At 67.3% G+C, this 55,343-nt stretch carries 52 protein-coding genes and 1 tRNA gene (1 of these 53 running past the window's edge); 30 read left to right on the top strand and 23 right to left on the bottom strand.

What is annotated here, in order from left to right; translation table 11 throughout:
• Positions 1-811, bottom strand: the 5' portion of a protein-coding gene (lgt, locus tag ACMGDH_RS00265; protein WP_436825918.1) for a prolipoprotein diacylglyceryl transferase. The gene continues 68 nt to the left of window position 1, outside the view; 811 of the gene's 879 nt are visible here — the first part of the coding sequence; its start codon is at positions 809-811; the stop codon falls past the left edge of the window.
• A 134-nt stretch (positions 812-945) separates the two neighbouring features.
• Between lgt and ACMGDH_RS00260 the strand changes: the two genes are divergently transcribed.
• The 4 genes from ACMGDH_RS00260 (at position 946) to ACMGDH_RS00245 (ending at position 6,155) form a co-directional block, all read left to right on the top strand.
• On the top strand, positions 946-3,183 hold the full coding sequence (locus tag ACMGDH_RS00260) for a xanthine dehydrogenase family protein molybdopterin-binding subunit (RefSeq protein WP_436825917.1): 2,238 nt from the start codon (positions 946-948) through the stop codon (positions 3,181-3,183).
• Entirely contained in the window at positions 3,180-4,178 is a 999-nt protein-coding gene (gene hemH, locus ACMGDH_RS00255; RefSeq protein ID WP_436825916.1) for a ferrochelatase, read from the top strand. Before ACMGDH_RS00260 ends, hemH begins: the two co-directional genes overlap by 4 nt.
• A gap of 66 nt (positions 4,179-4,244) precedes the next feature.
• A complete protein-coding gene (gene phbB, locus ACMGDH_RS00250) occupies positions 4,245-4,967 on the top strand; it encodes an acetoacetyl-CoA reductase (protein ID WP_436825915.1) in 723 nt (240 codons plus the stop codon).
• Positions 4,968-5,156: 189 nt separating this feature from the next.
• Positions 5,157-6,155 carry an esterase-like activity of phytase family protein gene (locus ACMGDH_RS00245; protein WP_436825914.1) on the top strand — a complete coding sequence of 333 codons (999 nt, stop codon included), beginning with the start codon at positions 5,157-5,159 and terminating at the stop codon, positions 6,153-6,155.
• Here ACMGDH_RS00245 and rpmB read toward each other — a convergent pair.
• Positions 6,152-6,451: a 50S ribosomal protein L28 gene (gene rpmB / locus ACMGDH_RS00240; RefSeq protein WP_436825913.1), complete on the bottom strand. Its 300-nt coding sequence runs from the start codon at positions 6,449-6,451 to the stop codon at positions 6,152-6,154. The two genes, ACMGDH_RS00245 and rpmB, sit on opposite strands and share 4 nt — an antisense overlap.
• Before the next feature lie 175 nt (positions 6,452-6,626).
• On the opposite strand from rpmB, the gene ACMGDH_RS00235 reads away from it, so the two are divergent.
• The 3 genes from ACMGDH_RS00235 to ACMGDH_RS00225 are packed head-to-tail and all read left to right on the top strand — an operon-like array spanning position 6,627 to position 7,590.
• On the top strand, positions 6,627-6,911 hold the full coding sequence (locus ACMGDH_RS00235; RefSeq protein WP_436825912.1) for a hypothetical protein: 285 nt from the start codon (positions 6,627-6,629) through the stop codon (positions 6,909-6,911).
• Positions 6,908-7,099: a YqaE/Pmp3 family membrane protein gene (locus tag ACMGDH_RS00230; protein WP_436825911.1), complete on the top strand. Its 192-nt coding sequence runs from the start codon at positions 6,908-6,910 to the stop codon at positions 7,097-7,099. The genes ACMGDH_RS00235 and ACMGDH_RS00230 overlap by 4 nt, the downstream gene beginning before the upstream one ends.
• Positions 7,100-7,158: 59 nt before the next feature.
• Positions 7,159-7,590, top strand: a complete 432-nt coding sequence (locus ACMGDH_RS00225) for a nucleoside deaminase (RefSeq protein ID WP_436827190.1) — start codon at positions 7,159-7,161, stop codon at positions 7,588-7,590.
• Between the two features lie 185 nt (positions 7,591-7,775).
• Here ACMGDH_RS00225 and ACMGDH_RS00220 read toward each other — a convergent pair whose 3' ends face one another.
• Entirely contained in the window at positions 7,776-8,450 is a 675-nt protein-coding gene (locus ACMGDH_RS00220) for a YiaD family glycine zipper/OmpA-like lipoprotein (protein ID WP_436825910.1), read from the bottom strand.
• Between the two features lie 162 nt (positions 8,451-8,612).
• Here ACMGDH_RS00220 and ACMGDH_RS00215 point away from each other — a divergent pair, with 162 nt between their 5' ends.
• The gene (locus tag ACMGDH_RS00215) at positions 8,613-9,911 is read left to right on the top strand and encodes a hemolysin family protein (protein ID WP_436825909.1); all 1,299 of its coding nucleotides are present in this window, start codon (positions 8,613-8,615) and stop codon (positions 9,909-9,911) included.
• A 4-nt stretch (positions 9,912-9,915) separates the two neighbouring features.
• Here ACMGDH_RS00215 and ACMGDH_RS00210 read toward each other — a convergent pair whose 3' ends face one another.
• Positions 9,916-10,803, bottom strand: a complete 888-nt coding sequence (locus tag ACMGDH_RS00210; RefSeq protein ID WP_436825908.1) for an MliC family protein — start codon at positions 10,801-10,803, stop codon at positions 9,916-9,918.
• Positions 10,804-10,979: 176 nt separating this feature from the next.
• Here ACMGDH_RS00210 and ACMGDH_RS00205 point away from each other — a divergent pair.
• Positions 10,980-11,053, top strand: a tRNA-Gly gene (locus ACMGDH_RS00205).
• 20 nt (positions 11,054-11,073) lie between these two features.
• Positions 11,074-12,216, top strand: coding sequence for a radical SAM family heme chaperone HemW (gene hemW, locus ACMGDH_RS00200; RefSeq protein WP_436825907.1), 1,143 nt, complete (start codon positions 11,074-11,076; stop codon positions 12,214-12,216).
• Between the two features lie 127 nt (positions 12,217-12,343).
• On the opposite strand, the gene ACMGDH_RS00195 is transcribed toward hemW, so the two are convergent.
• On the bottom strand, positions 12,344-13,507 hold the full coding sequence (locus tag ACMGDH_RS00195; protein WP_436825906.1) for a penicillin-binding protein activator: 1,164 nt from the start codon (positions 13,505-13,507) through the stop codon (positions 12,344-12,346).
• 53 nt (positions 13,508-13,560) lie between these two features.
• On the opposite strand from ACMGDH_RS00195, the gene rsmI reads away from it, so the two are divergent.
• The 4 genes from rsmI to ACMGDH_RS00175 all read left to right on the top strand — a co-directional run bounded on the left by rsmI (position 13,561) and on the right by ACMGDH_RS00175 (position 16,433).
• Positions 13,561-14,394 (top strand): 16S rRNA (cytidine(1402)-2'-O)-methyltransferase, encoded by an 834-nt coding sequence (rsmI, locus tag ACMGDH_RS00190; RefSeq protein ID WP_436825905.1) that lies wholly within the window; start codon positions 13,561-13,563, stop codon positions 14,392-14,394.
• Positions 14,391-14,744, top strand: coding sequence for a YraN family protein (locus tag ACMGDH_RS00185; RefSeq protein WP_436825904.1), 354 nt, complete (start codon positions 14,391-14,393; stop codon positions 14,742-14,744). Before rsmI ends, ACMGDH_RS00185 begins: the two co-directional genes overlap by 4 nt.
• A 128-nt stretch (positions 14,745-14,872) precedes the next feature.
• A complete protein-coding gene (gshB, locus tag ACMGDH_RS00180) occupies positions 14,873-15,832 on the top strand; it encodes a glutathione synthase (RefSeq protein ID WP_436825903.1) in 960 nt (319 codons plus the stop codon).
• 10 nt (positions 15,833-15,842) lie between these two features.
• The gene (locus tag ACMGDH_RS00175; protein ID WP_436825902.1) at positions 15,843-16,433 is read left to right on the top strand and encodes a DedA family protein; all 591 of its coding nucleotides are present in this window, start codon (positions 15,843-15,845) and stop codon (positions 16,431-16,433) included.
• A 126-nt stretch (positions 16,434-16,559) separates the two neighbouring features.
• Here ACMGDH_RS00175 and ACMGDH_RS00170 read toward each other — a convergent pair whose 3' ends face one another.
• The 7 genes from ACMGDH_RS00170 to ACMGDH_RS00140 all read right to left on the bottom strand — a co-directional run bounded on the left by ACMGDH_RS00170 (position 16,560) and on the right by ACMGDH_RS00140 (position 21,351).
• Complete coding sequence (locus ACMGDH_RS00170) at positions 16,560-17,453, bottom strand: tyrosine recombinase XerC (protein ID WP_436825901.1); 894 nt, start codon at positions 17,451-17,453, stop codon at positions 16,560-16,562.
• Positions 17,454-17,621: 168 nt separating this feature from the next.
• The gene (fsa, locus tag ACMGDH_RS00165; RefSeq protein WP_436825900.1) at positions 17,622-18,278 is read right to left on the bottom strand and encodes a fructose-6-phosphate aldolase; all 657 of its coding nucleotides are present in this window, start codon (positions 18,276-18,278) and stop codon (positions 17,622-17,624) included.
• An 18-nt stretch (positions 18,279-18,296) separates the two neighbouring features.
• Positions 18,297-18,563: a hypothetical protein gene (locus ACMGDH_RS00160; protein ID WP_436825899.1), complete on the bottom strand. Its 267-nt coding sequence runs from the start codon at positions 18,561-18,563 to the stop codon at positions 18,297-18,299.
• Positions 18,560-18,685 carry a hypothetical protein gene (locus tag ACMGDH_RS00155; RefSeq protein WP_436825898.1) on the bottom strand — a complete coding sequence of 42 codons (126 nt, stop codon included), beginning with the start codon at positions 18,683-18,685 and terminating at the stop codon, positions 18,560-18,562. The genes ACMGDH_RS00160 and ACMGDH_RS00155 overlap by 4 nt, the downstream gene beginning before the upstream one ends.
• 84 nt (positions 18,686-18,769) lie before the next feature.
• Entirely contained in the window at positions 18,770-20,167 is a 1,398-nt protein-coding gene (pgmG, locus tag ACMGDH_RS00150; protein ID WP_436825897.1) for a phosphoglucomutase/phosphomannomutase PgmG, read from the bottom strand.
• A 121-nt stretch (positions 20,168-20,288) separates the two neighbouring features.
• Positions 20,289-20,549, bottom strand: coding sequence for a J domain-containing protein (locus tag ACMGDH_RS00145; RefSeq protein ID WP_436825896.1), 261 nt, complete (start codon positions 20,547-20,549; stop codon positions 20,289-20,291).
• Between the two features lie 7 nt (positions 20,550-20,556).
• Positions 20,557-21,351 (bottom strand): division plane positioning ATPase MipZ, encoded by a 795-nt coding sequence (locus tag ACMGDH_RS00140; RefSeq protein ID WP_436825895.1) that lies wholly within the window; start codon positions 21,349-21,351, stop codon positions 20,557-20,559.
• An 80-nt stretch (positions 21,352-21,431) separates the two neighbouring features.
• On the opposite strand from ACMGDH_RS00140, the gene panC reads away from it, so the two are divergent.
• The 3 genes from panC to ACMGDH_RS00125 all read left to right on the top strand — a co-directional run bounded on the left by panC (position 21,432) and on the right by ACMGDH_RS00125 (position 23,194).
• Positions 21,432-22,280, top strand: coding sequence for a pantoate--beta-alanine ligase (gene panC, locus ACMGDH_RS00135; RefSeq protein WP_436825894.1), 849 nt, complete (start codon positions 21,432-21,434; stop codon positions 22,278-22,280).
• Between the two features lie 72 nt (positions 22,281-22,352).
• A complete protein-coding gene (locus tag ACMGDH_RS00130) occupies positions 22,353-22,649 on the top strand; it encodes an SEL1-like repeat protein (protein WP_436825893.1) in 297 nt (98 codons plus the stop codon).
• A 146-nt stretch (positions 22,650-22,795) separates the two neighbouring features.
• A complete protein-coding gene (locus ACMGDH_RS00125; RefSeq protein ID WP_436825892.1) occupies positions 22,796-23,194 on the top strand; it encodes an acyl-CoA thioesterase in 399 nt (132 codons plus the stop codon).
• A gap of 242 nt (positions 23,195-23,436) precedes the next feature.
• Here the strand turns inward: ACMGDH_RS00125 and ACMGDH_RS00120 are convergent, their stop codons facing one another.
• The 4 genes from ACMGDH_RS00120 to ACMGDH_RS00105 all read right to left on the bottom strand — a co-directional run bounded on the left by ACMGDH_RS00120 (position 23,437) and on the right by ACMGDH_RS00105 (position 29,168).
• Positions 23,437-25,311, bottom strand: coding sequence for a CocE/NonD family hydrolase (locus ACMGDH_RS00120; protein ID WP_436825891.1), 1,875 nt, complete (start codon positions 25,309-25,311; stop codon positions 23,437-23,439).
• Between the two features lie 223 nt (positions 25,312-25,534).
• Positions 25,535-26,500: a class II fructose-bisphosphatase gene (gene glpX / locus ACMGDH_RS00115; protein ID WP_436827189.1), complete on the bottom strand. Its 966-nt coding sequence runs from the start codon at positions 26,498-26,500 to the stop codon at positions 25,535-25,537.
• Positions 26,501-26,775: 275 nt separating this feature from the next.
• Complete coding sequence (locus ACMGDH_RS00110) at positions 26,776-28,068, bottom strand: homoserine dehydrogenase (RefSeq protein WP_436825890.1); 1,293 nt, start codon at positions 28,066-28,068, stop codon at positions 26,776-26,778.
• Between the two features lie 152 nt (positions 28,069-28,220).
• The gene (locus tag ACMGDH_RS00105; RefSeq protein ID WP_436825889.1) at positions 28,221-29,168 is read right to left on the bottom strand and encodes an isopenicillin N synthase family dioxygenase; all 948 of its coding nucleotides are present in this window, start codon (positions 29,166-29,168) and stop codon (positions 28,221-28,223) included.
• Positions 29,169-29,878: 710 nt separating this feature from the next.
• On the opposite strand from ACMGDH_RS00105, the gene ACMGDH_RS00100 reads away from it, so the two are divergent.
• Positions 29,879-30,394 (top strand): hypothetical protein, encoded by a 516-nt coding sequence (locus tag ACMGDH_RS00100; protein WP_436825888.1) that lies wholly within the window; start codon positions 29,879-29,881, stop codon positions 30,392-30,394.
• Positions 30,395-30,807: 413 nt separating this feature from the next.
• Here ACMGDH_RS00100 and ACMGDH_RS00095 read toward each other — a convergent pair whose 3' ends face one another.
• Complete coding sequence (locus ACMGDH_RS00095) at positions 30,808-31,305, bottom strand: immunoglobulin domain-containing protein (RefSeq protein WP_436825887.1); 498 nt, start codon at positions 31,303-31,305, stop codon at positions 30,808-30,810.
• Between the two features lie 118 nt (positions 31,306-31,423).
• On the opposite strand from ACMGDH_RS00095, the gene ACMGDH_RS00090 reads away from it, so the two are divergent.
• Together ACMGDH_RS00090 and ACMGDH_RS00085 are read left to right on the top strand one after the other, a co-directional pair.
• Entirely contained in the window at positions 31,424-32,665 is a 1,242-nt protein-coding gene (locus ACMGDH_RS00090; RefSeq protein WP_436825886.1) for a multidrug effflux MFS transporter, read from the top strand.
• Between the two features lie 80 nt (positions 32,666-32,745).
• Positions 32,746-33,093 (top strand): DNA primase, encoded by a 348-nt coding sequence (locus tag ACMGDH_RS00085; protein WP_436825885.1) that lies wholly within the window; start codon positions 32,746-32,748, stop codon positions 33,091-33,093.
• Between the two features lie 70 nt (positions 33,094-33,163).
• Here the strand turns inward: ACMGDH_RS00085 and ACMGDH_RS00080 are convergent, their stop codons facing one another.
• On the bottom strand, positions 33,164-36,028 hold the full coding sequence (locus tag ACMGDH_RS00080) for a TonB-dependent receptor (protein ID WP_436825884.1): 2,865 nt from the start codon (positions 36,026-36,028) through the stop codon (positions 33,164-33,166).
• Positions 36,029-36,372: 344 nt separating this feature from the next.
• Between ACMGDH_RS00080 and ACMGDH_RS00075 the strand changes: the two genes are divergently transcribed.
• A complete protein-coding gene (locus tag ACMGDH_RS00075; protein WP_436825883.1) occupies positions 36,373-37,881 on the top strand; it encodes a tryptophan halogenase family protein in 1,509 nt (502 codons plus the stop codon).
• A complete protein-coding gene (locus tag ACMGDH_RS00070) occupies positions 37,878-39,341 on the top strand; it encodes an FAD-dependent oxidoreductase (RefSeq protein WP_436825882.1) in 1,464 nt (487 codons plus the stop codon). The genes ACMGDH_RS00075 and ACMGDH_RS00070 overlap by 4 nt, the downstream gene beginning before the upstream one ends.
• A gap of 17 nt (positions 39,342-39,358) precedes the next feature.
• On the opposite strand, the gene ACMGDH_RS00065 is transcribed toward ACMGDH_RS00070, so the two are convergent.
• On the bottom strand, positions 39,359-40,099 hold the full coding sequence (locus ACMGDH_RS00065; RefSeq protein ID WP_436825881.1) for a FadR/GntR family transcriptional regulator: 741 nt from the start codon (positions 40,097-40,099) through the stop codon (positions 39,359-39,361).
• 184 nt (positions 40,100-40,283) lie between these two features.
• On the opposite strand from ACMGDH_RS00065, the gene ACMGDH_RS00060 reads away from it, so the two are divergent.
• Genes ACMGDH_RS00060 through ACMGDH_RS00050 form a run of 3 tightly spaced genes read left to right on the top strand, consistent with a single transcriptional unit; the run spans position 40,284 to position 43,404 of the window.
• Positions 40,284-41,915 (top strand): sodium:solute symporter family transporter, encoded by a 1,632-nt coding sequence (locus ACMGDH_RS00060; protein WP_436825880.1) that lies wholly within the window; start codon positions 40,284-40,286, stop codon positions 41,913-41,915.
• Positions 41,909-42,781: a 2-dehydro-3-deoxygalactonokinase gene (locus ACMGDH_RS00055; RefSeq protein ID WP_436825879.1), complete on the top strand. Its 873-nt coding sequence runs from the start codon at positions 41,909-41,911 to the stop codon at positions 42,779-42,781. The genes ACMGDH_RS00060 and ACMGDH_RS00055 overlap by 7 nt, the downstream gene beginning before the upstream one ends.
• The gene (locus ACMGDH_RS00050; RefSeq protein ID WP_436825878.1) at positions 42,778-43,404 is read left to right on the top strand and encodes a 2-dehydro-3-deoxy-6-phosphogalactonate aldolase; all 627 of its coding nucleotides are present in this window, start codon (positions 42,778-42,780) and stop codon (positions 43,402-43,404) included. Before ACMGDH_RS00055 ends, ACMGDH_RS00050 begins: the two co-directional genes overlap by 4 nt.
• Before the next feature lie 33 nt (positions 43,405-43,437).
• Here the strand turns inward: ACMGDH_RS00050 and ACMGDH_RS00045 are convergent, their stop codons facing one another.
• From ACMGDH_RS00045 to ACMGDH_RS00035, 3 genes are read right to left on the bottom strand one after another with little or no spacing between them, the layout of a single operon-like run.
• Positions 43,438-44,886: an efflux transporter outer membrane subunit gene (locus ACMGDH_RS00045; protein ID WP_436825877.1), complete on the bottom strand. Its 1,449-nt coding sequence runs from the start codon at positions 44,884-44,886 to the stop codon at positions 43,438-43,440.
• A complete protein-coding gene (locus ACMGDH_RS00040; protein ID WP_436825876.1) occupies positions 44,883-48,071 on the bottom strand; it encodes an efflux RND transporter permease subunit in 3,189 nt (1,062 codons plus the stop codon). Before ACMGDH_RS00040 ends, ACMGDH_RS00045 begins: the two co-directional genes overlap by 4 nt.
• Positions 48,072-48,077: 6 nt before the next feature.
• The gene (locus ACMGDH_RS00035) at positions 48,078-49,289 is read right to left on the bottom strand and encodes an efflux RND transporter periplasmic adaptor subunit (protein WP_436825875.1); all 1,212 of its coding nucleotides are present in this window, start codon (positions 49,287-49,289) and stop codon (positions 48,078-48,080) included.
• A 368-nt stretch (positions 49,290-49,657) separates the two neighbouring features.
• Here ACMGDH_RS00035 and hisS point away from each other — a divergent pair, with 368 nt between their 5' ends.
• From hisS to ACMGDH_RS00015, 4 genes are all read left to right on the top strand, one after another.
• On the top strand, positions 49,658-50,902 hold the full coding sequence (gene hisS / locus ACMGDH_RS00030; protein WP_436825874.1) for a histidine--tRNA ligase: 1,245 nt from the start codon (positions 49,658-49,660) through the stop codon (positions 50,900-50,902).
• A gap of 113 nt (positions 50,903-51,015) precedes the next feature.
• Positions 51,016-52,089: a peptide chain release factor 1 gene (prfA, locus tag ACMGDH_RS00025; RefSeq protein WP_436825873.1), complete on the top strand. Its 1,074-nt coding sequence runs from the start codon at positions 51,016-51,018 to the stop codon at positions 52,087-52,089.
• 69 nt (positions 52,090-52,158) lie between these two features.
• Positions 52,159-53,016 carry a peptide chain release factor N(5)-glutamine methyltransferase gene (gene prmC / locus ACMGDH_RS00020; protein ID WP_436827188.1) on the top strand — a complete coding sequence of 286 codons (858 nt, stop codon included), beginning with the start codon at positions 52,159-52,161 and terminating at the stop codon, positions 53,014-53,016.
• Between the two features lie 257 nt (positions 53,017-53,273).
• A complete protein-coding gene (locus tag ACMGDH_RS00015; protein ID WP_436825872.1) occupies positions 53,274-54,041 on the top strand; it encodes a DUF4167 domain-containing protein in 768 nt (255 codons plus the stop codon).
• 105 nt (positions 54,042-54,146) lie between these two features.
• On the opposite strand, the gene ACMGDH_RS00010 is transcribed toward ACMGDH_RS00015, so the two are convergent.
• Positions 54,147-54,446, bottom strand: a complete 300-nt coding sequence (locus tag ACMGDH_RS00010; RefSeq protein WP_436825871.1) for a hypothetical protein — start codon at positions 54,444-54,446, stop codon at positions 54,147-54,149.
• Positions 54,447-54,511: 65 nt separating this feature from the next.
• On the opposite strand from ACMGDH_RS00010, the gene ACMGDH_RS00005 reads away from it, so the two are divergent.
• The gene (locus ACMGDH_RS00005; protein ID WP_436825870.1) at positions 54,512-54,940 is read left to right on the top strand and encodes a CBS domain-containing protein; all 429 of its coding nucleotides are present in this window, start codon (positions 54,512-54,514) and stop codon (positions 54,938-54,940) included.
• Positions 54,941-55,343: the final 403 nt, after the last annotated feature.

Genomic DNA, 55,343 nt, shown 5'->3' with positions numbered 1-55,343 from the left:
GGTAGATGCCGCCCGCGATCATCGGCAGGCAGAGGATCTGCCCCATGTGGATCGTGCTTTCGAGGAAGGTGCCCGCGAACTGCTGGTCGGGCTCGCGGAAGAACTCGACGAAGAAGCGGAAGGCGCCATAGCCGAGCAGGAAGATGCCGACGAGCTTGCCGGGCTGGTAGCGCGAGTCGGTCTTCCAGAAGAAGAACCAGAGGATCGCGAAGAGCACGATACCCTCGAGCCCCGCTTCGTAGAGCTGGCTCGGGTGGCGCGCCGGCTCGGGGCCTGCCGCGACGGTGCCGCGGAAGACGATCGCCCAGGGAACATCGGCCGGCTTGCCCCACAGCTCGCCATTCACGAAATTGGCGAGGCGGCCGAAGAACAGGCCGAAGGGCACGCAGCAGGCGACATAATCGTGGATACGCAGCCAGTTGAGCCCCTGGCGCCGCGCGAGCAGGATGATCGCGAGCGTGACGCCGATCACCCCGCCGTGGAACGACATGCCGCCTTCCCACAGCTGGATCAGCCGGAGCGGCTTGAGCAGCATGTCGGGCGCGTAGAAGATCACATAGCCCAGACGGCCGCCGAGGATGATGCCGAGCGTCGCGTAGAAGACGAGGTCGTCGGCGTGGCGGCGGCTCATCGGCGCGCCTGGACGGGCGAGCAGCTTGAGCAGATACCACCAGCCGATCAGGATGCCGGCGATATAGGCCAGCGAATACCATTTTATGTCGAAGAAGCCGAGCGACAGCGCGACCGGGTTCAGCCCCAGGTCCTGAAAGCGGATATGGTCGCTGGCTGCAGCGAGGAAATGGGTAAGCACGTCGGTTCGGTCCTCGTCGGTGTATCGCCGCGATAGAGCAGGTCCGGGACAAACCCAAGACGAAAGCTGGCCCAAGACGAAAGCTGGATTTCTGGCCGCTGGCGTGCGCGGGCGGTGCGCGATAGAGCGAGGCGATGGCGCTGCACCCGAGAACGAAGATCGACCGGCGGACGTTGCTGATCGGCGGCGGGGCCGGGCTGGGGCTGCTGGTGGCGTGGGCGACGTGGCCGCGCACCTATCCGCCCAATCTCACCGCCGATCCGGGCGAGAGCCTGTTCGGTGCGTGGATCAAGATCGGGACCGACGGACATGTCACCGTCGCGGTGCCGCAGTGCGAGGAGGGGCAGGGCGTGTACACCGCCATGCCGCAGATCGTGGCCGACGAGCTCGGCGCCGACTGGAAGCTGGTGGGAGTCGAGCCGGCGCCGCTCAACCCGCTCTATGCCAATACGCTGGCTGCCGAGACTCTGTTCGCGGCCGCGTTCGGTCAGCTGCCCAAGGGAATGCGCGCCGGCCATGCGCGGCGCACGGGGCTGATGCTCACCGGCGGCTCGACTTCGATCCGCAATTTCGAGGTCGAGCTCAAGCGCGCGGGTGCCGCGGCGCGGGTGCTGTTGTGTAGGGCTGCGGCGCGGCGCTGGAACGTCGACTGGGAGGCGTGCGCGGCCGCCGGCGGCGTGGTGACGCATGGCAGCCAGCGGCTGGGCTTCGGTGAACTCGCGGCGGAGGCGGCCGACGAGAGCCTGCCCGACGAGGTGCCGCTGCGCAGCGGGGAGGGTGCCCGGCTCTACGGCAAGCCGCTGCCGCGGCTCGATGCGCCGGCGAAGGTGGACGGCACCGCGGTTTTCGCCGGCGACGTGCGGCTGCCCGACATGGTCTATGCCTCGATCCGCCAGGGCCCGTCCGGCGAGACCCAGCTGGCCCGGATCGACCGTGCCGAGGCCGACAAGGTGCCCGGCATGCTCGCGGTGGTTACCACCGACCAATGGGTCGCGACGGTGGCGCGCAACTGGTGGGCGGCCGACCGCGCGCTCGACGCGATGCGCCCGCGCTTCCGCACGCCTGAGAATGTGATCAACAGCGATTCGATCGAGGCAGCGCTGAGCGCGGCCTTTGAATCGGAAGGTGCGCGGATCGAGCAGGCAGGCAATCTGGCCGCCGATTTCCGCGGCGCGCGCGTGGTGGCGGCCGAATATCGCGTCGGGCTCGCGCTCCACGCTCCGCTCGAGCCGATGACCTGCACCGCGCAATTTTCGGACGGGCGGCTGCGGCTGTGGCTCCCCACGCAGGCGCCGGGGCTTGCGCGCGCTGCGGCGGCGCGCGCGGCGGGGCTCGGCGAAAGCGACGTGATCGTGAACCCGACGCTTGCGGGCGGATCGTTCGGCGCGCGGCTCGAGCAGGATGCAGCGGGGCAGGCGGCGCTGCTCGCCAGGCGAATCGGCCGCCCGGTGCAGCTGGTGTGGCCGCGCGGCGAGGAGTTCCGGCACGACCGCTATCGCCCCGCGGCGGCGGGACGGCTCACCGCGAAGCTCAACGAACAGGGCCGGATCACCGGCTGGCTCGCCAAGATCGCCGCGCCCGCGACGGGGCATGAGCTCGCCGAACGGCTGCTCGGCGGCGACGCGCTTGCCGGGGCTGCGGTGGCCGTTGCGGGAAGCGGCGATGCTTCGGCGGTGGAGGGGGCGCTGCCGCCTTACGCGATTCCGAACCTGGCGATCGATCACCATCCCGCCGACATCGGCATTCCGACCGGCTATTGGCGATCGGGCGCACACAGCTATACTTGCTTCTTCACCGAAAGCTTCATCGACGAGCTCGCGCATGTCGCGCAGCAGGAGGCGGTGTCGTTCCGAATGGCGATGCTGGGACAGCAGCCGCGGCTGGCGCGCTGCCTGCAGATGGCGGCGCAGCTCGGCGGCTGGCAGGGGGGCGTGCCGGGAAGCGGGCAGGGGATCGCGTGCCACAGCTTCCGCGGATCGCACATCGCGGTGCTCGCAGAGGCGAGCCTGACGGGGGACCGTCGCGTCAAGGTCGAGCGGCTGGTCGCCGCTGTCGATTGCGGGCGCGTGGTGAACCCCGATCTGGTGCGCCAGCAGATCGAGGGCGGGCTGATCTTCGGCATGGCCGCGGCGACGGGCTGTTCGACGGAATTCACGGAAAATGTCGCCGACGTGCGCCAATTGGGCGAGCTGATGCTGCCGACGCTTGCCGACTGCCCGGACATTACGGTGGAGATCATCGCCAGCACCGCCGAGCCCGGCGGCGCGAGCGAACTGGCGGTGCCGGCGGTGGCGCCTGCGGTCGCCAATGCACTTCAGGCGGCAACCGGCATTCGTTTCCGCCGGTTGCCGCTGCTATCCGACGCCGAATGATTCGCCCTTCCGACCATCCGCCGATCCCGAGCCCGCGCATCGGCGTGCTGCTGATCAACCTCGGCACCCCCGACGCGCCCGAGCCGCGCGCGGTGAAGCGCTATCTCGCGGAGTTCCTCTCCGATCCGCGCGTGATCGAGATTCCGGCGATCGCCTGGCAGCCGATCCTGCGCGGAGTGATCCTGCGCACGCGGCCGGCCAAATCGGCGCACGCCTATAAGCAGGTGTGGCGCGAGGACGGGTCCCCGCTCGCGGCGATCACGCGCGAGCAGGCGCAGGCGCTTCAGGGTGCGTTCGGCGAGAATGTCGTCGTCGATTATGCGATGCGCTACGGCCGGCCTGCGATCACGGACTGGGTGCGTGCGCTCAAGGCAGCGGGGTGCGAGCGCATTCTGATCGCGCCGCTCTATCCGCAATATTGCGCGGCGACGACCGCGACCGCCAACGACCGTGCCTTCGCTGCGCTCACCGCGATGCGCTGGCAGCCGGCGGTGCGCACGCTGCCGCCCTATCACGATGATCCGGCCTATATCGACGCGCTCAGGACGAGCGTGGAGGCGTCGCTCGCCGCGCTCGATTTCGTGCCCGACACGATCCTGGCAAGTTTCCACGGCATGCCCGAGCGGACGCTGCACCTGGGCGATCCCTATCACTGCCACTGCCAGAAGACCGCGCGGTTGCTGGCCGAGGCGCTTGGGCGTGAGCTCACCATCACCTTCCAGTCGCGCTTCGGCCGCGCGAAGTGGCTCGAACCTGCGACCGATGCGGTGCTCGGCGATCTGCCCGGGCGCGGCGTGAAGAAGGTGGCGATCGTCGCACCGGGCTTCTCGGCCGACTGCGTCGAGACGCTCGAGGAGCTGACTATCCGCGGACGCGAGACCTTCGTCGCGGCGGGCGGCACGCATTTCGCCTATCTGCCGTGCCTCAATGCAAGCGAGCCCGGCATCGCCATGCTCAAGACAATCTTGGGACGCGAACTGGCGGGTTGGCTCTAGGGGCTATTGAGTATTTATCCCGGTCTGCCCTAGCGTCAGACGAAATGAGCAAGGAGAGGAAACGGCATGGCACGCGTGGCGATCGTGACGGGCGGAACCCGCGGCATCGGCGAGGCGATCAGCCTTGCGCTCAAGGATGCCGGGATGACGGTCGCGGCGAATTATGCCGGCAATGAGGAGAAGGCGCGCGCCTTCACCGAGCGCACCGGAATCCGCGCGTTCAAATGGGATGTCGGCGATCACGCGGCCTGTGCCGAGGGCGTTGCCCAGGTGGAGGCCGAACTCGGCCCGGTCGACGTGCTCGTCAACAACGCGGGCATCACACGCGACGGCACGATCCTGAAGATGACCCCTGCGATGTGGGAGGAAGTGATCCGCGTCAACCTGGGCGGCTGCTTCAACATGGCGCATGCGGTGTTTCCCGGCATGCGCAGCCGCAAATGGGGCCGCATCGTCAACATCGGCTCGATCAATGGCCAGGCCGGGCAATATGGCCAGGTCAACTATGCGGCCGCCAAATCGGGCATCCACGGCTTCACCAAGGCGCTGGCGCAGGAGGGCGCACGCGCAGGCGTGACCGTCAATGCGATCGCGCCGGGCTATATCGATACCGACATGGTCGCCGCGGTGCCCACCGACGTGCTGGAGAAGATCGTCGCCAAGATACCCGTCGGCCGGCTGGGTCAGGCGAGCGAGATCGCGCGCGGCGTGGCGTTCCTGTGCTCGGAGGATGCGGGCTTCGTCACGGGATCGACGCTGTCGATCAACGGCGGCCAGCATATGTATTGAAATGCGAAGGGCCGGCTCCCGTCAGGGAACCGGCCCTGGCCCTCGATACACGACAGGAGGGCGGGGGGTACGCAAACTAGGCGTTAACGAATAGTTTACATTTCTTGATCTCTCGCTGAACGAACCCGTCATCTGGCGTTCATCTTTCCGCCATGGCCGAAGCTCCGCTACCCGCTATTAGGAGCGGCGATGCGCTTCCCGTTCCTGCTTTCCGCGATTGCCCTTCTGCCGCTGTCGAGTTCCGACGAGCTGATCCGTCGCGTCTTCCGCGCCGATGCGCCGATGCGGGTGACGCCGGTGGCGTTGAGCCCCTCCGATCCGACGCGGACCCGTGTGGGCGCGCTCGTCTATCTGGGCGGCGTGCAGCTCGAAAGCGACGACCGCGCCTTCGGCGGTTTCTCGGCGATCGCAGTCGAGGGTGACCAATTCACCTTGCTCAGCGATGCCGGCAACATCGTCCGCTTCCGCATGGGCGAAGACTTTCGCCCGTTCGCGCTCGCCTATGGCGATCTGCCGGGCCCGGGCACCGGCTGGCGCAAGCTGGACCGCGATTCGGAATCGCTCACGCACGATCCGGCCAGCGGGCGGATGTGGGTGGGGTTCGAGGGCGTCAACGCGATCTGGCGCTATGATTCGACGCTGGGGCGCGTCGAGCGCGGGGCACGACCCAAAGCGATACGGAAATGGCAGGTCGCCGGCGGTGCCGAGGCGATGGTGCGGCTGCGCGACGGGGCGTTCCTGGTGTTTTCCGAGCTGCGCTGGCCCATGGAGCAGCGCAATGCGCGCGTGGCGCTGCGATTCGCGGGCGACCCCACCGAGCCGGGTCCGTCGCCGATGCGCTTCGCCTATGTGCCGCCGGCCGGCTACAATCCCGTCGACGTCGCCGAGCTGCCTGATGGCCGGCTGCTCATGCTCAACCGCGATTTTTCCCCGCGCACGCTGTTCACCGCCAAGCTGACGATCGTGGATCTGAACGGGCTCTCGGAGGGCGCCACGCTGCACGGGCGCGAAATCGCGACGCTGGCGGCACCGCTGCTGCACGATAATTTCGAGGGCATCGCGGTGACACGCGAAAAAACGGAGACGATCGTGTGGATCGTCTCCGACGACAATTCCCAATTCTGGGAGAAGTCGCTTCTGCTGAAGTTCCGGCTCGCGCTTCCGAGCGAGCCGGAGAAAGGGAATTAGGCCGCGGCCGGGGCGCCGGCAGCTGCCTTGCGCACTTCGCGCTTCAGGCGGCGCGCACGCAGCGACAGATCGTCGTCGCTGGTCTTGAGCAGCCAGTTGTCGAGACCGCCGACATGCTCGACCGAACGCAGGCCGTGCGTCGAGACGCGCAGGCGCACGCTCTTGCCGAGCGCGTCCGAGATCAGCGTCACGTTCTGCAGGTTGGGCAGAAAGGTCCGCTTGGTCTTGTTGTTGGCGTGGGAGACGTTGTGTCCCACCTGCCGGCCCTTGCCGGTCAGCTCGCAAATGCGCGACATCGCTTCAAATCCTGAGTTTGGCCCAAGAACGCCTTGGAGCCGGAAAGGCCGCGCCGATACCCCCATTGCGAGGATACGTCAACCGATTCCCCGCTGGCGGCGCGCCGGGCGCTGCAACTCCAATGGCGCATGAGGCGTTGGTTGCGCAAGCGATTCGAAAAGGGACGGCAACGCGATGCGCATATTATTGGTTCTGATCGGCCTCGTCCTGCTGGCGGTGGTGGTGCTCATGTCACTGGGCATGATCAGCATACGGCAGCAGCAGGGCGCCACCCTTCCCAGCGTGCGCGTCGATGGCGGCCAGCTGCCCAAGTTCAAGGCGGAGACCGGAAGCGTCGGAATCGGGACAGAGAACGAGACTGTCCAGGTGCCGGTGGTGGAAATGACCAACAAGACCGTGTCGGTTCCCACGATCGAGGTGCGGCAGGCGGGCGCTTCGCCCACGCCGGCGGCGCGATGAGCGCGAGCCCGGGCCGAATCGCCGCTGCGGCGCTGCTGCCGCCGCTCGGCGTATATCTGGCGCGCGGGCCCGGCGCCGAATTCCTGATCGCCTGCGGGCTCACCGTCCTGGGGTTCGTGCCGGGCATGATCTATGCGCTGTGGATCGTGCTCCGCGCCGAGCCTGTGCCGGAGCCTGCCCCTGCCTGAAGGTGACGCGCCGCGGGCGAGGCGCTAAGCCGCTCGCGATGTTTCCGCTCCCTGCCCCGATGCGTGCTGCGCTCGATGCTGCCGAGGCTGCGGCGCGTGCCGGCGAAGTGCCGGTGGGCGCGGTGCTGGTGCGTGGTGGCGAAGTGATCGCCGCTGCGGCCAATGCCCCGCGCACGCTCAGCGATCCGACTGCGCATGCCGAGATGCGTGTGATTCGCGAGGGCGCACGGCTGCTGGGGCGCGAACGGCTGGAGGATTGCGACCTGTGGGTGACGCTGGAGCCCTGCGCGATGTGCGCGGGCGCGATTGCCCATGCGCGGATCGCCCGGCTCTATTACGGCGCAAGCGATCCCAAGGGGGGTGCGGTGGAGCACGGCCCGCGCTTCTTCGCGCAGCCGACGTGCCATCACCGGCCGGAGATATACTCCGGGATCGGCGAGGCGGAGGCGGCCGCGCTCCTTCGCGATTTCTTCCGTGAACGGCGAGGTTAGGCGAGGGATCCGCGATCCCAGCGGACCTTCATCCTCCCCCGCCAGGGGGAGGTGGCGCCGAAGGCGACGGAGGGGGCGGCGAGCGATGCGACCTCGAATGGAGCGCGGTGATTCCTCCCCCTCCGTCAGGCTGCGCCTGCCACCTCCCCCTGGCGGGGGAGGATAGTAGGCACGGAACGTTCGATTTACAGGTCGCCCTGCCGGACGGGCACGACCTTGATCTCGACGCGGCGGTTGGCGGCCTTGCCTTCCTCGGTGTCGTTGCTCGCGATCGGCTGGGTTTCGCCGAAGCCGCGAGTGCCGATCCGCGCGCTCTGGACGCCGTGCGACGACAGATAGCCGGCCACCGATTGCGCCCGGCGCTCAGACAGCGCCTGGTTATAGGCGTCGCTGCCGGTCGAATCGGTGTGGCCGTACACGTCGATATAGGTCTGGTTATATTGCTGGAGCACGCTGGCGACCTGATCGAGCGTGGGGCGGAACTGCGGCTGGATGATCGCTTCGTTGGTCGCGAAGGTGATGCCGGACGGCATACGCAGCAGCAAATCGTCGCCCTGGCGGATCACGTCCACATCGGTGCCGGCCGTCTTCTCGCGCAGCTCGCGCTCCTGACGGTCCATGTAGTTGCCGACGCCCGCGCCTGCGAGGCCGCCGATTCCCGCGCCGATGATCTTGGCTGTGCGATCGTTGCGGCCGCCGATGATGTCGCCCAGCAAATAGCCGCCGAACGCACCGCCGATGCCGCCGAGCGCGGTCTTCGAGATCCGCTTCTCACCGGTGACCGGATCGGTCACGCACCCCGCAGTGATCGTGGTTGCCGCCAGCGCGGCGATGATCAGAGTTTTTCCTGCCCTGTTCATGACTGAACTTCTCCTAGAACATTACCCCTACGGCGGAGGAACACGCCGCCTGCAGCCATTGTTCCGCTTACGCACTGAACCTGCAATGACTGATTGAGTGCTGCCGCGCGCTACGGCCATTGTGCGGTGCGGGCCGGTGCGGCTATGAGGTGCCCCCTCACCATGGACGACCCTTTCCCCTGGATCGACGTCGCGATCATCCTCGTGCTGATCGCCATCAACGGCCTTTTCTCGATGTCCGAGCTCGCGATCGTTTCGGCGCGGCCTGCTCGGCTGGAGGGGATGGCGCGGACCAACCGTGGCGCCGCGATGGCGATCCGGCTGGCGTCGGACCCCGGCAAGTTCCTTTCCACCGTGCAGATCGGTATCACGCTGATCGGCATCGTGTCGGGTGCCTATTCGGGCGCGAGCCTGGGCGAACCGGTCGCGCAGCGGCTGGCTGGGCTGGGGATCGGTGCCGAGCTGGCTTACACGCTGGGGCTCACGCTCGTGATCGGCGTCACCACCTATGCCAGCCTGGTGATAGGCGAGCTGGTGCCCAAGCAGTTCGCGCTGCGCTCGCCCGAGCCGATCGCCGCTGCGATGGCGATCCCGATGTTCTGGCTCAGCAAGATCACCGCGCCGATCGTGTGGCTGCTCGATTCGACGAGTGCGCTGATCTTCCGCCTCCTGGGGCTCAACCGCGAATCGGAAAATCGCGTGACGGCCGAGGAACTGCACCTGATCGTCGCCGAGGCGTCGCGATCGGGCGTGATCGAGGAGCATGAGCGCTCGATCATCTCGGGCGTGGTGCGGCTCGCCGACCGGCCGGTGCGCGAAGTGATGACGCCGCGCACCGATGTCGATTGGCTCGACGTCGACCTCGACGATGCCGGCATCCGCGCGGCATTGCTCGAAACGCCGCACACGCGGCTGCCGGTAGCGGAAGGCTCGGTCGATTCGGTGATCGGCGTGGTCCAGTCGCGCGACATCGCCGCGGCGCTGTTCCGCGGCGAGCCGCTCGACCTGCGCAAGCTGATGCGCGCCGCGCCGGTGCTTCCCGATCAGGTCGACGCGATGGACGCGCTCGGGGCATTGCGCCGCGCGGAAGTGCCGATGGGGCTGGTCCATGACGAATATGGCCATTTCGAAGGGATCGTGACGCCCGCCAACTTGCTGGCGGCGATCGCGGGCGACTTTGCTTCGGACACCGAACCGGGCGATCATCCGAAGGTGGTGGTGCGCGAAGACGGATCGCTGCTCGTCTCGGGCCAGATGCCCGCCGACGCGCTCGCCGAGCGGCTGGGAATCGATCTGCCCGAGGACCGCGATTATGCCACGGTCGCGGGGCTGGCGCTCGCGGTGCTCAAGCACCTGCCCAACGAAGGCGAGGACTTCGTCGAGCAGGGCTGGCGCTTCGAGATCGTCGACATGGACGGCCGCAAGATCGACAAGCTGCTGGTGCGCGAGGCTGCCGGCTAGGCGTTCACCGCACGATTGCGGTGCAGGCGATCGGCGGCTGGTTGGGCGCGGTCCACGTCATGCTGGTGCCCTTGCCGCGCAGATCGTAACCGCCACCCGCATAGTGAATGCCCGATCCGGTCGGCTGGCCGCGCAGCGTCGCCAGCGCGGTGCCGCCGCGGGAGACGGTCACGCGGTTGTTGTCGGGATCGAAGCGAGCGACCAGCCGGGTTCCGTCCATGCAGCGATAATTGGCGGTCGAGCGATTGTCCTCGGTTGGCCGGGGAGTGGGTTCCCCTGGCCGCGGCTCGACGTCGGTGCTGCTGATCCGCCAGCGGCGCTGCTCGGGCGTGGCGCCGTCGATGTTGCCCGCACGGTGGAGCGTCACGCTGCCGGACATCGTGAACGGGCGGTTGCGGTCCTTGAGCCGGCCATAGACCTGCACCGGCACCGTGACATAGCGCTGCCCGGCACCGGCCTCGATCCGCCCCGGCGCGCCGATGTTGGCGTGATATTCGGCATAGCGGTTGAAGCTGGCGGCGAACGCCTGCGGCGTCATCCCCGAAGCACGGCCGCCATTGTCCCATAGATCCCAGGCCTGGCGATAGCGGCCCGATTCGATCAGCGCATAATAGCTCTGGACCACCTGCGCGGCGCCCTGCGCGCTCTCTTCGGCGATCGGCCCTTCGGCAATCGGCGTCGTATCATTGTCGAGCCCGCCGGGCTCGCCAGGAGCAGGCGGGTTCAGCGGTGCGGGCGCAGGGGAAGGTTCGCCCGGCACCGTCTCGTCGAGGACGTTGGCCTCCGCCGGGTCTGCCGTGTTCGCCACGTTATCGATGGCCGCGTTCTCGGCAGGCTGCTGGGAACAGGCTGCGAGCAGTCCGGCGGCGGCTAAGGCGGAAGTCAGGCGCATCGGGGTCCTCATGATCCGTTCGGCGAACGTAACAAACGCGAGGCCCCGATGCACGTTCCTGAATCGTCGAGCGGGCGATGGCCGAAGCGGAGAAGGGAACACCGCCAATTGCAACTCCCCGGTGCCGCATTATGTTGACCGCACCCGGGTGCTTGTGGCACTCGGCGCGCGGTTGGGCGGGTATAGCACAATGGTAGTGCAGCAGCCTTCCAAGCTGAATACACGGGTTCGATTCCCGTTACCCGCTCCACTCGCCCCAGCCGCTGGTCCATGACAGACGCAACTCCCCTCGCACTCTATGTGCACTGGCCCTTCTGCGTCTCGAAATGCCCCTATTGCGACTTCAACAGCCACGTCCGCGCATCTGTGGACCAAGAGCTGTGGCGCGAGGCGCTGCTCGCGGACATGGCGCACGAGGCTGCCGCGCTGCCCGGCCGGCGGCTCGGCTCGATATTCTTCGGCGGGGGCACGCCTTCGCTGATGCCGCCCGAGACGGTGGAGGCCGTGATCGCCGCGGCCGAGCGCCACTGGGGTTTCGAGCCCGGCGTCGAGATCACCCTGGAGGCCAATCCCTCCTCGGTGGAGGCGGCGCGCTTCGCCGATCTCGCCGCCGCGGGGGTCAACCGGGTGTCGCTCGGGCTGCAGGCGCTCGATGACGAAGCGCTGGCCTTTCTTGGCCGCGCGCACGGGGTTCGCGAGGGGCTGGGGGCGCTGGAGACTGCGCAGGCCGCGTTCGGCCGTGTCAGCTTCGACCTCATCTACGCGCGCCCCGAGCAGACGCTGGCCGGCTGGACCGCCGAGCTCGAACGCGCGATCGGCTTCGGCACCGAGCATCTCTCGCTCTATCAGCTGACGATCGAGCCCGGCACGCGCTTCGCCACGCTGTTCGAAAAGGGCGAGCTCGCGGCCTACGACCCGGATGCCGCCGCCGACCTGTTCGAGGCGACTCGCGCGATCACCGCCGCTGCCGGGTTGCCCGCCTATGAAATCTCCAATCACGCCCGTCCCGGCGCCGAGAGCCGGCACAACCTGACCTATTGGCGTTACGGCGACTATGCCGGCGTGGGCCCCGGTGCACACGGGCGCCGCGGCGGCATGGCGACGCTTCGCCGCAAGAAGCCCGAGAACTGGATCGACGCGATCGAGCGCAACCGCCACGGCATCGAGCGCGAGGATCCGCTCGCGCCGCAGGAGCAGGCGGTGGAAGCGCTGCTGATGGGGCTGCGGCTGGGCGAGGGGATCGACATGACACGGATCGAAGCGCTGGCGGGCGGCGCGGCGCCGATCGACGCGCGCGCGCTGGACAGGCTGGAAGCGCAGGGGCTCGTCACGCGCGACCGAGCACGGCTGTGGGTGACCGATGCCGGTATGCCCGTGCTGGAAGCGATCCTGCGCGAGCTGGTGATCGCATAAGCCAGGGACCCCCGTTCGCCCTGAGCCTGTCGAAGGGCACAGCGCCACGATCCGTTCGCTCGTTAAGATCGCCTTCGACAGGCTCAGGGCAAACGGAGCCCCTGCCGGTTACCCGAATCCCGGCGTCTCAATTCCCCGCGAAATTGGCCGGTGCGGGCGAGACGGTGACCGTCGTGCCGCCGCGGATTTCCTGCACCTCCAGCGCGCGTTCAGCCATGCCGTCGCGGCCGAAGCGGAAGGCGCCGTCGAGCCCGGCGAAACCGTCGGCGTCGGTCAGCCGCCGCTCGGGGAACTCGGTGCCGGGCCGCCAGTCCCGCGCGATGCGGACGGTGAGCAGGACCGCGTCATAGCCGAGCGTGGAGAGCCGGAAGGGCGCTGCGCCGAAGCGGGCGCGGTATTTGGTCGCATATTGGCGATAATAATTGTCGGGCACGCTCGCGAACCAGGCGCCGTTGAGCGCCGTCTTCGATCCGATCGCCGAATCGGTGTTCCACAGCTCGGTGCCGAGCACGCGCGCCGCCTTGCCGGCAGGGGCGCGGCGGATCGCCGGGACCGCGGTGACTGCGCTTTGCGCGCTGCCTGCGATCAGCACCGCCTGATAGGGCGAACGATTGATCCGGCCGATGGCGCCGGTGAGCGATCCCGGCCGCGCGTCGAAGGTTTCCAGCGCGAGCACCTTGCCGCCGGCCTGCTCGACCGAACGCAGGAAGGCAGTGGAGGCCCGCTCGCCGTACAGGCTCGACGGGATCAGTCCGACGAAATCGGTCACGCCGGTCCCCTTGGCGTAGCGCACGACGCGCTCGATCGACTGGGTCGGCGCATAGCCGAGCAGATAGGTGCCGTTGCCGGCGGCGCTCACGTCGTTCGAGAAGCTCAGTACCGGCACGCGGGCACGGCGCGCGATCGGGGCGACGGCGCGCGCATCGTCGGCGAGCAGCGGCCCCAGGATCAGCCGGTTGCCATCGGCGATCGCCTGCTGCGCCGCCGCGGCCGCGCCGCCCGCCGCCGCGGTGTCATAGGTGGTGATCCGGATCGCGTCGCTGCGCGTGTCGAGGATCGCGAGCTGGGTGGCGTTCTGGAGTGACTTGCCCACTCCGGCATTCTCGCCGGTGAGCGGCACCAGCAGCGCGATGCGATGGCGCTGGACGTCCTGCGGCAGGCCCGGCTCGATCGGCGGGGGAGCGACGGGCCGGTCGGCCGTGGGCGGGCGCTCGGCCTTCGGAACGACGCGCGGGCCGGTCGAGCAGGCGGCGAGCAACATTGTCGCGCCGATCGCTGCGCGGCGGAGCATCGCCCAAAGCCCTGGTTGCGGTTTCCCTATAGCCTCTGCCATGACACTCCCCGATGGACTCTATTCTTGCGCCCGGCCTCTACATCGTCGCGACACCGATCGGCAATCTCGGCGACCTAAGCCCGCGCGCGGCTGAAGTACTGATGAACGCCGATATCGTTGCGGTCGAGGACTCGCGTGTGACGGCCGGACTTTTCCGGCATCTCGGCGCAAAGGGGCGGATGACGCCCTATCACGATCACAATGCCGATTCGGTGCGGCCCGGGCTGATCGCGCGGATGGGAAGCGAAGTGGTGGCGCTGGTTTCGGACGCAGGCACGCCGCTGATTTCCGATCCCGGCTTCAAGCTGGTGCGCGACGCCCGCGCCGCGGGTCATGCAGTCACGACGATCCCCGGCCCCTGCGCCGCGATTGCGGCACTGACGCTGGCGGGGCTCCCCACCGATCGCTTCTTCTTTCTCGGCTTCCTCCCTTCCAAAGCCCAGGCACGCGCCGAGGCGATCGCCGAAGTCGCATCGATCCGGGCGACGCTGGTGCTCTATGAATCGGGGCCGCGGCTCGCTGCCTGTCTCGCCGCACTCGCCGAGGGACTGGGCGACCGCGAGGCAGCGGTGGCGCGCGAGATCACCAAGCGCTTCGAGGAATGCGTGACCGGCACCCTCTCCACGCTCGCCGCGCGCTATGCCGATGCGCCGCCCAAGGGCGAGATCGTCGTGGTGGTTGCTCCGCCGGGCGAGGCGCCGCCTGCCAGCGCCGAGGATGCGGATGCGGCCCTTGCCGAGGCGCTCACCCGCCTGCCGGCCTCCAAGGCCGCGGGCGAAGTGGCGAAGCGCCTCGGGCTCGATCGCAAGGCACTCTACGCGCGGGCGATGGAAATGAAAGCGTGAGAGACCGCCGCGCTGCCGAGGCTTCGGGCCGGCGCGGCGAGCGGTTGGCGGGCTGGTGGCTGCGGCTCAAGGGCTGGCGCATCCTCGAACGACGGGTGCGCACGCCGGTGGGCGAAGTCGATCTGGTCGTGCGCCGCGGCAATCTGATCGCCTTCGTGGAAGTGAAGACGCGCGCCACCGGCGCCGAGCTCGACTTCGCGATCGACGAGCGCCGCCTCGCGCGCGTCGCCGCGGCCGCGGAATATCTGATGCCGCGCTTCGCCGGCCCCGGCGACGACATCCGCATCGATGTGGTGCTGATCGCCCCGCGCACGCCGCCGCGCCACATCGAGAATGCGTGGATCGGATGACAAGCGGCAACGCGCCTCCTACATCGCCCGGGCCCCAGCCCCGTCCGGGCTGAGCTTGTCGAAGCCCGCTTCCCGCGATCGGGAGCCGCCCTTCGACAGGCTCAGGGCGAACGGAGGAGAAGATTAGCGTGCCGAACCTCACCGTCGCCGTGCAGATGGACCCGCTCGACCAGATCAACATCGCCGGCGATTCGACCTTCGCGCTGATGCTCTCTGCGCAGGCGCGCGGGCACATGCTCTATCATTATGCGCCCGAGGACCTGAACTATGCCGGCGGCCGCGTCTGGACCCGCGCGCATCCGGTGACGGTCCAGCGAGTGGAGGGCAATCACTTCGCCTTCGGCGATCCGGTGAAGCTCGATCTCGGCGAACACGCCGACGTGGTGCTGATGCGCCAGGACCCGCCGTTCGACCTCGGTTACATCACCGCCACCCACCTGCTCGAGCGGATCGCCGACCGCACCTTGGTGGTCAACGATCCCGCCAGCGTGCGCAACGCGCCCGAGAAGATCTTCGTCCTCGACTATGCGCGCTTCATGCCGCCGACGCTGGTGACGCGCAGCCTGGAGGAGGCACGCGCCTTCCTGGCCGAGCATGGCGAGATCGTGGTCAAGCCGCTCCACGGCAACGGCGGCAAGGCGATCTTCAAGGTCGGAGCCGACGGGGCGAACCTCGCGTCGCTGATCGAAGTGTTCAACACCGCCTATCGCGAGCCGCACATGGTGCAGGCGTTCCTTCCCTCGGTAGCGCAGGGCGACAAGCGGATCGTGCTGGTCGACGGTGAAATCGCGGGGGCAGTCAACCGCATCCCCGGCGAGGGCGAGATTCGTTCGAACCTCGCGGTCGGCGGATCGGCGGCGCAGACCGAGCTTACCGACAAGGAGAAGGAAATCTGCGCCGCACTGGGCCCCGAGCTCAAGCGCCGCGGGCTCCTTTTTGTCGGGATCGACGTTATCGGAGGCGAATGGCTCACCGAGATCAACGTGACCTCGCCCACCGGCATCGTGGCGATCGACCGGTTCAACGGCACCGACACCGCAGCCCGCATATGGGAAGCGATCGAGGCGCGGGTGGCGGCGCGCGGCTGAGGCGGCGGCCATGACCGGCTGGCTCGACTGGGGCTATTTGAGCGTCTTCTTCCTGATGATGCTCGAAAATATCGTCCCCCCGGTCCCTTCCGAGGCGATCATGGGAATGGCCGGAATCGCGGTCGCGCAGGGGCGGATGGCATTCGTGCCGGTCGTGCTGGTGGGAACCGCCGGCACCGTGCTCGGCAATCTCTTCTGGTGGGAGATCGGCCGTCGGCTCGGCTACGAGCGGCTGCGCCCGATGGTCGATCGCTGGGGCCGCTGGCTCACGATCGAGTGGGAGGATGTCGAGCGGCTGCGGCGCTATTTCGATCGCTGGGGCGGGATCACCGTGTTCGTGTTCCGCTTCCTGCCCTTCGGCCGTACCGTGATCTCGATACCCGCCGGGCTGATGCACATGCCGCTCGGCCGCTTCCTGCTCTACACCGCCGCGGGCAGCATGATCTGGAACACACTGCTGGTTGCCGTCGGACTGGGTCTCGGCACTTGGTTCGACGAGATCGAGCGCTGGATGACGACGGCGATCGTCGTGACGGTTGTGATGGGGCTGATCTTCTATGTCTGGCGCGTCCTCACCTGGAAGCCGCGCGAGCAGCGCTGATCACGGCTACGGGAATCTGTGCTCGTCAAGTTGAACTCCACCGTTCGCCCTGAGCTTGTCGAAGGGCGGTTGGGAAGCGCCCTTCGACAAGCTCAGGGCGAACGGGTGTTTCCAGCGAGATAGATCCTAGGCCCGCGGGTGCGCGTTGCGATAGACGTCGAGCAGGTGCGCTGCGTCGACGGCGGTGTAGATCTGGGTCGAGCTGAGGCTCGCGTGGCCGAGAAGCTCCTGAAGCGCACGCAGATCGGCGCCGCGGCCGAGCAGATGCGTCGCGAAGCTGTGGCGCAGCGCGTGCGGGGTGGTCCGGTCGGACAGGCCCAGCGCGGCGCGGGCGGTGCGCACCGATTTGCGGATCACCCCCGGCGGCAGCGGCCCGCCTTTGGCTCCGCGGAACAGCGGCGCCTCGCGGGATACGCCATAGGGGCAGAGCCGCGCGTATTCGTCGATCGCTTCGCGCACCTGAGGGAGCAGAGGCACCGTGCGCGTCTTGTCGCGCTTGCCGGTGACGCGCATCGTTTCGCCCAGTGGCAGCACTGCGCCGGTGAGCGCGACTGCCTCACCGATGCGCAGCCCCGCGCCGTAGAGCAGCAGCAGCACTGCCCAGTCGCGCGCCGCGATCCACGGCTCGCTCGCTTCCTCGGACACGGTCTCGGCGAGCGCCACTGCCTCTTGCGGCGAGATCGGGCGCGGCACGCCCTTCTTGACGCGCGGGCCCCTGAGCCGCGGCAGCTCCGCGCCCGCACCGGCCGCGAACTTGAGAAAGCCGCGCATCGCGGAGAGCTCACGTGCGGCCGATGCGTTGCCCAGCCCTTCGTTGCGGCGGTGCGCGAGGAAGGCGCGCAGGTCGGCGGCGGTTACGCCGCTCAGCGCCTCGAGCGTTACCGGCCCGCCCCAGTGCGACTGGAGGAATGCCATGAGCCGAATGGCAGTCGCCTCATAGGCGCGCACCGTATGCACCGAACGCCGCCGATCGCGGGCGAGATGCTCGGCGTAAAGGAGCGGGAGCGGGCGTTCGGACATGGGAGCAGCATAACGCTCCCTCTCCCCTTGTGGGAGAGGGAAGGGGCCCGCCGCCGCAGGCGGTGGGAAGGGTGAGGGGGATCGTTAATCCCTTCACCCGATCCCCCTCACCCTTCCGCCGACTTCGTCGGCTCCCTCCCTCTCCCCGATGGGGAGAGGGAATAGGAATCACCCGATCTTCTGTCCGGTCTTTTCCCAGTCCGCCAGGAACGCCTTGATGCCACTGTCGGTGAGCGGGTGCTTGACCAGCTGCTTGATCACCGCGGGCGGAGCGGTCATCACATCGGCGCCGATCTTGGCGGCCTCGAGCACATGGATCGGGTTGCGGACCGACGCGACAAGGATCTCGGTGTCGAAATCGTAATTGTCGTAGATCGTGCGGATGTCGGCGATCAGCTCCATGCCCGGATAGCCGATGTCGTCGTGGCGGCCGACGAACGGCGAGATGAAGGTCGCGCCGGCCTTGGCCGCCAGCAGCGCCTGGTTGGCCGAGAAGCAGAGCGTGACGTTGACCATCGTGCCGTCGTCGGTCAGCGCCTTGCACGCCTTCAACCCGTCGATCGTCAGCGGCACCTTCACCGCGACATTGTCGGCGATCTTCCGCACGACTTCGGCTTCCTTCATCATCGTCTCGAAGTCGAGCGCGACGACTTCGGCCGAGACCGGCTTGCCGGGGACGATACCGCAGATCTCGGCGACGACTTCCAGGAAGTCGCGGCCCGCCTTGTGGATCAGCGACGGATTGGTAGTCACGCCGTCGAGCAGCCCCGCATCGGCGAGGTCGCGGATATCCTTGGTGTCGGCGGTGTCGGCGAAGAACTTCATGTCGGCCCCTTGGGAGAATCAGTAGCGCACCAGCATCATGCGCGCGCGGTTCCCCTTAAGCCGACTCACTGCGATGCGATAGGTCCCCGGTTGCAGCCGGTAGCGGACGATCTTGCGGATCGTCGAGCAAGTGGGGCCGCGTCCATCCGCGACCGATTTGATCGGCTTGCCCCGCCCCGGCGTCACGTCCACCCAGCCCGCCTGGTCGATCGCGATCCCATAGGTGCCTGCCTTGCGAATGCGGACGCTGGTGCTCGCCGATCCGGTGCGGGCCGGCAGCGTCACGGCATGGCCGGTATCGAATCAGCGCCCGCACGCGTCCACCCGGCGAGCGGGCGCGGCAGATCGGCGTCGTATTTCTGGCAGGCCGGCGCGGCGAGCGTCAGCGCAATCGCGGTCAGGATCATGGCTTCCCCCTTCGACCGGCGCCGTCGGCCGGCGAAGGGAGGTTAAGCCGCGCGCTGCCGCGGGGGCAACGCGCTTACAGCGATTTAATGTCCCGCCTGGGGACCGCGCTCGAGCCCGCTCGCGGCGAGCTGGGCGTCGATCTGCGCCATCAGCCGGTCGAGCCCTTCCTGGCTCTTGGCCTCGGCACGCGCGACGAGCACGTCCTGGGTGTTGGAGGCACGCAGCAGCCACCAGCCGTCCGGGGTGTTCACCCGTGCGCCGTCGGTGCGATTGACGTCGGCACCCTCGGCCTCCAGCCGGTCGAGCACTTCGTCGATCACTGCGAACTTGCGGGTCTCGTCGACCTGGAAGCGCATCTCGGGCGTGTTGATCATCGCCGGCATCTCGTCCTTGAGCTGGGTCAGCGACTTGCCGGTCGAATGCACGGCGCGGATCAGCTGGACCGCGGCGAACTGCGCGTCGTCATAGCCGTAATAGCCGTAGAAGGTGTCGGCGAAGAAGATGTGGCCGCTCATCTCGCCGGCGAGCGGGGCGTGCGTCTCCTTCATCTTGGTCTTGATCAGGCTGTGGCCGGTCTTCCACATCACCGGCTTGCCGCCCAGCTCGGCGACGCGGTCGTAGAGCGCCTGGCTCGCCTTGACGTCGGCGATCACGGTCGCGCCCGGCTCGGCCCTGAGCAGCGGCTCGGCCAGGATCGAGAGGATCTGGTCGCCCCACACCACGCGGCCCTGGCCGTCGACCGCGCCCAGCCGATCGCCGTCACCATCAAAGGCTAGGCCGAAATCTAGCTGCTTCTCGGAAACGAGTTTCTTGAGGTCGGCGAGGTTCTTTTCCTCGGTGGGATCGGGGTGATGGTTGGGGAAATTGCCATCCACTTCGGCGAACAGCACATGATGCTCGCCCGGCAGCTGCGCGACGAGCCGCTCGACTACCGGCCCGGCCGCGCCGTTGCCGGTGTCCCAGCCGATCCGGTACGCGCCGCCCGCATAGCCTGCAACCAGCCGGCCGACATAGGCGTCCATGATGTCATAGTCGGAGACGGCGCCCCGAGTTTCCGCTTCCTCCCAGTCGCCCTCGGCCGCCATGCGCCCGAGCGTCTGGATGTCCTCGCCGAAGAACGGACGGTGCTGGAACACCATCTTGAACCCGTTGTAGTCGCCCGGATTGTGGCTGCCGGTGATCTGGACGCCGCCGTCCACCTCGAGCGTCGCTTCGGCATAATAGAGCATCGGCGTCGGCCCCATGCCGATGCGGACCACGTCGCAGCCCGAGGCAGTGAGCCCCTCGACCAGCGCCGCCTCGAGCTCGACCGAGGAGACACGGCCGTCGCGGCCCACCGCCACGCGCGTGCCGCCCGCGCGGCGCAGCAGCGTGGCGAAGCCGCGGCCGATCGCGCGCGCGTCGTCGGGGCCCAGCGTCTTCCCCACGATTCCGCGGATGTCGTACTCGCGCAAGGAAGTGGGGTTGAAACGATGCGTCATGATGCCTCCGGGGAAATGTTGCACCGCGTAATTCCCCACGCCGTGTGAAAGTTCAATTGCGGCGGCGCAACAAGATGCGTCCCGTCGTCGCACGCCTGGGGCGCCCGGACGAAAGCGGCCGCTATTTGAGCAGCGTGTCGCGCGCGGCGTTGATCCGGCGGGTGAGCTCTTCCGATCCGCCCTTGTCGGGGTGCATCACCGAGACGAGCCGGCGGTGCGCGGCGCGGATCGCCTCGGCATCGGCGTCGGCACTCACGCCCAGCACTGCGCGCGCCTCGTCCTCGGGCATGCGCGGCACCCGCGGCCTGGTCTTGGGCTTTGGCTTCAGAAAAAGCTGATAGATCGCGAACAGGATCAGCGCGGCAAGGATCGCCTTGGCCATTGCGGTCTCAGGCGAACATCGGCAGGGCGGGCTCGGGCAGCGCGAGCCCGGCCATCATCTCGCGCAGCTCCTGCCGCGCCGCGACATGGCTGAGTCCCATTTCGCCGAACTCGCGCGAATCGAGCATCGTCAGCCCCTGGGGGAAGAGCTCGCGGTAGATCACGCGCTCCGAAAGCCCGGAGATCACCCGGAAGCCGACGCGCTTCGAGAGCTGATCGATCGCCTCCGACACGCGGCGCATGTTGCGCGCCTCGATGTGCTGCATGCGGTTGCGCAGCACCACCCAGTCGATCGTCTCGCCATCGGCCTTGGCGCGGCGCTTGCGCGATTCCCAGATCAGCTCCGAATAGAAGCTCGGGCGCGAAACCTTGAAGGTCTCGGGGTCGACATGGCCGATCAGGTCGAAGTCGACGAAGCTGTCGTTCATCGGCGTGACCAGCGTATCGGCGTTGGTGACCGCCAGCCGGGCGAACTTGTCGTCGCGCCCCGGCGTGTCGATCACCAGATAGTCGGTATCGGCGCCGAGCCGGTCGAGCGTCTCGGCGAAGAAATCCATGCTCTCGCCGTCGTGCGTCTCATAAGCGGGCATCGGCAGCGGGCGGCCGGTGCGCTTCATCGTCTGCGCCCGGTTGTCGAGATAGCGGCCCAGCGTGCGCTGGCGATGGTCCAGGTCGAAACACGCCACCCGCGAGCCCCGGAAGGCCAGCGCGATCGCGGTGTGAACTGCCGTCGTGGACTTGCCGGTGCCCCCCTTCTCGTTTGCGAAAACGATGACGTGCAGCCGCTTCGCTTCTTCGCTCAAGCCCCCAACTTCCTTTATTGATCGCGACGCACGGCCCACATAGAAGGCCGCCCTTTCCGTCTTATAGAAAGTGTCTCAGCGTGCAAACCGTCCGTCGCCTCGAAGACCTCCGCGAAGCGCTCTCCGCCTTTCGCGCAGCCGGCGAGCGCGTCGTGCTGGTGCCCACCATGGGCGCGCTCCATGACGGCCATATGGCGCTGGTCGAAGCCGCCAGGCGCGCGGGCGACCGGGTCGTCGTCTCGATCTTCGTCAATCCGCTCCAGTTCGCGCCGAGCGAGGACCTCGAGAAATATCCGCGCAGGGAGCAGGCCGATTCCCGCCTGCTCACCAGCGCCGGCGTGGACCTGCTGTGGCTGCCCCCGGTGGAGGTGATGTACCCCGACGGCTTTGTCACCAATGTCTCGGTCGGGGGCGTCAGCGAAGTGCTCGACGGGGCGCACCGGCCGGGCCATTTCGACGGCGTGGCGACGGTGGTCGCCAAGCTGTTCAACCAGGTCCGGCCCGACGTCGCGGTGTTCGGCGAGAAAGACTGGCAGCAGCTCGCCGTGATCCGCCGGATGGTGGCCGACCTCGACATGGGGATCGAGATCCTGGGCGTGCTCACCCAGCGCGAGGACGACGGGCTCGCGCTCTCCTCGCGCAACATCTACCTCGCGCCCGAGGATCGCGCCCGCGCAGTGGCACTGCCGCGCGCGCTGGGCGTCGCCGAACGCGCGATCGCCAAGGGCGGCGATGCCGATGCCGCGCTCGACCAGGCGCGCGAGATGCTCGCGGCCGCCGGCTTCGAAGTCGATTATGTCGCGCTCGCCGATGCCGAGACGCTGGGCGAGCCTCGGCCGGGCTATCCGCTTCGCCTGCTCGCGGCGGCGCGAATCGGCGGCACGCGGCTGATCGACAACATCCCCGTCAATACGAATGATCACGGTTAACACCGTTAACCATTTGTTTGCCGCTTACCTGCCAATCCTTGCAGCCGAGGGATCGGCAATGGGGTCGCGGCAATGGGCAACAGTCTCAACAATGTACCTTTTCTGATCGAACGCCGGCTGCGCGATGCGGCGCGCGGCAATGCCATGGCATGTTTCGACCTTGGCGTGGTCTTTTCGAGCGGCGCGGACGGCGTGGCAGTCGATCTGATCGAGGCGCACAAATGGTTCAACATCGCCGCCGCCTCGGGCAGCGAGGAGGCGCAGCAGTGCCGCGCTGAAATCGCCGAAGACATGACCGCACGCGAGATCATCGCCGCGCAGAAGGCGGCGCGCGCCTGGCTGCACGGCGCTCAGCTCCGCGCTGCGTGAGGCTCTGCCCGATTCTGCCGCCGTTCGCCCTGAGCTTGTCGAAGGGCGGCCGTTCGCGAGCGAATGAGGGTTGGTAAACGCCCTTCGACAGGCTCAGGGCGAACGGCGGCATTTTCATCTCGGCGAGATAGCCGTAGGCTCGCGCCATGTCGCGCTACACCACCAGCATCACCGCGGGTCCGGACGACATCGACGTGCTGGGGCACGTCAACAATGCCGTCTGGGTGAAGTGGATTCAGGACGTGGCGGTCGCGCATTGGGATGCCGTTGCGCCGCCCGAGCACCGCGACGCCTATATCTGGGTCGTGACGCGCCACGAGATCGACTATCGCGGCAACGTCTCCGAAGGCGAGACCGTCACGGCCGAAACCTGGGTGAGCGACCCGCCGCGCGGCGCACGCTTCGATCGCTACATGCGCTTCACCGGCGCCGACGGGAAAGTCCGCGTCGAGGCCAAGACCACCTGGGCATTGCTCGACCGCGCCACGGGCCGGCTGCTGCGCGTGCCGGCGGAAGTGGCGGAGCCGTTTCTGGCGGACAGCTAAGGCAGTCCTCGTCGAGCTGAACCCTCACCGTTCGCAGCCTAAAGCGTATCGGCTTCGTTCTAGAGAGACAGAACGCTTCTGATCCTCCCCCGCCAGGGGAGGTGGCAGGCGCAGCCTGACGGAGGGGGAGGAAGCACGCCGCTCATGTTCTGGCATCCGCCCCCTCCGACGCCTTCGGCGCCACCTCCCCCTGGCGGGGGAGGATAGTCAGGATTCACAGGGAGGGGAGCCAAGTCTGCAGACTACCTCACCACCGGCAGCGTCACCATCGATCCTGCGCACACGCGCTGAGTGGCTTTCACGAAATCGTCGGGCTTGGCCTTGTAGATGTTGGGCACGAACTTCTGCGGATTGCGGTCGATCACCGGGAACCAGCTCGACTGGACCTGCACCATGATCCGGTGGCCCTTCTTGAAGACATGGTCGTGGCTCCTGAGCGGCACGTCCCACGCGATCACCTGGTCCGGGGTGAGCGGCGTCGCGCGCTCGTTGCTCGCGAGATAGCGGCCGCGGCGGACCTCCATCGCGATCGGGAACTGATAGCCGTTGAGCGTGTGGGCGTAGTCGCCCAGCTCACCGCGTTTCATCGGCTCGAAATCGTCGGGGAGCACGTCGATCAGCTTCACCACCATGTCGCTGTCGGTGCCCGAGGTCGACGCCATCAGCTTCGCATTGATGTCGCCGGTCACCGTCAGGTCCTCGGTCAACGGCGCGCTCACATAGCTGAGCACGTCGGGACGATGGTCGGCGAAGCGCTGGTCGGCCGCTTCCCACCAGCGCCATTCCAGCGACGGATAGGTGCGCGAGATCGGCCGCTCGCGGAACGGCACCGGATTGGCGGGATCGGAGACATATTCGCGGCATCCCCCGTCCGCTGGCGCAGTGAAGGAAAGGCTCCCGTCGGCCTGGAGATAGAGGTTGGTCGCAGTGGCATTGGGAGCGGGCCATTTGGGATAGTTTTTCCATTCCCACGAACCACTCTGGAACATTCTGGCTTCGAACTTCGGCTGGCTGCCCTTGCCGTGCAGCCAATGTGCGAAGAACGGCGCCTCGATGTCGCGAATGAATTCGAGCCCGGCGTCGCGCCCGATCGGCACGTTGCCTACCTTGTCGTTGTTCGTGTGCCAGGTGCCGTGCGCCCAGGGCCCGCCGACGATCATGTTGAGCCCGTTCGGGTCCTGGCTCTCCATCTTCTCGTAGATGCTCCAGGTGCCCAGCGGATCCTCCTGGTCCCAGAAGCCGGCGACATGGAGCGTCGGCACCGTCGTGCGGCCGAGATGCTCGGTCCAGCGCTGGCGCTTCCAGAAATCGTCGTAATCGGGATGCGCGATGATGTTGGTGAGCATCGGCACGCTGCCCTTGAAGTGCAGCTTGTCGAGATTCTCCACGGGGCCGAGCTTGAGGAACCAGTCATAGGTGTCGACCGGCGCCTTGCCGCCGTAATCGAAGTCGCGTCCCTCGTCGTTGTTCTGCAGGCTGAACAGCCAGTCGGTGGCATAGGACAGGCGGAAGGCGCCGTAGCGGTGGAGGTCGTCGTTGATCCACCAGTCGTTCCACGCGGCCTGCGGGCTCACGGCCTTGAGCGCCGGGTGCGGTTTGGCGAGCGCCACCGCCGCGGCGTAGCCGGGGTAGGAGACTCCCCACATGCCCACCTTGCCGTTGTTGTCGGCGACGTTCCTGACCAGCCAGTCGACCGTGTCCCATGCGTCGGTCGCTTCGTCGACGGCCTTCGAGCCCTTGGGGTTGAGCGCCATCGACATGGTGAAGTCGCCGTCCGACTTGAACTGGCCGCGCATGTTCTGGAAGACCAGCACATAGCCGTCCTCCATCAGGAAGCGCATCGAGGCGGGAACGCTGGTTGGCGCCGCATCGGGGACGCCATACGGGGTGCGCTGGAGCAGGATCGGCAGCTTGCCGGGCTTGTTGGCCGGCCGGAGGATCACCGTCTGGAGCCGCGCACCGTCGCGCATCGGCACCATCACCTCCTGATAGGTGAAGGCGGGCTGCTGTGCGGGCGCGGCTGCCGGCCGGGGCGCAGGCGCGGTCTGCGCGTGCGCCGCCGCCAGCGGCAGCCCCAGCGCTGCCGTAGCCAACAGGAAACCGCCCAGTTTGCGCATCGAAACCCTCCCGATTGAATGCCGGCAGGGTTTCGGCGGCAGCCGGGCGGCTGTCAATTGCGCAAGGGAATTTGGGCCGGCAGTCCACCCTTCGTCACCCCGGCCTTGTGCCGGGGTCCACCGGGAGACAAGGGTTGGACAAGAGGCTCAACGGCAGCCGGTGAGGCTGAGTAGACCCCGGCACAGGGCCGGGGTGACGAACTGCGGGGATAGGAGCCTCGGATCAGATCCGGTGCTCGCCCCTTACCCAGCGCACCGTTCCCGAGGCCGCGCGCATCACCACGCTCTCGGTGGTCATCTTGGTCGGGAAGCGCTTGACGCCTTCGAGCAGCGATCCGTCGGTCACGCCGGTCGCGGCGAAGATGCAGTCGCCCTTGGCGAGTTCGGTCAGGTCGTAGATCTTGTCGAGATCCTCGATCCCCCATTTGCGCGCGCGGGCGCGCTCGTCGTCGTTGCGGAACAGGAGCCGGCCCTTGAACTGGCCGCCGACGCAGCGCAGCGCCGCGCAGGCGAGCACGCCTTCGGGGGCGCCGCCCTGGCCCATGTAGACATCGATCGTCGTGTCGGGATCGGTGGTCGCGATCACGCCGGCCACGTCGCCGTCGCCGATCAGCACCACGCCGCAGCCGATCGAGCGCAACTCGGCGATCAGCTTCTCGTGGCGCGGGCGGTCGAGCACGCAGGCGATCACTTCATGCGGCTCGACGCCCTTGGCGGCGGCGATCGCCTTGACGTTCTCGGTCGGCGACTTGGCGAGGTCGATCACGCCCTCGGGATAGCCGGGGCCGACCGCGATCTTGTCCATATAGACGTCGGGGGCGTTGAGCAGCCCGCCTTCCTCGGCCACCGCGAGCACCGCCAGCGCATTGGGTCCGGCCTTGGCGCAGATCGTGGTGCCTTCGAGCGGATCGAGCGCGATGTCGATCTTGGGTCCCTTGCCCTGCGCGGCGCCAACCTTCTCGCCGATGTAGAGCATCGGCGCTTCGTCGCGCTCGCCTTCGCCGATCACCACGGTGCCGTCGAGGTAGAGCTTGTTGAGCGCATCGCGCATCGCTTCCACCGCTTCATGATCGGCCGCCTTCTCGTCGCCGCGGCCGACCATCTTGGAGGCGGCGATCGCGGCGGCTTCGGTGACGCGCACCATCTCGAGCACCAGAACGCGGTCGAGGACGTGGCTGGCGGTCTGCATCTTGGGGATATCTCCTGATGATTTGCCGCGGCGATAGGAGCGGCGCGATGGCATGTCGAGGCTGCTAACGTTGTCGGCCCCGCGCGGTTTCTGCCACCCGCTTGCGACAGTACGGCGGCAGGCTGCGGGGAAGCCCCGTCTCGGGTTTGTTTCAGCAGAGCTGAAACGGTTGCGGCACCGGCCCGCTCCCCCACCCGGCCACCCAACGGCAGTATCATATGGGTGGCAGGGTGGGGGAGCGGGCCGGTGCCGATTCAGCGAAGCTGAAAAGGAGCTCATTCGCCCAATATGTGCATCCACATCGGCTCGCCGGCCAGGCTCTGCGATCCGCGCAGCTTCTCCAGTGCCTGCGCCACCGCGCGCTCGGGGCCCTCGTGCGTCACGATCGCGACGAGCACATGGCCGTCGGCGCTGGTGCCGCGCTGGATCAGGCTCTCGATCGATACGCCCGCGTCGCGCATCGCCGCGGCGATCTCGGCGAGCACGCCCACCTTGTCGACCACGGTGAAGCGCACATAGGCGCGGCCCACCCGCTCGCCGCTGTCCGCCGCCGCCTGCGCCGCCAGCGCGCCCGCCGGCATAGCATAGGGCGGGCCGAATTCGCCGCGGGCGATGTCGATCAGGTCGGCGACCACGGCGCTCGCGGTCGGTCCGTCGCCCGCGCCGGCGCCCTGGAACAGCAGCCGGCCGACGAAATTGCCCTCGGCGACCACGGCGTTGGTCGATCCGGTGACGTGCGCGAGCGGATGGCTGACGGGCACGAGATGCGGGTGCACGCGCTGGAACAGCCCGTGCGGCCCGGCGTCGGCCACGCCGAGCAGCCGCACGCGATAGCCGAGCGCGGCGGCCTCGGCGATGTCGGCGGCGATCACATGACGCACACCGGTGACCGCGACCTGATCGAACGCCGGCTGGGTGCCGAACGCCAGGCTCGCCAGGATCGAGAGCTTGTGCGCGGCGTCCACCCCGTCGATGTCGAAGCTCGGATCGGCCTCGGCATAGCCCAGCCGTTGCGCTTCCTCGAGGATGTCGGCGAAGTCGCGGCCTTCGGCTTCCATCTTGGAGAGGATGAAATTGCAGGTGCCGTTGAGGATGCCATAGACGCGCGCGATCTCGTTCGCCGCAGCGCCTTCGCGCAGCCCCTTGATCACCGGCACGCCGCCGGCCACCGCGGCTTCGAACTTGAGCGCGAGGTTGGCGCTCTCCGCGGCCTGCGCCAGCTCCAGCCCGTGATGCGCGATCATCGCCTTGTTGGCAGTGACGAAGCTCTTGCCCGCGCCCAGCGTCGCGCGCGCCAGCGCCAGCGCGGGCCCATCCGATCCGCCGACCAGCTCGACGACCACATCGGCCGCGGCGTGGCGCGCCAGCTCGGCGGGATCGTCCACCCAGTCGAAGCGCGAAATGTCGACGCCGCGATCCTTGCTGCGATCGCGTGCCGAGACTGCGACGATCTCGATCGGCCGCCCCGCGCGCCGCGCGATCAGCGCGCCGTTCGCGTCGAGCAGGCGGATCACGCCCGCGCCGACAGTCCCCAGTCCAGCAAGTGCAACGCGCAGCGGTTCGGTCATGTCTCTCTCGCTCCCCTCCCTGCAAGGGAGGGGCTGGGGGTGGGTGCGCGTCGCGAAGCGGCGCGCGGACAACGCAGCGGCCCGGGCATCGAGCCCGAGCCGCTGCGACCCACCCCCTAACCCCTCCCTTGCAGGGAGGGGAGACACAATTTCTACTTCTTGATCAGCCCGATCTCGCGCAGCCGCTGGGCGAGATAGTCGTGGGCGGTGATCGGCGGCTCGCGCTCGGGGTTCTCGGCGGTCACGCACTGCGGCAGAGACTTGATCAGGAAATCCGGCGCCGGATGCAGGAAGAAGGGCATCGAATAGCGCGAGTTGCCGCGCCGCTCGGGCGGGGGGTTGACCACGCGGTGGGTGGTGGAGGGCAGCACATGGTTGGTCAGCCGCTGGAGCATGTCGCCCACGTTCACCACCATCGCGCCCTCCGGAGGCTTGACCGCCAGCCACTTGCCGTCGCGGTCGAGCAGCTCGAGCCCGGCTTCCTCGGCGCCGAGCAGCAGCGTGATCAGGTTGATGTCCTCGTGCGCACCGGCGCGCACTTCGGGCGCATCGGCGGGCACCGGCGGATAGTGGAGCAGCCGCAGCACCGAATTGCCGTCCTTCACCGCCGGATCGAACCAGTCGGGCGCCAGCCCCAGATAGCGCGCGATCGCCGAGAGCAGCTTGTCGCCGGCAGTGTCGAACGCTGCGAACAGCTCGAGGAAGGTCTCCTTGAAACCGTCGGGCCGGGCCGGCCAGACGTTGGGCGGCATGCCGTCGGCGAAGCGGTGCCCCGCAGGCAGCTCGCGCCCGACGTGCCAGAATTCCTTGAGGTCGACGTGGGTCGCGCCCTTGGCGATCTCGGTCTTGAACGGGGTGTAGCCGCGCGCGCCGCCCTGGCCGGGGATATGATAGCTGCGCTTCTCCTCCTCGGGCAGGTCGAAGAAGGCGCGGGTGCACGACCAGGCCCGGTCGATCAGCGGCTGGGGCACGCCATGATCCCGCACCACCGCGAAGCCGAAGCGCTGGAACGAGCGGCCGAACGCCTGGGCGAAGCCGTCCGGATCGCCCCGCTGGTCCGCCAGCGAGAGCACCGGAATTTCGGCGAGAGTATCGAGCATTGCGAGTCTCCGAAGAATGCTTCCCCGTTAGACCCGCAGCCCCCTCGCGAACAAGCTGGAGCGAGACGGCCCCCGCATGTCGAATATACGCTGACATCTCGGCAGGGACCGCGGATCGCAGGGGACGTGTCCGTGAATGGGAATTACTACCGCGAGATGCGGAGCTGAACGAACCGCGGCAACGGTCCGTCATGCTGAACTTGTTTCAGCATCCACCGCGCCACAAGCGACGAACCGCGAATGGAGAATTGGACCCTGAAACAGCTCAGGGTGACGGAAAGGACGCGCTAACGGTGCACGCGATACCCGCCGTTCTTTGTCCCTCTCCCGCTTGCGGGAGAGGAGGGAGCCGGCGCAGCCGGCGGAAGGGTGAGGGTGTGTGATAGCCGCAGGGGCTGACTTCTACGTCTCACCCTCGCCCAACCCTCTCCCGCAAGCGGGAGAGGGCTTTATGCATAATGGCCCGACTGCGTCCGGCGTCCGTTTCCCAATGTCCGAGATCGGGTGGTAAGCGGCTGGTCCGCTTTCGAATTTGCGGATCGAGTTAGCGGCCGCGAGGCTCGGCCCTCTGATACAGCCAGCCCTCCGCAGTACGTGCGTCTACAAACGGGAGGAAGTCCCTCGATTTGACAACCAAGGCCTCACCTATGCGCTAAGCCGGATCGTCACTACACCCGTCACGGCGAGCAGCGGAATTTGAGGAGAGCGTGATGCGTCATTGGACTTTGTCGGCGGCGATCGGATCTGCGATCTTGATCTCTAGCTCAGGCTCAGCCAGCCCGGCGCAAGGTGTTGTTTCAGGCAGCTATGTCCGCGACCCGGAACGGAGCGACGCCGCCTTTCAAGCGATCGAGAGCGCTATTGCCGGCCTTTCCAACGCCAAGCGCCCTCTCGCTCGCATGAGGCTGCGCAAGTCCATTGCTACAAGTAGATTTAGACTCTCGAGTTCAGGAGGTCGATTCTCGATCAAGTACGATGACAAAACACCTATTATCCTTTGGATCGGCGGAGAGCCGATCAAGTGGAAGCTCGTGGAAGATCTTGTTTTCGATGTGTCGGCAAAAGCGAATGGTGAAGCCATTTCGCTAACCTTCCGTGGGGAAGACAGCGAGCGGACCACAGTGTATCGTAGCGCTGGGCAGCAGTTGGTGGAGGATACTACTATCATCAGTCCACTGCTCTCTACACCAATTAGCTATAAGCTCGTCTATAATCGAGAGACCTGACAGGATCTACGAGTCGACTTTCTGGTGAGAAGCCGTTGAACGGTCTTCGTCTCGTAGGTGCGGATGCCGGTCCAGATGATCTCTCCAGCGTCTGCTTTGAGGCGCGCTACGATCGTGATCGAACGGCAACAACTGGGGCGGAAGCCGAGATCGCAAATCCGCTGGCAAAGTAGGATTTGTTCTGCTTTCGTTCGTCGGTGAGCGACCGGCCTGATCTTGACTCCACATCCTTGCACCGGGCGAGTCAATCGCCTCGCGTATACGCGATTCGAGTCAAGCACGAGTCAATCGGCGATGCTCTCCAACGACGCCAAACCCGCAGAAATCCGCGGTTTTTCAATCCAACCAAAAGGTTGGATGCTGCCAGATCGTTCAACCGCCCGGTTGAATATCGGATCGGCGCCGCCGGGGCTCTAGTTGCTCAGTCGCAGCTGCCCCTTGGCCTTGCCATCGCCGTCGGGGGCAAGCGCGAGCGTGAAGGGATCGCCCTCGTCGGTGGTTCCCTTGAGCCCGGTTCCGTCGGCCTCCACCTTGAAGCCCTTGGCCGTCATCTTGTCGCGGAACCACGTCTGCACCGCGGCCGGGGCGGCGGGGCTGGTGAAGGCGACTTGCACCTCCCCCTTGTCCTGCGTGCCCGCCTGCTCCTGCGCCTCGACGTTCAGGTTGGTGATCTTCGAGCCGGGGTAGAGATTGACTCCGTTGATGTCGAAATCCTCGGCGTCGATGTCGATCTTGGGCAGCTTGATCGCGCCTTCGAAGCCGGGCGCCCTGATCGCCATCTGGCCGTTGGCGTCGGTGCTGACCACGGCATTGCCGTCTTCGGAATTGGCGTTGATCGAGATGCTGGTGCCCGATCCGTCGCAGGCGGCGAGCGAAAGGCAGGCGAGCGGCAGCAGGGTGGCGAGGCGCATCGGCGCTCCTTGTGTGTATTAGATAGCTACATCACTAGGCGGTGCGGTGCCGGGGGTCAAGCAGCGGCGGCGCGCAAAGGGGGTGACGCGCCCGCGCCGATGCGGCATTGGCCGCGCCATGGATCAGCCCGCCGGAAACCTTGCGACCGAAAGCGCGAATCGCGCGCCGCTCCGCTTCGGCGAGTTCGTCGCGCTGATCGCCGCGATGATGGCCCTCACCGCGCTGGGGATCGATTCGATGCTCCCGGCGCTGCCCGCGATCGGCGACAGCCTCGACGTGGCCCAGGCCAATCACCGCCAGTTCGTGGTGACTTCCTATCTGATCGGCTTCGCCTTCGCGCAGCTGATCTACGGGCCGCTCTCGGATCGGTTCGGCCGGCGCCCGGTGCTCGGCTTCGCACTCGCCGCCTATGTGGTGACGAGCGCGGTGGCGGCGGTCTCGGGCAGCTTCGTGCTGCTGCTGATCGCGCGCGCGGCGATGGGCGCCGCCGCCGCCGGCGCGCGCGTGGTGACCGTGGCGCTGGTCCGCGACTGTTTCGCCGGGCGGGCGATGGCGCGGGTGATGAGCCTCGCCTTCATGGTGTTCATGGCCGCGCCGATCCTCGCGCCCGCCTTCGGCCAGGGGATCCTCTCGGCCGGGGGATCGTGGCGGATGATCTTCTGGGGCGTCGGGATCGTCTCGGCGGCGGTGGCGGCATGGTTCTGGCTGCGCATGCCCGAGACGCTGGCCGCCGATGCGCGCCAGTCGCTGCACCCGGCGCGGATCGCGCGCGACTATGCGCTGGTCCTGCGCGATCGCTATGCGGTGGGCTATACGCTCGCGAGCGCCTTCCTGTCGGGCGGGCTGTTCGGCTTCATCGGATCGGTGCAGCAGATCATGGAGGATGTGTTCCACCGGCCCGAGCTGCTGACGCTCGTCTTCGCGGCGGTGGCGAGCACGATGGCGCTAGGATCGTTCCTCAATTCGCGGATCGTGATGCGTCTGGGCACCCGGCGCATCTCGCATTCGGCGCTGGTGGGCGTCGTCGGCTTTGCGGGCATCCATCTGCTCGTCGCCGAATTGGGGGGCGAATCGCTGTGGACCTTCGCGATCCTCCAGGCGCTGATGATGGCCTGTTTCGGACTCGCCACGTCCAACTTCTCAGCGATGGCGATGGAGAAGATGGGCGCGATCGCAGGCACCGCGTCGAGCCTCCAGGGCTTCGTCACCACGCTGGGCGGCGCGCTGATCGGCGCGGCGATCGGCCAGATGTTCGACGGGACCACCGTGCCGCTCTACGCCGGCTTCGTGGCGGTGGGGGTGCTGGCCTTCATCGTCGTCGCGATCGCGGAGCACGGGCGGCTTTTCAAGCCGAGCTGAGGGAACGCAAGGCCCGGCATCGCCGTTTCGTTACGCATCGCGGGGGCATCGGCTGCTCCCGGACCAACGAGAGGCAGACGATGGGCGGCCATCAGATACCCGCGACGGGACCCAATGACGACGGCTGGGACGAGGACGGCTATGACGAGAGCCAGCGCGCCGAGATCATCGAGGCGACGCAGGACGGCCCTAGCGACGGGACGATCCTCACCGACATCCCGGTCGATCTCGGCGACGACGATGAGGATGATACCGACGAGCTGACGATGGTCGACGACGAGATCGGCGAGGAGGACAGCGACGTCGGCCTCGACGAGGAAGATATCCGCGAGGATGACGTCCAGGACGATTTCGACGACGAGGAGATTGAGGAGGAAGATCTGGACGAGGAGCTCGACGACGGCGACGATGTGGCGCTCGAGCCCTGAGCCCTGAGGCTGAAAGAAAAGGGCGCCGTTCCCGAAGGAAGGCGCCCTCTGCTTGCCCGCGGCGGCGGGACTACATCTTGAAGCGTGCGCCGACCAGGAAGGTGCGGCCGTAGTGGTTGTTCTCGTAGTTGCGGCGGGTGTCCACATCCACCCAGCGCTCGCGATAGGCATCGGTGAGGTTGGTGCCTTCGACCGAGAGTTCGACCCAGTCGGTCAGCTTGTAGCGGAGCGAGGCATCGACGTTGGTGATCGCCTCATAGCCTTCGAAGATGTTGCCCGTCGCCGAACCCTGATCGTTGAAGGGGCCGCGGTAGCTGACCGAGGCGCGGGCGCTGAAGCGGCTGTCCTCATAATAGAGGGTCGCGTTGAACTGCTCCTTGGACAGGCCATAGAGCGTGTCCTCCCGGGTGACGGTGGGGAAGGAACCGCCGGGAGTCGTGACCGGACCCTGCTGGGTGTAGACTGCCGAGGAGTCGACGAAGGTGGCATTCACAATGCCCCCGAAGTTCGACAGAAAGCCCGGCAGGAAGCGGAACGGCGCCTGGAGAGCGATTTCGATACCCTCCAGCGTGGCGCCGGTGCCGTTGCCCGTGGTCGAGATCGTCCAGATCCGCTGCGACTGCAGGGCAGGATTGAGCGCAGCCGGCGACGAGGGGCTCAGCACCGAGGGCGAAAGCCCCGTCTCGGTGAAGCTGCCTTCCTCGGAAATCGCGACCGGGAAGCTCGCCACGTCCTTCTTGAACCACGCCACCGACAAGGCCGATTGCGGCGCGAAATACCATTCGACCGCAACGTCGTAGTTGGTGGCCCGGAACGGCTCGAGATAGGGATTGCCGCGCGTGATGCGGTAGTTGAACCCGTCCGCCGAGCCGCCCGGAGTGAGATTGCCCAGCGACGGCCGCGTCATCACCTTGGCGATCGCGCCGCGGATGATGATGTCCTCGGTCGGATAGATCGCCAGGTTCATCGCCGGCAGCCAGTCCTCATAGTCGCGCTCGACCGGCGCGACATTGGTGATCGCGTAGGAGGTCTGGTCGGTGCGCACATAGCGCATGCCGGCGTTGAAGGCGTAACCCACGCTGCCGAACTCGCCCTTGGCGTCGAACTGGAGATAGCCACCCGCGGTCTCTTCCCGCACGCCGCGGTTGTTGCCCGCATCGGGCGTCGCCGGCCGGTCGTACAAGCCAGTGAACGCGGCGGCGGCATCGAGGTTCGGGACCAGCCATTCGGTGGTCGTGCCCTCCGGTGCCCCGGCGCGGCGCAGCGTGAACAGCTCCGAAAGCGCGCTCGTCACCGGGAAGCCGTAGACTGCCGACGGTCCGAACGCGGATGAGGGCGAGCAGGTGATCGTGCCGAGCACGCGGTCCAGGCCGCCGTTGCCGCACACCGCAGTGTCGCGCGTGAAGGCAGTGATGTCATAATCGTAGCGCCGCCAGACCGCGCCGGCCTTGACGGTCAGCCCCTCGGCCGCATCCCATTCGGTACGAAGCTGCGCGGTGCGGAACTGGTTGACCACGTCCGATGGGCGATCGCGGATCTCGGCGAGCTGGAAGCTGGCCGGATCGGTGACGCTGGTGCCGAAGGTCAGCGTCGGGTGCATCATGTCGCTATAGTCGTAGCGATAGCCCTGGGCATCGCGATCGTCGAACACGATGGTCGTCTCGATCGGCACCTTCGCATTGGATTTCGAATAGCCGCCGAGCAGCGTGAAGCGGAAATCCTCGCCCAGATCCTGATCCCAGGTCGCGCCGATCTGGTAGAATTCGGTCTCGGACTTCTTCAGGAAATGCTCGGTGCGGACCCAGGCGTCGTTGAGCGTCGCCGCGATCATGTTGTTGTTGTCGTCGTAGACCGGATCGACGACGTTGATCGAGCGCTCGTTGGAGCGCAGCAGCACTTCGCCCCATTTCTCGCGACGGTCGGCCTTGAACTTGGAGTAGAGGCCGTCGATCGAGATCTTGGTTGCGTCGGACGGCGACCACTGAACGCTACCGGTGAGGCCCAGGCGCTCGCGGTGATGCGCGATCTCGCCGTAGCGCGGGATGCGCGGGTGGAAGGAAAGCGCAGCCTCGTTGCAGGCGGCGCTGGGAACATAAGTGCCGCCGCTATTCGCGCTGGTCCAGCACGGCGTGCCATTGACCGAATCGAACCGTGCCTGCGCCCAGCGGACGCTGTTGTTGCCCAGCTCCAGCGTATTGCTCTTCTGATAGGCGGCGGAGATCGACGCGCCCAGCGTGCCGTCCGCGGACTTCCAGCCGATCAGGCCGGCGAAGCGCGGTCCCCAGGTTTCGCTCAGATCATTGTAGCTCGCTTGCGCGGAGCCGACGAAGGTGAAGCCCTCCTTGCCCGCCAGCGGATTGCCGGTGTTGAGGTCGACCACGGCGCCGAGCGAGCCTTCGTCGAGCGAAGCTTCCGCGGTCTTGTGGACGACGATCGAGCTGAAGAGCTCGGAAGCGAAGACGTTGAAGTCGAACGCGCGGTCGCGGTTGGATGCGGCGCCGTCGTTGCTGGTGGTGATCGTCTCGAGCCCGTTGACGCGCACGCGGGTGAACTGCGAGCCGAGCCCGCGCACCGTGATCGCGCGGCCTTCGCCGCCGTCGCGCTGGATCGAGATGCCGGGGATGCGCTGCAGCGATTCAGCCAGGTTCTGGTCGGGGAATTTGGCGATGTCCTCTGCCACGATCGCATCGACCGCGGACACCGACTCACGCTTCACATTCAGCGCGGCTTCGAGCGACTGGCGGAAGCCGGTGACGACGATCTCTTCGGCAGGCGGAGCATCGCCCTGTGCGGATGCATCCGCCGCCGGCTCGCCCGCCGCGGGATCGGTCTGCGCCGCGGCGGGCATCGCGAGCCCCAGCGCAAGCGCGGCGACGGATACGCCGCCCAACCCGCGGACAATCGACTCAAACCGAACAGAAACTGAAGTGCGCATCCCTACCTCCATGCGTCGCGAACGCGACAATTGCCTTCGTCTGCGCACTGGCGTGCGCGGGGTCCGAATTGCGGGAGGTGTCGAATCCAGCAGCTGTTTTATCCTCCCGTAGAGGCGGCCATTCTTGCGATGGTCTCGCCGCCGGCTCTGCTGGTAACCGGTGTCAGCGCCCGGGCTATCTTCGGCTCCATTCGTTGTCAACCAAATGCTGACACCGGTAGCATTCTGCGGCCGAGCCGTTGCACTGGTGCCACAAGCGCCGGTTTGGTCGCCCCCCGAAAGCCACGCATCCGGGCTGGCCAGCGTCGGTTCGGATGGCCTAAGCTGGTGTCCGGAGGGGAGTAATGGGGGACGGGCGCAAGCGCGTAATAGTGGTTGGCGGCGGAACCGCCGGCTGGATGGTCGCGGCGGCGCTGGGCCGGCTGCTGCCGCAGGCCTGCACCGTGCGGCTGGTGGAATCGGCCGAGATCGGAATCGTCGGGGTGGGCGAGGCGACGCTGCCGCATCTGCGCGCCTTCCTGCAGACGCTGGGGCTCGACGAGGCCGAGTTCATGGTCCGCACCCACGCCACGTTCAAGCTGGGGATCGAGTTCCGGGACTTCGGCAAGCCCGGCGATCGCTACCTCCACCCTTTCGGCGCCTTCGGCCAGCCGCTTGGCGACGTGCCGTTCCTCGCATGCTGGCTGCGCGCACGCGCGGAGCGGCTGACCGGGGAGGGTATCTCCGCTTTCTCGGTGGCCGATGTAATGGCGCACGAGCGGCGCTTCGCTAGGCCGACCGGGGAGCCGGGCGCGCTCGCCGCCGCCTTCGGCTATGCCTATCAGTTCGATGCGACGCTGTTCGGGCCGTATCTGCGCACCGTATCGGAGCACATGGGCGTGGTGCGCACGGAAGGGCGCATCGTCGCAGTCGAGCGCGATGCCGAAAGCGGAGACGTCGCTGCGGTCGCGCTCGAAAACGGCGAACGGATCGAAGGGGATCTCTTCGTCGATTGCTCCGGATTCCGCAGCTTGCTGCTCGGCGACGCGCTCGGCGAGGAATGGGAGGATTGGTCGCACTGGCTGCCGTGCGATCGTGCGGTCGCGCTGCCCTGCGCTTCGCCGCCCGGAGAGATCGAGCCGTTCACGCGCGCGACTGCCATGTCCGCCGGCTGGCGCTGGCGCATCCCGCTCCGGCACCGCGTCGGCAACGGCTATGTCTATTCGAGCGCACACCTTTCCGATGATGCGGCCGCCGATGCGATCCTCGCGGCGATCGAGGGGGAGCCGCTCGCCGATCCGCGCGTGCTGCGCTTCCGGGCCGGGCGGCGCCGGCGGAGCTGGTCGCACAATGTGGTCGCGGTGGGGCTCGCCTCGGGCTTCCTCGAGCCGCTCGAATCGACCAGCATCTATCTGGTCCAGGCAGCGATCACGCAGCTGCTCGAGCTTTTCCCGATCGGCCCGGTCGAGCCCGCCGACCGCGACGAGTTCAACCGGCTGGTGGACTATGAATATGATCGGATCCGCGACTTCCTGATCCTTCACTATCACGCGACGAGCCGCGCCGATTCGGGCTTCTGGGATCATGTTCGCACCATGCCGATCCCCGACAGCCTGGCTGCGAAGATCGAGCTTTTCCGGCGGGCGGGGCGGATCGAACGCTACACTCAGGGGCTTTTCTTCGAGCCGAGCTGGATATCGGTGCTGATCGGACAGGGCGTAGTGCCGCAGGGCTGGGATCCGCGCGCCGACGCGGTGCCGGAGCGCGTGCTGGCGGGCGGGCTCGAAGCGCTGCGTGACGGGATCGCCGCCACCGTCCGTGCAATGCCCGGCCATAACGAGGCGCTGGCCGGCCGGAAGGCGCCTGTGCCATGAGCGACCGCACCATCCGCAGCATTGCCGTGCTCGGCGGCGGGATCGTGGGGCTTTCGGCGGCCGCTGCGCTCGCTCGCACGTTTCCTGCCGCGCGGGTGGAGTTGGTGGAGACCCCCGATGACGCGGCGGCGCTCGCGGACCGGCTGCCGGGGAGCACCACCGCGGTCCACCGCTGCCACGCTTCGATCGGGCTCGACGAGCAGCAGCCGGTGCGTGCGGGCGCCGCGACGCACCGTGTGGCGCTTCGCTTCGAACGCTGGTCGGCGAACGGCGAGACCTGGTTCCACCTTCACGGCGATCACGGCCACGCGGCCGGAACCATCCCCTTCCACCAGCTCTGGGCGCGCGCGCGCCGCGCCGGGCAGGCGACGGCCTATCACCGCTATGCAGGGGCGGGCGTGCTCGCCGAAGCCGACCGCTTCGTCCATCCCCAGGCCGATCCGCGCTCGCCGCTTTCGAATTTCGACTATGCGCTGCGGCTCGATCCCGGTCGGTACCGTGCGCTCCTCGGCGAAGTCGCCGATCAGATGGGTGTCGCGCGCAGCCGGGGTGAATTCGGCGGCATCGAGCAGCGCGAGGACGGCGGTGTAGCGGCGCTGCTGCTCCGCGACGGCCGGCGGATCGAGGCCGACCTGTTCGTCGACGCGTCGGGCCCGTCTGCGCGCCTGCTCACTGCCATCGCCGACCGGTTCGAGGACTGGAGCGGCTGGCTGCCCTGCGATTCGGTGTTGCTGGGCGCGGCGGCATCCGGTGCGCCGGCCCCTTGCGACACGATCGAAGCGATGCCCGGCGGCTGGCGCTGGCATGCGCCGGCGGGTGAGGGGACGATGCAGGGGGCCGTCTATGCTGCGCGCCACCTGGCCGATCCACGTACGGCCTTTGGCATCGATGCCGATCCGATGACGATCCGGCCGGGGTTTCGGCCCGAGCCCTGGGTCCGCAACGTGGTCGCGATCGGGGACGCGGCGGCGGCGGTCGATCCGCTTCACTGGATGCCGCTCCACCTGGCGCATCGGGGCATCGCCCGCATGATCGAACTGCTGCCGGGGCGCGATTGCCACCCGGTCGAGATCGCCGAGCACAATCGTCGCGCGCGGCTCGAAGTCGAGCGCGTGCGCGACTTTCTCGCGCTCCATTATCACCGCTCCGGCGTAACGCAGGGGCCGCTATGGCAGGAGGCAGCAAGGGCGCCGGTGCCCGACAGCCTCGCCCATACGCTCGCGCAGTTCGAGCGCCGAGGCCGGCTGCCCGAACATGACGAGGATTGGCTCGATCGCGAATATTGGCTCTCAGCGCTTTTCGGGCTGGGCGTGATCCCGAGCGCCACGACGCCCGCAGCCGAGGCCGTGAATGCTGCCGCCGCGGCGAACGGCATGGCGCAGATCGCGGCCGGCCTTGCGCAGCTCCCCGCACGCGTTCCGCCCTATCCGGACTATCTGGCGAAGATGCGCGGGGGCTGAGGCGGCTCGGGGGCGTCTCAGCCGGCCTGCTGCGCTTCCTGGTCGATCAGGTCCAGCACATCGGCGATCAGCGCGCGCATCGCCGCGCGCGCTGCCTCGGGATCATGCGCGACGATCGCGTCGCGCACCGCCGCGTGATCGGCGACGCTCGCGGTACGGCCCTTGATGCGGTTGGTGAAGCGGATCGAGGTCCTGAGCGCAGTCGCCACCATGTCGCGGAACTGGGCGTAGAACGGGTTCTGCGAGGCGTGCAGCACCGCGACGTGGAAGGCGATGTCCGCCTCCAGCGGATCGTCGTCGCCCCGCTCGGCGGCTTCCATCCGCTTCAGGCCCGCCGAGATCCGCTGGAGATCCGCCTCGCTCGCAAAGCGCGCCGCGAGCGCCGCCGCTTCGGGCTCGATCGCGACGCGAAGCTGGTTGAACTGCTTGAGCAGATCGACCGAGAATTGCCGTTCGAGCAACCAGCTCAGCACGTCGGTGTCGAACAGGTTCCACGCGGCGGCGGGGCGCACCACCGTCCCCTGGCGCGGCCGTGCGCTGAGCAGACCCTTGGCGGTGAGCATCTTCACTGCCTCGCGCGTCACCGATCGGCTCACGCCGTGCAGCTTCGCGAGTTCGGCCTCGGTGGGGAAGGGTTCGCTCTCGTAGCGGCCGGTGACGATCGCGCGGCCCAGGCTGTCGAGCAGGCCATAGGTCAGGTTGCGGCCAAGCTGCGGCTTGCCGTCTGACGCACCGAGCCTGGGATATCCGCCAGCCATCTTCCCCTCCATGGTTGCATCCGGAGTTCCGGCTCCGGCCGCTTATATTCCCTTGTTATCGCAGTGCTGCTGCTGGACAAGGGCAATAAATACGATAAATGAACTTCCCAAGGCCGCACACCCACAGGGGCGCGCCCGGGCGGGAGGCGGGAATCATCCAGGCGCCCGGCAAGGGGAGGAAGCGATGAGTCTCTCGCAGATCGATCTGATCGTGGTGATCGCCTATGCGATCGGTATCTTCGGCCTCGCCCAATGGGTGAGCCGCGAGAAGGCGGGCCATACCAAGGACACGTCGGACTATTTCCTCGCCTCCAAGTCGCTGCCCTGGTGGGCGATCGGCGCCTCGCTGATCGCGGCGAACATCTCGGCCGAACAGATCGTCGGCATGGCCGGTTCGGGCTATGCGATCGGCCTCGCGATTGCTTCCTATGAGTGGATGGCGGCGCTGACGCTGCTGATCGTCGGCAAATACTTCCTGCCGATCTTCCTGAAGAACGAGATCTACACGATGCCGCAGTTCCTCGAGCAGCGGTTCGGCCGCGTGCTCCCGGTGCTGATGGCGGTGTTCTGGCTCGCGCTGTATATCTTCGTGAACCTTACTTCGATCATCTGGCTCGGCTCGATCGCCGTGAACAAGGTCGCGGGCGTCGATCAGACCGCGGCGCTGATCGCATTGGGCGGGTTCGCCTTGCTCTATCAGCTCTACGGCGGCCTCAAGGCAGTGGCGCTGACGGACATCGTCCAGGTCACGCTGCTGGTGATGGGCGGTCTCGTCGTCTCCTATCTCACGCTCAACCAGATCGGCGGCGATCAGGGCGTGCTCGCCGGCTTCGGCGTGCTCACCGAGCGTGCGCCGGCACATTTCGACATGATCCTCGCGCAGGATAATCCCTTCTACAAGGATCTGCCCGGCATCGCGGTGCTGGTCGGCGGCATGTGGATCGCCAACCTGTCTTACTGGGGCTTCAACCAGTATATCATCCAGCGCGCATTGGCCGCGAAGAACCTCGGCGAGGCGCAGAAGGGCGTCGTCTTCGCCGCGTATCTCAAGCTGCTGATGCCGGTGATCATCGTGCTCCCGGGCATCGCCGCGGTGGTGCTCGCCCCCGAGCTGGCCAAGCCGGATGAGGCCTATCCGACGATGATGAAGCTGCTGCCCCCGGGCCTGCTCGGGCTCGTCTTCGCGGCGCTGATCGCAGCGATCATCGCGTCGACCGCCTCCAAGATCAACTCGATCGCCACCATCTTCACGCTCGATCTCTACGCCAAGGCACGCGGCATCAAGACGCGCGGCGAAGATAATGTCGCGAGCGTTGAGGGGCAGGAGAAGCACCTCGTCCTCGTCGGCCGCGTCGTCGCCGCGATCGCCGTGGTGATCGCGATCATCGCCGCCCGGCCGTTGATCGGCCAGTCGGACCAGGCCTTCCAGTTCATCCAGGAATTCTCGGGCTTCTTCACGCCGGGCATCACGGTGATCTTCCTGCTCGGCCTGTTCTGGAAGCCCGCAACCGAAGCCGGGGCGATCGTCGCCGCGCTTACTTCGGTGCTGCTGTCGTACCTCCTCAAGATCGGCATCCCTTCGCCGTTCCTGCCCGATGCGCTGAACGATTATCTCTTCCCGTTCATGAACCGCATGATGTTCGTGTTCGTGGTGAGCCTGTTCCTCGCGATGGTCGTCTCGCTGTTGTTCCGCGGCCGCGGCGATGCCAATCGGGTGACGATGGAGGGCGTGACCTTCCGCACCTCGGGCGCGTTCAACGTGGCCGGGATCGGCGTGATCCTGATCCTCATCGCATTGTACGCGACCTGGTGGTGAACTTGGCAGGCCCGTTCCTCGCTATCGATTGGGGGACCACCAATCGGCGCGTCTTCCTGATCGAGGGTGGCGATGTCGTCCGCACCGAGCGAGACGACAGGGGTGTGACTTCAGTGCAGGATTTCGTCGCCGAGGCTGCGGGGATTCGCGCCCGCTTCGGTGATCTGCCGATGCTGCTGGCGGGGATGGTCGGCTCGAACATCGGCTGGCAGCTTGCGCCCTATGTGCCTGCGCCGGCCGGCATCCCGGAGCTTGCCGCCGGGCTGCTGTGGATCGACGCACGCACCGCGATCGTCCCCGGTATCTCGACGCAGGTCAGCGGGCGGCCCGACGTGATGCGCGGCGAGGAAGTCCAGTTGCTCGGTGCCGTCGAGGCGGAGCTGGTGCCGCTCGACGCGCTGCTCGCCCAGCCCGGCACGCATTGCAAATGGGTCGAGATGGCCGGAGGCCGCGTGGCCGACTTCACCACTGCCATGACCGGCGAGTTGTTCGCGCTGGTTCGCAAGCACGGGCTCCTCGCCGCGCAGCTCGGTGCCGACGTGACGCTCGGGCAGGCGTTCCTCGACGGCGTCGAGGAAGGCCGGCGGCAGGATCTCGCCGCCTCGCTGTTCGGTATCCGCGCCGCGAAGATGCTCGGGGTCCGCGACGATGCCGATGCCGCCTCCTTCGCCTCGGGCCTGCTGATCGGCGCCGATGTCGCAGCACGGCTCGGACGCACTGATCACGACGCTGTTCACATCCTTGCCGATCCCGTGCTCGGCGGTCTCTACGCGGCGGCAGTGGAAGCACACGGCCGGCGCGCCCATATCGTGGACAGCCACGCCGCGTTCGTCGCGGGAATCATCGCTATCGGGAACCACTCATGAGTCATGTTGCCGCCTTCGACGCCGCCTTCGCCCGCTGCCCGCTGATCGCGATCCTGCGCGGTGTGAAGCCCGACGAGGTCGAGGGTATCGGTGAGGCGCTGGTCGAGGCAGGCTTCACGCTGATCGAAGTGCCTTTGAATTCGCCGCAGCCATTCGACAGCATCGGACGTCTGGCGAAGCGGCTCGGTGACGGGGCTGTGATCGGTGCAGGCACGGTGCTGCGCGTCGAGGATGTCGCGGGCGTTCGCGATGTCGGCGGCACGATGATCATCTCGCCCAACGCCAATACGCAAGTGATCCGCGCGAGCGCGGCCGACGGCCTTGTCTCGCTCCCCGGCATAGCGACGCCGACTGAGGCCTTCGCCGCTCTCGATGCGGGCGCGACGGCGCTCAAGCTCTTCCCCGCCGAAGCCGCGAGCCCCGCAGTGCTCAAGGCAATGCGCGCAGTGCTGCCCTCGGGCACGCGCGTGCTGCCGGTGGGCGGTATCGCACCCGATAACATGGGCCCGTGGCGCGAGGCCGGCGCACCCGGCTTCGGGCTAGGCTCGGCGCTCTACAAGCCCGGCCTCACCGCCGCCGAGGTCGGCGCCAACGCCCGCGCCTTCGTCGCGGCGCTCGGCTGACTGACGCCCCTCTCCCCCTGGGAGAGAAGCAGCTCAGCGTTCGCCGCTGCCCGCGGCGACTGGTCCCTGGGCGGTCGGCTCGAGCAACGAATCTCCACCGAGCGATCGATAGAGCGTCACCAGATTGGTTGCCTGCACCAGCCGCGTCCCCACCAGCGTGCGCTGCGCCGTATAGAGCGAGCGCTGTGCGTCGAGGCTCGACAGGAATGGCTCGATCCCGCCGCGGTAACGCGCTTCGGTCAGACGATGGGTATCGGTTGCCGCATCGGCCTGCGCACGGGTCGCGCGGAGCTGCTCGGTGATCGTCCCGCGCCGTGCCAGCGCATCGGCAACATCGCGGAACGCCGTCTGGATCGCGCGCTCGTAACTGGCGACTGCCGCTTCGCGCTGTGCCTCGGTCAGCCGGACATTGGCCCGCGCCGCTCCCCCGCTGAAGATCGAGTAACCCGCGTCGGCGCCCGCCGACCAGTTGAACCCGCCCCCTTCGAACAGCCCGGTGAGAGCGTTGCTGGCCAGCCCGAGCAGCCCGGTGAGCGAGATCCGCGGGAACAACGCTGCGCGTGCGGCGCCGATCTCGGCATTGGCGGCGCGGAGCTGATATTCGGCCTGCACCACGTCGGGCCGGCGCAACAGCACGCCCGAGTCCAGACCGGCGGGAAGCTCTGCGACCGTCGGAGCCGCTTGCTCGATTGAGCTCGGCAGCAATGTCCGATCTATGGGGCCACCGACGAGTAGCTCGAGTGCGTTGACGTCCTGTGCCAGCGCGGTGGTCTGCTCGGCGACGTCGGCGCGCGCGCCTTCGAGAACTTGTTCGGCCTGGCGCAGGTCGGTGCGCGGCGCGATGCCGCCCTCCAACCGCGCGCGGGTGAGCCGCACGCTCGATTCTGCGTTGGCTACGGTGTCCTTGGCGATGCTGAGCAGGCTCGCGTCGGCCGCGTGCATCAGCCACGCCTCTGCGATGTCCCCCACCAGCGCCAGCCACACTGCGCGCGCGCCGGCCTCGGTCGCGAAATAGCGGTTCTGCTCGGCGCGCGTCAGCGATGCGACGCGGCCGAACAGGTCGAGCTCGAATCCGGTGATCGCCAGATCGGCGGTGAAGCTTGTGCGTGCGCTCGTGTCGCCGCCGCTGGTCGTGCTGCTGCGGTTGCCGCCGAGCACCGTGGCGCCGACGCCACCCGTCACTTCGGGCAGGCGCGCGGCGCGCTGGATGCGATATTGCTCGCGCGCGACGCGGACGTTCGCGGCGGCAACGCGCAGATCGCGATTGTTCGCCAGCGCCTGCGCGATCAGCGCCTGCAGCCGTGGATCGCGGAAGATGTCGCGATAGGTGACCGCGGGCAGGCTCGCCTCGCTCTGCTTGAGATAGGCGTCGCCCACCGGCCAGGACGGCGGGACGGGTGCCGCCGGCTGGACGTACTTGGGCTCCATCGAGCAGGCGCCGAGCGCCGTTGCAGCGAGCAGGATCAGGGCCGCGCGCCTCATGCCGAGGCCTCCGATACGGTGCCTCGCCGCCGTTCGCGCAAGGCTTTCAGCCCGTCACGCACGCCGCGGCGGACGAGCACGAAGAACAGCGGGATGTAGAAGATCGCGAGTATGGTCGCGGTCAGCATCCCGCCGATCACTGCGGTGCCGATCGCGATGCGGCTGTTCGCGCCCGCGCCGGTCGAGATCGCCAGCGGCAGCACGCCGAAAATGAAGGCGAGGCTGGTCATCAGGATCGGACGGAGGCGGATACGTGCCGCCTCGAGCGCCGCTTCGATCACGCGCTTGCCCTGTTTCTCCGCGGCCTCGGCGAATTCGATCATCAGGATCGCGTTCTTGGCCGCGAGCCCCATGGTGGTGAGCAGCCCGATCTGCAGATAGACGTCGTTCTCCAGCCCGCGGAGCGTGACTGCGAACACCGCGCCGACGAGCCCCAGCGGAATAACGAGCAACACGGCGATCGGGACCGTCCAGCTCTCATAGAGCGCAGCCAGGCAGAGGAAGACGACGAGCAGCGACACCGCGTATAGGAACGGCGCCTGCCCAGACGACAGCCGCTCCTGATAGGAGAGACCCGACCACGCAACGCTGGTGCCCGGGATCTGCGCGGCGAGCTCCTCCATCCGCTGCATCGCCTCGCCCGAGCTCTGCCCGGGTGCGGGCTGGCCCTCGATCTCGAACGCCGGCACGCCCTGGAAGCGCGAGACGGTGGTCGGCGTGGTCGCCCAGCTCGTGCGTGCGAAGGAGGAGAAGGGGGCCATCTGCCCGTCGCCGGTGCGGACGAACCATTCGTCGATGTTGGACGGCGCCGCACGATATGGGGCATCGCCCTGGACATAGACGCGCTTGACGCGGCCGCGATCGATGAAATCATTGACGTAGCGGCCGCCCCAGGCGGTCGAGAGGGTCGTGTTGACGTCGCTCTGCGCGATGCCCAGCGCGGCGACCTTCTGCTGATCGATGTCGACGTTAAGGGTCGCCACGTCGGGAAGATCGGTGAGGCGCACGGCGGCAAGCACCGGATCGGCATTGGCCGCTGCGATCAGCTTGTCGCGCGCAGCGGCGAATTGCTCGCGCGACATGCCGCTCGAATTCTGGAGCTGCATCGTGAAGCCGCTCGACTGGCCGAGGCCGCGGATCGCGGGCGGAACGAGCGCGAAGACCTGCGCGTCGCGGAAGTTGCGGAACGCGCTGGTCGCCCGCTGCATGATCGCGTCGGCGCTGTTTTCCTTGCCCTTGCGCTCGTCCCAGTCGGAAAGATTGAGGAAGCCCTGGCCGGTGTTCTGCCCCGATACGCCGCCGCCCCCGCCGCCGGCGACGGTGAACATGGTCGAGACGTTCTTGCCCTCCTGCTCGCGGAAATAGCGCTCGACGGCCTGCTGGACCTCGGTCGTGCGGGCCTGGGTGGCACCCGCGGGAAGGCGGAACTGCACGCGCGCGGCGCCCTGGTCTTCGGTAGGCAGGAAGCCGGTCGGCAGCCGCATGAACATCAGCACCAGCAGCGCGCAGGTCGCGGCGAAGATCAGCAGGAAGATCCACTTGCGATCGACGACCTTGGTGACGGCGCCCACGTAGCGCTCAACCCCCGCATCGAAGCGGTTGTTGAATCCGTCGCGGGCGCGGGCGAAGAACTGCCCCACCTTGGGGAAGCGGCGTTCGATCCAGCCCTGATGCTCCTGGCTTTTCTGCTTGAGCAGCGTCGCGGTGAGCGCCGGGCTCAGGATCAGCGCGACAAATACCGAGAGCACCATCGCCGAGACGATCGTCACCGAGAACTGGCGATAGATCACCCCCGTCGATCCGCCGAAGAAGGCCATCGGCAGGAACACCGCCGAGAGCACCAGCGCAATCGCGACCAGCGCGACCTGGATCTGGTCCATCGACTGGATCGTCGCCTCGCGCGGAGTCATCTCCGGATTCTCGTGGAGCAGACGTTCCACATTCTCGACCACCACGATCGCGTCGTCGACGAGCAGGCCGATCGCGAGCACGAGCCCGAACAGCGTCAGCGTGTTGATCGAGAAGCCGAGCACGTAGAACACCGCGAAGGTGCCGAGCAGCACCACCGGGACTGCGATCGTCGGGATCAGCGTCGCCCGCCAGCTCTGGAGGAAGACGAACATCACGATCACCACCAGGATGATCGCCTCGATCAGCGTCTTCACCACTTCATCGATCGAGAGCTGGATGAAGGTGGTGGTGTCGCTCGCGAAGGCGAATTCGAAACCCTGGGGGAAACCGCGGGCGATCCGCGTGACTTCGGCCTTCACCAGCTCGGCGGTCTCGAGCGCGTCGGCGCCCGGCGCCAGGCTGATCGCGATCCCTGCGCCCGGATGACCGTTGACGCGGCTCACTGCATTGTAGCTTTCGGCGCCAAGCTCGACCCGCGCCACATCGCTCAGCAGCACCGTGGCGCCGCTCCTCTCTGTCTTGACGATGATGTTGCGAAACTGCGCGGGCGTCTGGAGCCGCGACTGGGCCGTCACGGTCGCGTTGAGCATCTGGGTGTTCGGCTGCGGCTGGCCGCCGATCTCGCCCGCCGCGACTTCGGTGTTCTGCGCCTGGATCGCGCTGATGATATCGCTCGGCATCAGCGAATAGCTCGCCAGCCGATCGGGGTTCAGCCAGATCCGCATCGCATAGGGCGCGCCGAACACATTGGTGTCGCCCACGCCCCGAATGCGCGCGAGCGAATCCTGCATGTTAGACGCCATCCAGTCGGACACGTCCTGATTGGTGCGCCGATCGGTCTCGTCATAGACCCCGACGATCATCAGGAAGTCGGGGTTCGACTTGGTGACGCGCAGCCCCTGCTGCTGCACCTGTTGCGGCAGACGGGTCAGCGCCTGCTGCACCTGGTTCTGCACCTGCACCTGGGCGATGTCCGGATCGGTGCCCTTCTCGAAGGTGGCGGTGATGTTCACCTGCCCGCGCGAGGTGGAGGTCGAGCTGAAATAGAGCAGCCCGTCGATCCCGGTGAGCTGCTGCTCGATCACCTGGGTGACGCTGTTCTGCACCGTCTCGGCAGAGGCGCCGGGGTACGAGGCGCGGATGTTCACCTGCGGCGGGGCGACGTCGGGATATTGTGCGATCGGGAGCGAGAAGATCGCGCCGATCCCCATCAGCATGACGATGATTGCAAGGACCCAGGCGAAGATCGGTCGGTCGATGAAGATACGCGACATGGAAGCTCAGTTGCCCTTCGCCTTGGCCGCGCCGCCTTGCGATTGCTGCTGCGCCTGAATGCGCTGCGGCGTGCTCGCCGGCACTGGCCGGATATCGGCGTCGGGGCGCAGGCTTCCGGTCCCCTGCACGATCACCTTGTCGCCGGGCGCCAGCCCCTGCGTCACCACCCAGTTTGCGCCCTGGGTCCGCTCGGCGATCACGGTACGCGCCACGGCCTTGTTGCCCGGCCCGACGACATAGACCGTCGCGTTGCCGCGCGGATCGCGCGAAACCGCTGCCTGCGGCACCAGGATCGCGCTCGTGTTGATCGCCTGATTGAACACTGCGCGGGCGAACATGCCGGGGAGCAGCAGTCCCTCGGGATTGGGGAAGCGCGCGCGCAGCGTGACGGTGCCAGTGTTGGCATTGACCATCACTTCGGAGAATTCGACCGTGCCGGCATGGCCATAGTCGCTGCCGTCCTCGAGCTTGAGGCGCACCTGCGCGCTGGCCGGCGCGACGCCGCCCTGTGCCAGCGCTTTGCGCAGCGCGAGCATATCGGCGCTCGATTGCTGGATATCGACATAGATCGGGTCGAGCCGCTGGATCACCGCCAGCGGATCGGCCTGGTTGGTGGTGACCAGCGCGCCTTCGGTCACCAGCGTGCGGCCGATGCGGCCGGTGATCGGCGCGGGCACGCGCGTGAAGCGCAGGTTGATCTGCGCGCTCTGGAGCTGGGCGCTGTTCTGCGCGACCGCGGCTTGCGCTTGGCGCGCCTGCGCCGCAGCGTCGGTATAATCCTGCTTGCTGACCGCCTCCATCTCGGCGAGCGGCCGGTAGCGATCGGCGCGGATCCGCGCGGCCTCGGCAGTGGCGCGCGCGCTCTGCAGATTGGCCTGCGCTTCGGCCGCCGCGGCCTGATAGATGCTCGGGTCGATCTGGTAGAGTGTCTGCCCGGCGCGGACGATCGATCCCTCGCGGAACAGGCGCTTCTGGATGATGCCGGCGACCTGGGGCCGCACCTCGGACATCTGGAAGGCAGTGACACGGCCCGAAAGTTCGGCGGGCACGGGTACGTCGGTGGCCTGCACCACCACATAGCCGACCTGCACCGGGCCCGATTGTCCGCGGCCCTTCTTCTCGGCCTCGCCGCTGCCGGCGCAGGAAGTGAGAATCAGCGCCGTCGCCAGCAGGGCGAGGCGCGTCCGGTTCGAATGCGTCGAAAGCTTCAGCTTCAATTCGTAGATCCGCTCTGCGCGCCCGAACGGGCGCCGTTCAGTCCGAAACCCGCCATAGGCCGCGGGCCGCGCGGCTTCTATCGAAGAAATGTATCAGAATATGTCAGAAAGCGCGAAAGGCCGCCTCCCGCGGGGGAGACGGCCTTTCCATTGCCGGCCGCTGCGGCGAGCGGCAGCTTTTGGTGCCTCAGGCGGCGGCTGCGCCGGGGCGAGCCGAGGCCTGAACGGGCGCCGCAGACGGCAACTGACAATGAGACATCGGATCACCTCCTTCCATCTTGTTGAACGATCACGGGAATATGGGAGGGGTGCGGGGGATTTAAAGATAGTGGCGAAACCCCCGCGAACCCCTTAGTAACCCGCCCGCAATGGCACGTATCGAAACCCCCAAGCGCATCCGGGGCACCCAGGACATTTTCGGCGAGGAGCAGCGGCGCTTCGCGCAGGTGCTCGACACGTTCGAGCGCGTCCGCAGGCTCTATTGTTTCCAGCGGCTCGAGATCCCGATCTTCGAGGCGACGGGCGTGTTCGCGCGCTCGATGGGGGAGACCAGCGACGTCGTCTCGAAGGAGATGTACACCTTCGAGGACCGCGGCGGCGATTCGATCACGCTGCGACCCGAATTCACCGCCGGCATCGCGCGGGCCTATATCACCGAAGGCTGGCAGCAGTTCGCGCCGCTCAAGCTCGCGACCGCGGGCCCCGTGTTCCGCTACGAGCGCCCGCAGAAGGGCCGTTTCCGCCAGTTCCACCAGATCGATGCCGAGATCATCGGTGCGGCGGAGCCCGCCGCCGACGTCGAGCTGCTCGTCCTCGCCGACCAGCTGATCCACGAGCTCGGCATCGCCGAAGGGGTGACGCTACAGCTCAACACTTTGGGTGACGCTGCAACGCGCGACGCCTGGCGTGAAGCACTGGTCGCGCATTTCGAGAAGCACCGCGGCGACCTTTCCGAGGACAGCCTGACGCGGCTCGACAAGAATCCGATGCGCATCCTCGATTCGAAGGATCCGCGCGACCGGCCGATCGCCGACAGCGCACCCGACATCGACGCGTATCTGACCGAGGAGGCTGCGGCCTTCTTCAAGGCAGTGACCGACGGGCTCGACGCGGCGGGGGTGAAGTGGACGCGCAACAGCCGGCTGGTGCGCGGGCTCGACTATTATCGCCACACGGCATTCGAGTTCGTCACCGATCGGCTCGGCGCGCAGGGCACGGTGCTCGCGGGCGGGCGTTATGACGGACTGATCGGCTCGCTCGGCGGGCCCGAGACTCCGGGCGTGGGCTGGGCGGCGGGCGTCGAGCGGTTGGCGATGTTGATTGCGGAGCCGGCGGTCGAGAACCCTGACGTGATTCTGGCAATTGAGGACGATCACGCGATTGGTGACGGGCAGCGGCTGTTGAAGGCGCTTCGTGCGGACGGGCTTTCCGCAGATATGATCGCCACGGGATCGCCGCGGAAGCGCTACGACAAAGCCGCGAAGATTTCGGCGAAGGTGCTGGTCTCGATCAATCGCAGGGACGGCGAGACCGTCGTCAACGCCCGGTCGGCAACCCCCACGGAGGTGCTCGATCACGTGCAAGCGATCCTGCGCCAGCTCGGGGGGGCATAGGTCATGCGCAACTTCGTCATCCCGGCGGAAGCCGGGATCTCGTGCAGTATGCTGCTCGGGATCGGTTTGCCTCCTGAGACCCCGGCTTCCGCCGGGGTGACGAGTTCCTCGTCATGATCTCGATTCCCGCCGACCGCATTGCCGCGATCGAGGCGCGGCGCGATGAGCTTCAGGCGCAGATGGCCACCGGCGATCTGGCCGGCGACAAGTTCGTCCAGCTCTCGAAGGAATATGCCGAGCTCGAGCCGGTCGCCGAGGCGGCGGGCGAGGTGCGGCGGCTGCGCCAGGAGGCCGAATCGCTGGCCTTCATGACGCAGGATTCGGACGCCGAGCTGCGTACGATGGCCGAGGAGGAGCTCCACGCCAATCGCAACGCGCTAGAGGTGGCCGAACGCAAGCTCGCGCTCGCGCTGCTGCCGCGCGACGCCGCCGACGAGCGCCCCGCGATGCTCGAGATTCGCGCCGGTGTGGGTGGCGACGAGGCTGCGCTGTTCGCCGGCGATCTGCTGCGCATGTACCAGCGATATGCCGATCGCATGGGGTGGCGCGTCGAGCTGATCTCGGCTTCCGAATCCGAAGCCGGCGGTTTCAAGGAAATCGTGCTCGGCATCACCGGCGTCGGGGTGTTCGCCAAGCTCAAGTTCGAGAGCGGCGTCCACCGCGTCCAGCGCGTGCCGGCGACCGAGGCGGGCGGGCGCATCCATACGTCGGCAGCGACGGTTGCGGTGCTTCCCGAGGCGGAGGAAGCCGATATCAGGATCGACGACAAGGATCTGCGCATCGACATCTATCGTGCCTCGGGACCTGGGGGGCAGGGGGTCAACACCACCGATTCGGCCGTGCGGATCACCCATTTGCCCACGGGCACGATCGTCATCCAGCAGGACGAGCGCTCGCAGATCAAGAACAAGGCCAAGGCGATGAAGGTGCTCCGCACCCGCCTATATGAGGCCGAGCGCGAGCGGCTCGCCGCCGAACGCACCGGCGCGCGCCGCTCGATGGTCGGCTCGGGCGACCGATCCGAGCGCATCCGCACCTATAATTTCCCGCAGGGCCGCGTGACCGATCACCGGATCAACCTGACTCTCCACCGCCTGCCCGAGATCATGGAAGGCGAAATGGACGAGCTGATCGGCGCACTGGTCGCGCAGGACGAAGCCGACCGGCTGGCGCAGCTGGATGGGTGATTTCTCCCCTCCCGCTTGCGGGAGGGGCCGGGGGTGGGCGCCCGCCATCCTGCCGGCGAGCCGCGCGTGGTGAACGGGCGCCCACCCCCCAACCCCCTCCCGCAAGCGGGAGGGGGAGTTCGTGCGGCCCTTGCCGCCGCCACTCGCCAGCTCAGCGCCGCCTCCGACACGCCCCGCCTCGATGCCGAGCTGCTGATGGCGCACGCGCTGGGTGTTAGCCGCGAGCAACTGCTGCTCCGCCACCTCGACGACAACATTCCCGACAGTTTCGACGCACTCGTCCGCCGCCGCCTCGCGCACGAGCCTGTCGCCTATATCACCGGCACCCGCGCCTTCTGGACGATCGACCTCCAGGTCGGCCCCGGCGCGCTCGTCCCCCGTCCCGACAGCGAGACATTGATCGAAGCTGCGATCGCCTATTTCGGCGACCGGGCTCCCGCCACCATCCTCGACCTCGGCACCGGTCCCGGCACGCTGCTGCTCGCCGCGCTCGATCAATGGCCCGATGCGCGCGGGCTGGGTGTCGACGCCTCTGAAACCGCGCTCGGCTATGCCCGCGCCAATGCCGACCGGCTCGGAATGGCCGCGCGCGCCGTGTTTCGCCTGGGTGACTGGGCCGAGGGGCTGGACGAACGGTTCGATCTGATCCTCGCCAATCCGCCCTATATCGGGACCGACGAGCCGCTTCCTCCCGAGGTGCGCGACCACGAACCTGCCTCCGCGCTCTTCGCCGGCGCCGATGGACTCGACGATTATCGCCGCATCGTCCCCCAGCTTCCCGGTCTGATTGCCCCCGGTGGCTGCGCGCTGCTCGAGATCGGCCATACCCAGGCCGGAGCAGTTTCTTCGCTGGTGCAGCAACATGGGTTAACGCCCAGCGTCTATAAGGATCTGGGCGGGCGTCCCCGCGCGATACGGCTCACTTGAATGCGGGGCGCACGACCCCATATTTCCGCTTGGAGATTGGTGCGGCACGGGCTAAGAACAGCGCCGGGGCAAGGCACTTTCAACCAAGTCGTTGAAATTTGGGGCTGTGGCCCACTCCAACCATGCGAGCCGCTGCAGTCCGGCGGCCGTGGCGGGCGGTAGCGCCGGGATCCGGCGCATGCCGCAATTGTAACGTGCATCCGGGACCCCGAATTGGATCGACGGACGGCTTAAACAGACAGGACAGACAAACCTTGATGAACAATCGTCAAGCCGGCCGCCGTCGCGGCCGCGGCGGACAGCAGCGCCAGGGCGGCGGCAGCCCCAACCCGGGCAACGGCAACCGCATCGACAATCGCGCGCGCGGCAATGCGGCGCAGCTGCTCGAAAAATACAAGAACCTCGCCCGTGACGCGCAGATGCAGGGCGATCGGGTCAACACCGAATATTATCTCCAGTTCGCCGATCACTATTTCCGCGTGCTGAGCGAGACCCGCTCGCGCTTCGAGGAGCAGAATCCGCAGCGTCGCCAGCGCGACGATGCAGACGGCGAGGACGAGGATTTCGAGTTCGAAGCCGAGGGCAACCGCGTCGACGAGCCGCGCGAGGAGCGTCAGCAGCGCGAACCGCGTCAGGATCGCGAGCCGCGCGAAGGCCGCCGCGAGCGCGAAAGTCGTGAGCGCGACGATGGACGCCGCAACGGCCGCGCCAACGGCAACGGCAATGGCAATGGCTATGCCAACGGCCATCGTTTCGAGAACGAGGACGAGGGCGTCGATGCTTCGGCTCCCGAGCCCCGTCGCGAAGAGAGCGAAGAGCGTCAGGATCGCGAGCCGCGCCGCCGCACCCGCACGCGTCGCGAGACGGCCCCGGCCGAAGCCCCGCAGGGCATTGATGCCGCAATCCTCCCGCCTGCTTTCGGGATCGAGGCGAATGCCGATGCCGATGCCGAGGAGGCGCCCAAGAAGCCGCGTCGCCGTCGCGTCGCCAAGAGCGACGACGTCGAGGCGCCGCCAGCGGCTTGATCTCCGGTTAACCGCGTCGGGTTAGCCCTTCGCGCTGAACTGCAAGCATCCTCCTCCGGAACGGCCCCGGGGGAGGATGCTTTGCGTTGGACGGCCTTTTGGGGGCTAATCGAGCTCGATCTCGTCCCGCAGCCTATCCTCGACGCGTTCGTCATGGCCGCTCCCCGAACTCAGGAACATCAGCCCCATCAGGGCGGCTGTGAGCATCATCGTCAGAAACACGCCCAGGAAGGTCGCGCTTGCGGTCACGAAGTTGAGCTCGCCGAGCGACCAGTAGAGCAAGGCTTCCGCCACCAGTGCCGTGATCAATGAGACCAGTGCCATCCACCCGAGGATGCGGCGGAACCGGCCCCAGGCGAAAGCCGCATATTCGGGATCGTCCAGATCGCGCCGGTCCTCGTCCATGGTTTTGCAATTGGGTGCGATTCGTGGGAGAAACAACCGCCTGAACCCGAACGTGGAGACGTGCGATGACGATCGCGGCAATCCTTGGGGGAAAAGGGCACGAAGTGGTCTCGATCGACGGAGACCGCTCGGTGGCGGACGCGGTCGCGCTGCTCGCGTCCCGCCGGATCGGCGCAGTGCCGGTGATGGACGGCACCCGGGTGGCCGGGGTCTTTTCAGAACGCGATGTGATCTACTGCCTCGAGCGCGAAGGCGCGGTGGCGCTCGATCGGCGGGTCCGCGAAGTGATGACGTCGCCCGCGATCACCGTTGCGCCGGACGATTCGGTTCTGGGAGCGCTCTCGCTGATGACGCAGCGGCGGATCCGTCACTTGCCCGTGCTCGAGAACGGCCGGTGCATCGGGATCGTCTCGATCGGCGACCTGGTCAAATACCGGATCGACCGGATCGAGTCCGAGGCGGAGGCGATGCGCGCCTATATCCAGACTGTTTGAGCGTGCGTTGTGGGTGAAGGCACGGCCTGCACGAGGCGAGTCGAGCGCCCGATTCGATCCGGCACCGCTGATTCGTCTGCACCGGCCTTCATACGGGCCCGGAACGTCGGCACGGTGAAAACCATGGATTTCTGCGGATTTCGGCGTCTGTTGCAGGAAAAAGACAGAAAATTCCAAATGCCTGTTGACGCCTGCGAACCCCCCACATATATGCCCCTTCACCGCGGCGCTGCGGGCCACTGAAACGGCCCACCAGCGACACGGTCATCAAAAACTAGGCGCCAGGTCGCCCCGAGAAAAAGGGGAAGGACAGGGCGTCGGTCTTTTGCGCTCTTTGAAATTGTTGAATAGATGAAGGGACATGTGGGCGGCGGCTCGGTGTCTGGGCGGCTTCTGGGCGTCT

It is taken from the genome of Sphingomonas radicis, assembly GCF_051400635.1.
GTDB lineage: Bacteria > Pseudomonadota > Alphaproteobacteria > Sphingomonadales > Sphingomonadaceae > Sphingomonas.
This window is presented reverse-complemented; position numbering and strand designations above follow the sequence as displayed.

Excerpts from the sequence above, each read along its gene's own strand:
- phbB (WP_436825915.1), top strand. The coding sequence starts at position 4,245 with ATGGCACGCGTGGCGATCGTGACGGGCGGAACCCGCGGCATCGGCGAG.
- ACMGDH_RS00060 (WP_436825880.1), top strand. The coding sequence starts at position 40,284 with ATGAGTCTCTCGCAGATCGATCTGATCGTGGTGATCGCCTATGCGATC.
- ACMGDH_RS00075 (WP_436825883.1), top strand. The coding sequence starts at position 36,373 with ATGGGGGACGGGCGCAAGCGCGTAATAGTGGTTGGCGGCGGAACCGCC.
- ACMGDH_RS00050 (WP_436825878.1), top strand. The coding sequence starts at position 42,778 with ATGAGTCATGTTGCCGCCTTCGACGCCGCCTTCGCCCGCTGCCCGCTG.
- ACMGDH_RS00010 (WP_436825871.1), bottom strand. The coding sequence starts at position 54,446 with ATGGACGAGGACCGGCGCGATCTGGACGATCCCGAATATGCGGCTTTC.
- ACMGDH_RS00175 (WP_436825902.1), top strand. The coding sequence starts at position 15,843 with ATGACCGGCTGGCTCGACTGGGGCTATTTGAGCGTCTTCTTCCTGATG.
- ACMGDH_RS00260 (WP_436825917.1), top strand. The coding sequence starts at position 946 with ATGGCGCTGCACCCGAGAACGAAGATCGACCGGCGGACGTTGCTGATC.
- ACMGDH_RS00210 (WP_436825908.1), bottom strand. The coding sequence starts at position 10,803 with ATGCGCCTGACTTCCGCCTTAGCCGCCGCCGGACTGCTCGCAGCCTGT.
- ACMGDH_RS00080 (WP_436825884.1), bottom strand. The coding sequence starts at position 36,028 with ATGCGCACTTCAGTTTCTGTTCGGTTTGAGTCGATTGTCCGCGGGTTG.
- fsa (WP_436825900.1), bottom strand. The coding sequence starts at position 18,278 with ATGAAGTTCTTCGCCGACACCGCCGACACCAAGGATATCCGCGACCTC.
- ACMGDH_RS00195 (WP_436825906.1), bottom strand. The coding sequence starts at position 13,507 with ATGCTCCGCCGCGCAGCGATCGGCGCGACAATGTTGCTCGCCGCCTGC.
- ACMGDH_RS00065 (WP_436825881.1), bottom strand. The coding sequence starts at position 40,099 with ATGGCTGGCGGATATCCCAGGCTCGGTGCGTCAGACGGCAAGCCGCAG.
- rpmB (WP_436825913.1), bottom strand. The coding sequence starts at position 6,451 with ATGTCGCGCATTTGCGAGCTGACCGGCAAGGGCCGGCAGGTGGGACAC.
- ACMGDH_RS00070 (WP_436825882.1), top strand. The coding sequence starts at position 37,878 with ATGAGCGACCGCACCATCCGCAGCATTGCCGTGCTCGGCGGCGGGATC.
- ACMGDH_RS00145 (WP_436825896.1), bottom strand. The coding sequence starts at position 20,549 with ATGGCCAAGGCGATCCTTGCCGCGCTGATCCTGTTCGCGATCTATCAG.
- ACMGDH_RS00085 (WP_436825885.1), top strand. The coding sequence starts at position 32,746 with ATGGGCGGCCATCAGATACCCGCGACGGGACCCAATGACGACGGCTGG.
- ACMGDH_RS00125 (WP_436825892.1), top strand. The coding sequence starts at position 22,796 with ATGTCGCGCTACACCACCAGCATCACCGCGGGTCCGGACGACATCGAC.
- ACMGDH_RS00110 (WP_436825890.1), bottom strand. The coding sequence starts at position 28,068 with ATGACCGAACCGCTGCGCGTTGCACTTGCTGGACTGGGGACTGTCGGC.
- ACMGDH_RS00215 (WP_436825909.1), top strand. The coding sequence starts at position 8,613 with ATGGACGACCCTTTCCCCTGGATCGACGTCGCGATCATCCTCGTGCTG.
- ACMGDH_RS00230 (WP_436825911.1), top strand. The coding sequence starts at position 6,908 with ATGAGCGCGAGCCCGGGCCGAATCGCCGCTGCGGCGCTGCTGCCGCCG.
- hemH (WP_436825916.1), top strand. The coding sequence starts at position 3,180 with ATGATTCGCCCTTCCGACCATCCGCCGATCCCGAGCCCGCGCATCGGC.
- pgmG (WP_436825897.1), bottom strand. The coding sequence starts at position 20,167 with ATGACGCATCGTTTCAACCCCACTTCCTTGCGCGAGTACGACATCCGC.
- ACMGDH_RS00105 (WP_436825889.1), bottom strand. The coding sequence starts at position 29,168 with ATGCTCGATACTCTCGCCGAAATTCCGGTGCTCTCGCTGGCGGACCAG.
- ACMGDH_RS00040 (WP_436825876.1), bottom strand. The coding sequence starts at position 48,071 with ATGTCGCGTATCTTCATCGACCGACCGATCTTCGCCTGGGTCCTTGCA.
- ACMGDH_RS00170 (WP_436825901.1), bottom strand. The coding sequence starts at position 17,453 with ATGTCCGAACGCCCGCTCCCGCTCCTTTACGCCGAGCATCTCGCCCGC.
- glpX (WP_436827189.1), bottom strand. The coding sequence starts at position 26,500 with ATGCAGACCGCCAGCCACGTCCTCGACCGCGTTCTGGTGCTCGAGATG.
- ACMGDH_RS00130 (WP_436825893.1), top strand. The coding sequence starts at position 22,353 with ATGGGCAACAGTCTCAACAATGTACCTTTTCTGATCGAACGCCGGCTG.
- hemW (WP_436825907.1), top strand. The coding sequence starts at position 11,074 with ATGACAGACGCAACTCCCCTCGCACTCTATGTGCACTGGCCCTTCTGC.
- ACMGDH_RS00155 (WP_436825898.1), bottom strand. The coding sequence starts at position 18,685 with ATGATCCTGACCGCGATTGCGCTGACGCTCGCCGCGCCGGCCTGCCAG.
- hisS (WP_436825874.1), top strand. The coding sequence starts at position 49,658 with ATGGCACGTATCGAAACCCCCAAGCGCATCCGGGGCACCCAGGACATT.
- ACMGDH_RS00015 (WP_436825872.1), top strand. The coding sequence starts at position 53,274 with ATGAACAATCGTCAAGCCGGCCGCCGTCGCGGCCGCGGCGGACAGCAG.
- ACMGDH_RS00225 (WP_436827190.1), top strand. The coding sequence starts at position 7,159 with ATGCGTGCTGCGCTCGATGCTGCCGAGGCTGCGGCGCGTGCCGGCGAA.
- ACMGDH_RS00235 (WP_436825912.1), top strand. The coding sequence starts at position 6,627 with ATGCGCATATTATTGGTTCTGATCGGCCTCGTCCTGCTGGCGGTGGTG.
- ACMGDH_RS00245 (WP_436825914.1), top strand. The coding sequence starts at position 5,157 with ATGCGCTTCCCGTTCCTGCTTTCCGCGATTGCCCTTCTGCCGCTGTCG.
- ACMGDH_RS00220 (WP_436825910.1), bottom strand. The coding sequence starts at position 8,450 with ATGAACAGGGCAGGAAAAACTCTGATCATCGCCGCGCTGGCGGCAACC.
- rsmI (WP_436825905.1), top strand. The coding sequence starts at position 13,561 with ATGGACTCTATTCTTGCGCCCGGCCTCTACATCGTCGCGACACCGATC.
- prfA (WP_436825873.1), top strand. The coding sequence starts at position 51,016 with ATGATCTCGATTCCCGCCGACCGCATTGCCGCGATCGAGGCGCGGCGC.
- ACMGDH_RS00045 (WP_436825877.1), bottom strand. The coding sequence starts at position 44,886 with ATGAGGCGCGCGGCCCTGATCCTGCTCGCTGCAACGGCGCTCGGCGCC.
- ACMGDH_RS00100 (WP_436825888.1), top strand. The coding sequence starts at position 29,879 with ATGCGTCATTGGACTTTGTCGGCGGCGATCGGATCTGCGATCTTGATC.
- ACMGDH_RS00120 (WP_436825891.1), bottom strand. The coding sequence starts at position 25,311 with ATGCGCAAACTGGGCGGTTTCCTGTTGGCTACGGCAGCGCTGGGGCTG.
- ACMGDH_RS00095 (WP_436825887.1), bottom strand. The coding sequence starts at position 31,305 with ATGCGCCTCGCCACCCTGCTGCCGCTCGCCTGCCTTTCGCTCGCCGCC.
- ACMGDH_RS00005 (WP_436825870.1), top strand. The coding sequence starts at position 54,512 with ATGACGATCGCGGCAATCCTTGGGGGAAAAGGGCACGAAGTGGTCTCG.
- ACMGDH_RS00090 (WP_436825886.1), top strand. The coding sequence starts at position 31,424 with ATGGATCAGCCCGCCGGAAACCTTGCGACCGAAAGCGCGAATCGCGCG.